The sequence below is a fragment of the Rhodospirillaceae bacterium genome (assembly GCA_018662005.1).
Lineage (GTDB): Bacteria > Pseudomonadota > Alphaproteobacteria > Rhodospirillales > JABHCV01 > JACNJU01.
Map to the genome: position 1 here is coordinate 1 of JABJHA010000021.1, position 56697 is coordinate 56697.

The following is a 56697-nucleotide window of genomic DNA, read 5'->3' on the forward strand; positions in this document are numbered from 1 at the left end:
ATGAATTTTGCACCACTATGCTTGGCTTTTTGAAGGAAGACGTTCCCAAAAACTGGGGCGGTTTATGCGACGATGTATCAGATAATTTCCGCATCATATCGCCCAAGGGGTTTCGGGTTCTGACGTGAACGGGGTATACATATTTATATTTGATCGAAATATGCTCTAGGATTACCTCCATGACTCCTACGGATCAACTATATGAACGCTTGCGCCTGAATGGCCTCGATTTTTTCGTCTCCGTGCCCTGCAAGCTGCTTGATGACATGCTGACAAAACTGGCTGCTGATGATGATATTCTCTACACCCCGGTTTCCCGCGAGGAAGACGGCGTCGGTATTCTTGCCGGGGCCTATATGGCGGGTCGTAAACCGGCGTTGGTGATGCAGAATTCCGGCTTCGGCAATTCGGTCAATGCGGTTTGCTCGCTGCTTAACTATTTTGAAATCCCGGTGATCTTTGTGATCAGTCACCGTGGCAGCCCCGGTGAGCCGGTTGAAGCCCAAAATGGCATGGGTGATGCGGTCAGCGGTGTCATGGCGGCGTCAGGGGTGCCCGCCATATCCATTGACCATCCCGATCAATTGCAACAAATCGATGGCGAGATTGCCCAGGCCCATGCCGAAGGCAGGTCTTTGGGCATTCTGCTGCCGTTCAGCTTTTGGCAGGCTTGAGACAATGACCGGATTAATACGCTATCAGGTTTTCGAGAAAATCATGGATCAGATCACCGACGAGTTGGTGGTCAGCACGATCGGCCAGCCTTGTCAGGAAATATTCAAAATCAGGGACCGGCCCGAAAACTTCTACATGCTGGGCTCAATGGGCATGGCTTCGTCAATCGGCCTGGGCCTGGCCATGTCGAGCACCAAAAAGGTGGTGGTCCTCGATGGTGACAGCGCCAATGTCATGAACATGGGGGCTTTCGCGACCATGGGCTTTAACGCACCGGGTAATCTGGTTCATATCATCGTTGACAATGAAGCCAACGGCTCGACCGGCTTCCAGCCATCTTTTACGGCCCGTAACGTCAAGTTGGATCAGGTCGCCACGGCCTGTTCGATCCCCAACGTCACCTTGATTGAACATGCCGATGATATCACCCCGGCGCTGACAAAAGCATTGAGCGCGGATGAAATGCATACCTTGGTGATCAAGGCGGAAATCGGCTTGATGCCGGACATCGACCTTCTGCCGATGGGGGCCCTGGAAATACGCAACCGTTTCATGAAAGCCGCGCAATCGTAATCTACGGTAGTTCGATGGCGTAGGTTTCCAGTGGTGGTATATCCTTGATCAATTTCTGCTCTTTCAGGAAAACGGCAAAGCGTTCGTAACGGGCCTTGTCCAGCGCTGCCGGCCTTAGGGCGAAGCGGGGCAGGGTCGCCGCCCAGGCCCGTTTGTTCAGTTCGTCGTCCAGATCCTTATGGGCGCTGATGAACAGCTTCCAGCTTTCTTCAGGATGATTGACCAAATATTGCGTGGCTTTTTCCACGGCCTCGACGAAGCGACGCATACGGCTGTCGCCAATGGACGTTTTATGGGCGACAAGGATCAACTCGTCATAAGGGGGGACGCCTTCTTCTTCAGGGTAGAAAGCGCGGCCGGGCCTGCCGACGATGTCCATCTGGTTAAGCTCAAAATTACGGAACGCCCCAATCACCGCGTCGACCTGCCCCGATATGATCGATGGCGAGAGCGAGAAGTTGACATTGATCAGGGTTACGTCTTTGAGGCTGAGCCCGGCTTTTGCCAGCATTTTCCCCAGGATGGCGTCCTCAAAACCGCCGATGGAATAACCGATCTTTTTACCCTTAAGATCGGCGATGGTTTCGATGGGACCGTCTTTCAAAACCACCAGTGAATTCAGCGGCGTCGCGACAAGGGTGGCAATGCGCACCAATGGCAATCCGGCTTCTACCTGCACATGAAGTTGTGGTTGGTAGGATACGGCGATGTCGGCTTTTCCGGCGGCGACCAGTTTCGGGGGATCGTTGGGATCGGCAGGGGCAATCAGTTCAACATCAAGCCCGGCTGCGGCAAAGTATCCTTTCTCGCGCGCCACAATCAGCGGTGCGTGATCCGGGTTAACGAACCAGTCGAGCAGAACCGTCATTTTTTCGGCGGCTTGAGCGGGTTGGCCGGTCACCGTCGCGGCGATGAGCAACAGGGAAGCGAAGAGGGGGCGAAAGTTGGTCATTGTTTTCCTCAAGATTCGTTGGGATGAGAGTCAGGCTGCCACGGGATGGCATGACGGACGATGAAATCGACACTGAAATAAAGGGCGACAGCAAGCAGCGCCAGGGTCGCAAGGGCGGCGAACATGATGTCGATTTGCATACGGGCGTTGGCGTGCAGCATCAGGTAGCCAAGACCGGAGCTTGATCCTACCCACTCACCAACAATGGCGCCAATGGGGGCGACGGCGGTCGCTACCCTGAGACCCGATCCCAACGCCGGCAAGGCCGCAGGGATGCGCACGTGGCGCAGGATCGCCCAACGGCTGCCATTCATGGCCCTGGCCAGTTCGACCCAGCCGGGTTCGGTTCGCCTTAAGCCATCGTGAAAGGCGGCGGTCACCGGGAAGTAAATAATCAAGGTTGCCATGACGACTTTTGAAGCCATTCCGTAACCGACCCATAACACCAATATGGGGGCCAGTGCGAAAACGGGTACAGCCTGACTGACCACCAGCACCGGCATCAACCACTGTCGGGCCGGGCGGAAATAAGCCATGACAAGGGCACTGGCGATGCCCAGGACCAACCCGAACGTTAATCCAAGCAGGATTTCCGCCATGGTGATGGCGCCATGACGGATAAATAAGTCCGGCCGTGTGATCCATGCCTGGGCGACGGCCAGCGGACTCGGCAGGATGTAGGGTGGTGCGCCGCTTAAACTGACCACCGTCTGCCAAAGGCCGATCAGACCGATCAGGATGACGCTCGGGCGAAAGATGTTCATTGCGTCGCCTCCGCCAGTTGCCTTAGCAATTCGCCCTGATGTTCCAGGACGTCCGTGTCATCAACAGGACGTGGCGGTGACTGTTTGGGCGTTATGGCCGCACCAAGGACAGCGGGGCGTCCATTCATGACATGAATTTCGTGACCCAGACGCAGGGCTTCCAGTGGATCATGGGTGACTAACAGGACCGTGCGGTCGTTCAAAAGCTCAGCCGCCAGCCCCTGTAGTTTGATCTTGGTGATGGCGTCCAGCGCCGAAAACGGCTCGTCCATCAAGACGACGGGGCGATCTTCCATCAGGGTACGGGCGATGGCGGCGCGTTGGCGCATACCGCCTGACAGGGTGCCCGGCATGGCCCCGGCCACGTCGGCCAGCCCGGTCCGCGAGAGTAAGTCGAGGGCCTTGTTACGGGCCGGGGCTTTTTCGTTCCTGATCCTGCATCCAAGAAGGACGTTGTCGAGGACACTGAGCCAGGGATACAAACAGTCCCGTTGCGCCATGAAGGCGACCCGCCCGTCAAGTGGCAGGCCGTCGGAACAGGAAATGGTTTGTGACTTTTCCTGTCCACCATCGAGACCCAGGATCAGCCGCAGCAACATGCTTTTGCCGATTCCGCTGGGGCCAAGCAGGCAAGTCCAGCGCCCGGCCGTAAGGTCCAGGTTGAGGCCATCAAACAAAACCTGTTCATGCCAGGCCAGATGCGCGCCGCGCACGTGCACGCCGATTGATGACGGGGGTGGTGGGTTATGGGTGGTTTGGTTCATGTCTCACTCGTTCCTACGCCGGTATAAGCCGGATCAGGTTCAAGGGGTCGTCTCGAAAATTGGAGACCTCTCAGCCGCTATCAAGCAGCTCCCCCCAGTGATGGGTTCAGACGTACACATAGGATGGCAAAGGGGAATTGGCAAGCACCTTAACTTAACCGGTGCTCCAGTTTCGGGGCCGGATCATGCCGGCGATCTTGCAGGCTTGCTGAACATAGCCGTACGGAAAGAGTTGAAAAATCCGATTCCGGTCGGCGCCACATTGCTCTTTTAAGTACTTCATGGCGTGGCGGACATCCGGGGTGATCTGGTGTTCCTTGTGATAATCGCGCATGAACCGGATAACCACCCAATGCTCGTCAGTCAGTTGGATTTTTTCCTCGGCGGCAAATGCGTGGGCGATTTCTTCGGACCAGGTATAGGGATCGACCAGATAGCCTTCATCATCGCGGGCGAGCATTCAGGAATTCCCCCGGTCTTTCCAGCCGCGCAGGACCCTTAGCGCAAAGTCAGGGTTTTTGGTGATGATGTCGATAATCTGTTTGCGCAGGGATTCGTTGATGTTGCGATCAATCCTCTCGACGTTAATAGCCGAGGGTTCCTGATGGATTGGGCGCTTCGGACGTGCCGTCTCTTCCTGCCGCTGTTCAGTGGCGGTAATGAAACTTGGCGGTGGCGGCGGTTCGTCAGTCGTGCTCATGGGCAGATTATATGCTTTTTCGTTCCATAACGGCGCAGAAAAAACCATCCGTGTCGGTGTCGGCGGGGCTGAGACGTAATCCACTTGTTGCAGACGGGCAGGGGCCGGGGATGGTCTTGACCCAGATGTCGGTGATGGGCAGGGCCGTGAAGTCATCATGTTGCCCAAGAAAGGCTTCGACCTGGGCTTCGTTTTCCTCGGTTAAAAGCGAGCAGGTGGCGTAAATCAGTCGTCCGCCGGGTTTAACCATCTTTGCCGCAGCGTTCAGGATTTTCTGTTGATCGGCGACATGGCGATCCAGCCGTGCTTGTGTCAGACGCCAACGCGCTTCGGGATGGCGACGCCAGGCACCGATACCGGAACAGGGGGCATCAATAAGCACCCTGTCGGCCTTATCTTTCAGCTTGGCTACGGCGGCCTCATCATCAAGAACCAGTTGTTGAATAGTGGTCGCACCGGCACGTTTCACACGTTCCTCCAGGCCGGATAGCCTTTTTGTTGAAACATCACAGGCGATAAGCTGACCTTCCCCGCTGGCCCCGCCCTGCATACCCATGGCGTCGGCCAAAGCCAGTGTCTTGCCGCCACCCCCGGCGCAATAGTCGATGACCGTCATGCCGGGTTTGGCTTCGCACAGAAGGGCGATCAGTTGCGATCCTTCGTCCTGAACTTCGATCAGGCCCTTCTTGAAAGCCCTGGTCTCCTCAAGGCGGGCGCGTTCAACCAGTCGTAGTCCGGCAGGGGAAAGTGCAGCAGTTGTGGTTTTGATATGATCGATACTGAGGGATTTTTGTGCCTGTCCGCGGCTGACGCGGCCAAGATTGACCCGGATATCGACAGGTGCTGCATCATTAAGGGCCGTCATTTCAGCGGCGTAGCGCTCGTCCCACAAAGACTGAAAGGGTTTATCCAGCCATTCGGGCACTTCGTGGACGACGCCCTGTGGCATGGCGTCATGCAGCAATGGTTTGGCGGCCAGGTTTTCGACCAGTTGTTGCTCGTCGGCACCAAGGGGAGACGGAGAGTGGGCGGTGCCGTCAAACAGGGAATGGACGCCCGGCGAAGTTTCTCCATCCAAAAGAAGGATTGAAGCCAGAACCCGCAGGCGCGCTGATGGCTGCATGTCACCAGCCGCCCCGGCGATCCACCAATCAAGCCGGGTCCGGTGGCGAATAACATCAAAAACCCGGTTGCCGACACTGCGGCGGTCTTTCGATCCGGCATAACGGCGCGGCCTGAAATAGGCGCGGATGATGGAATCGGCTGCGGTATCGGCAGCGTCGATGGCTTCAAGGATTTCGATAGCGGCGGAGAGGCGGGCTGCTGGGGTCATGTTTTGAGGCACCTCAAGCGCCGGGCACTCACTCCGTTCGCTTGGCTTAGGACTCTGGAAGTCAAGTTTAACAGGGCAACAAGAGATTCATTCATGAAGGCTATACTCACACACTTTCTACCAAGCCCGCGACTGCGGGCCGCCGCCGCAGCGGCGAGCCAAGGGTTCGGAGAACCCGCCCGGCGTTTGAGGGGCTACATAAAAACCCAACTACTCGCCGTGGCGATAGTTGGGTGCTTCTCTGGTAATCGTGACATCGTGGACGTGGCTTTCACGCAAGCCAGCCGAGGTAATGCGGCGGAAAGTGGCTTTTGTGTGCAAATCGGCAAGGGTGGCGCAGCCGGTATAGCCCATGGACGATCTAAGGCCACCGATAAGTTGATGGACGACGTTGCCGACCGGGCCCTTGTAAGGCACCTGGCCTTCGATCCCTTCGGGCACCAGTTTCAGGTTGTCCGATACATCTTGTTGGAAATAGCGGTCGGCGGAACCGCGCGCCATGGCGCCTAGTGAACCCATGCCCCGGTAGGATTTGTAAGAACGTCCCTGATGCAGGAAGACTTCACCGGGACTTTCGTCGGTGCCAGCAAACAGGGAACCGATCATGACGCAGTTTGCTCCGGCGGCGATGGCCTTGGCGATGTCGCCGGAAAACTTGATGCCACCATCGGCAATGATCGGGATGTTCTGTTTGGCGCAGGCTTCGGAAACTTCCATGATCGCCGAAAGTTGAGGCATGCCGACACCGGCGACCATGCGTGTGGTGCAGATGGTGCCGGGGCCAATACCGACCTTGACTGTGTCTGCGCCAGCGTCAATGAGCGCCTTGGCGGCGTCAGGAGTGGCAATATTGCCAGCGATGACCTGCGCGGAATTGGATAGTTTCTTGATCGCCGTGACCGCCTCGATAACGCCACTGGAATGACCGTGCGCAGTATCGACGACAATAACATCAACCCCGGCATCAATCAGCGCCTCGGCGCGGCCAAGCCCGTCTTTTCCAACGCCTGTTGCGGCGGCGACGCGCAGACGGCCCAGGTCGTCCTTGTTGGCGCTTGGGAAGCGTTGCGCTTTTTCGATGTCCTTCACGGTCATCAGACCGATACAGCGGAATTCATTGTCAACGACAAGCAGTTTTTCGATGCGATATTTGTGCAGCAGGTGTTTGGCTTCCTCGCGGGTGGTGTCCTCGCTGACGGTAATCAGGGGACTTTCGTCACTGTGAGGGGTCATCAGTTCGCCGACGGGCTGTTCCAGATTATCGGCGAAGCGAACGTCGCGGTTGGTCAGGATGCCGACCAGTTTGCCATCGTCCTTGTCGACCACGGGAATGCCGGAAATATTGTGGGTGTCCTTGATGCGCAAAGCGTCGGAAAGGGTCGCGCGCGGGTCAATCGTAAAGGGATCGACAACCATACCGGATTCAAATTTCTTGACTCTGCGAACTTCACCGGCCTGCTCTTCATTTGTCAGATTTTTGTGTATGACACCAATACCACCAGCCTGGGCCAGGGCGATAGCCAGGCTGCTTTCAGTGACAGTATCCATAGCTGCCGAAATCAGCGGAATGCCAAGTTCGATGTCTTTGGTCAAACGGGTGCGGGTGTCGGTATCAGCTGGAAGGACGTTCGATTCGGCGGGGACAAGAAGAACGTCATCAAAGGTCAGGGCCTCTTTAATACTCATGCCAGCTCCTATCCGCTAAATACTTGAGTTGGCGCGACATCATACAGAAGAAGTTGACGAATCCAAGCCCCGATATCCTGTCGCCACGACGTACATTTCAGCGGAATCCGAGCGGCTTGCCGGTGGCTTGACGTGGCGGACGGTTTTGAAGTCTTTTTTCATCGCCTTCAGCATGTCGTTTTCGGTGCCGCCTTGCAGCACTTTGGCGATAAAGACCCCGTCAGGCTTGAGCATTTCAAAGGCGAACTCAAGGGCCGCCTCGCATAACGCCATGATTTTCAGATGGTCGGTCGCCGCGTGTCCGGTCGCCGGGGCCGCCATATCGCTTAAGACAATATCGACCTTGCCGCCCAACGTTTCTTTCAAAAGATCGGGTGCTGCGGCATCAAGGAAATCGTGAAGCAGGACCGTGGCCCCGGAAACAGGATCCATTTCATTGATATCAAGGGCGACGACGAGACCTTTGGCGTTGCTTTCGGGCTTTGTTCGTTCGACGGCGACCTTGGTCCAGCCACCCGGTGCGGCGCCAAGGTCGACAATCCTCTTGCCCGGTTTAAGGAAGTGGTATTTGTCATCCAGTTCAAGCAATTTGAAGGCGGCGCGGGACGGATAGCCGCGTTTTTGCGCTTCGACAACATAAGGGTCATTAAGTTGGCGTTGTAACCAAAGGGTCGAGGACAATTTCCGCCCCTTGGCACTGCGTACCTTGGTGTGAAGGCTGCGACCACTAAGGCCGCCCTCAGCCATACTCTTGCTGCGCTTGCTCTTGCCTTTGCCTTTGGCGCTCATGTGATAGCCCCGGTGAAGGTGTCGCCGTTTGCCTTGATCAATCCCATCAGCAACCCTTCACGAATACCCCTGTCGGCAGCGCGAATTGTTGGTGCGGGCCAGTGACGGCAAATGGCATCAAGGATGGCGCAACCCATGACAACCAGATCGGCGCGTTCTGGTCCAATGCAGCCGTTTTGGGCACGTTCGTCATGGTTCATTCCGGCCAGACGTTCACTGATAGCGGAGATGGTTTCGACCCGCATGTTCAGTCCGTCAACCTGGGCGCGATTGTAGCGGGGTAAGTTCAGGTATAGGCCACCCAGTGTGGTCACCGTGCCGGATGTCCCCAGCAACTGGGTAGCATGAGAAGCCAGGTAATCAGAAATACCGTGCTGGCGGTCAAAAGGTTGTATCTCTGCTTCAACCCGGGCGATGATTTCTTCGTAAACATGACGTTCAATAATACCGCTGCCGTGTTGTTCGACCAGTGTGACAACGCCAATCGGCAAGGACAGCATGGCCAGGACAACGGCCTCGCCGGTATTGGACCGTTCAACCCACATCAATTCTGTGCTGCCGCCACCAATATCAAAGACAATGGCGCGCGGGGTATCCCTGTCGAGCAGTTGCGCACAACCATCCAGGGTCAATTGTGCTTCCTGTTCGGGGCTGATGGTTTCAAGTTCAATTCCGGTTTCGCCCAGGGCCCTTTTGTAAAAGGCGTCACAGTCCGCAGCCCGGCGGCAGGCTTCGGTTGCAATGGAACGGGACTTGCCAACACCCCTGAATTGCATTTTTTCGGCGCAAACGTGAAGCGCCTCAATGGTGCGCTCAACGGCCTCCTCGTTAAATTGATCGCTGCGCGACAGGCCTTCACCCAGGCGGACGATGCGCGAGAAGGAGTCGATCACCCTGAAGGTGTCATTTTTCACCAGGGCGACAAGCAGGCGACAGTTATTGGTGCCCAGATCAATGGCGGCGTAGACATTCCCGCTCATACTTCGTGTCGCTCCAAAAATAAAATCAACATCTTCACTCCCGTTCTAAACCTTCCGTGGCAAGGTTTCTATAGGGTAAGCAGCGGTAAGTCGCTGTAGTTAAAGTCTGACCGCGAGGAAGTCATTTCTGCAAGCCTTGAATAGGACAAAAGTTATACGTGCACGCCAGACGTTGCCGTACCTTGAAGTCGTGGTCAATGATAGCCAGGCTCCCTAAATACAGAATTCAACTTTTATGTCGCTAAGAGGAAAGTTACCTTCGTTTTTATTCCAGAAATGAACAAAGCTCTTTGATTTCCTTGGGAAGTTCATGTTAGCGTTAATGAATTCAAAAATGTCGTCTCGGTTTTTTTAGAGAAAAAGACCCAAAATTTTTGGGGGAAATAAGGCAAAAATGCCACCCCGGTGACGACAAAAACAAAGGCTGTCCAACAAAGGTCAGCCATCGGGGAGGGAAGATGTCAGATTCAAACGAACCGCTTGTGCGGTTCATTGAGGTCCAGAAAAGCTATGATGGTGAATCGCTGGTCGTCAAAAATCTAAACCTGGATGTCAAACGCGGCGAATTCATGACAATGCTTGGGCCCTCTGGCTCAGGAAAAACCACATGTTTAATGATGCTGGCAGGTTTCGAGCCGGCAACTCACGGCGAAATCACCTTGGCTGGCGAGCCCATTAATAACGTAGCCCCGCACAAACGCGGCATTGGCATGGTGTTTCAGAATTACGCCCTGTTCCCGCATATGACGGTGGCTGAAAACCTGGCATTTCCGCTTGAAGTGCGCGGTGTCGGAAAGTCGGAAATCACCGATAAAGTAAACAGCACCCTCGATATGGTGCGCCTGGGTGGATTTGGTGACCGTCGACCGGCGCAATTATCCGGTGGCCAACAGCAACGCGTTGCCGTTGCCCGGTCCCTTGTTTTCAGACCGAATTTGGTGCTGATGGATGAGCCCCTTGGCGCGCTTGACAAGAACCTGCGTGAAGAAATGCAGTACGAAATCAAACATATTCATGAGGAACTGCAGGTGACGATGGTTTATGTCACCCACGATCAGTCAGAGGCTTTGACCATGTCGAACCAGATCGCTGTGTTTGATGATGGCATTGTCCAGCAACTGGCCCCACCTGACGAACTTTATGAAAAACCGGTTAACGCCTTCGTTGCCGGATTTATCGGCGAAAATAACCGCCTGTACGGTACCGTAAAAGAAATTTCGGGTGATTTCTGCCAGGTCGAACTGGAAGGTGGCGGCGGTATGGTCAAGGCCCTTAGCGTCAATAATGGCGGCGTCGGTTCGCGTACCACCCTGTCACTTCGACCCGAACGGGTGACCATTGGCGCCATTGAAGGACAGACGGAAAATGCTCTGGAAGCGAAAGTGGAAGAGCTTATTTATCTGGGTGATCACATTCGTAGCCGTGTCAAATTGTCCGGTAACGATGAATTCGTCGTCAAAGTTCCCAACTCTCATGGCCACGTTCACCTGAAGGAAGGTGAAATTACCCAGATTGGTTGGGAAGCAGAGGATTGTCGCGCCCTCGACGGCTGACAATAAAATAAAAAAAATCAAGTTTAACTGTTAAATCGTAAATAAAAGGGAGATTAAGACCAATGAAGAAAATGCTGAAAAATTCAGTGTTCGCCATTACTGGTATCGCTATCGCCGGCATGGCATCATCGGCTCAAGCCGTTGATTTGAATGTTGTTTCATGGGGCGGCGCCTATACAGCCAGCCAGATGAACGCCTATCACAAGCCTTATATGAAAGCCAATCCCGGCGTGCAGATCAATTCCATCGATTACAGTGGTGGTCTTGCCGAAATGCGGGCCCAGACCGAATCCGGCAATGTTACCTGGGATCTGGTTGACGTGGTTCTTTCCGATGCCATCACCGGTTGCGATGAAGGCATGTTCCGTCCGATCAAAATGGACTCGGAAATGGCCGCTGGCGCCGACGGCACGCCTGCTTCCAAGGATTTCCTTGAAGGCACGCTTCTTTCGGAATGCTTTGTTCCGCAGATCATTTACTCAACCGTTTTCGCCTATCGTTCGGATGCATGGGGCGGTAAAAACCCGACCAAAATGTCCGACGTGTTTGATCTCAAGAACTTCCCCGGCAAGCGTGCGCTGCAGAAGAAAGCGATCAACAATCTTGAATGGGCTTTGATTGCTGACGGTGTTCCGTTGGCCCAGGTTTATGACGTTCTGGACACAGACGCCGGTAAAGACCGGGCATTCGCCAAGTTGGCGACCATCAAAAAAGATGTGATCTGGTGGACAGAAGGCGCGGTTCCTCCGCAGCTTATGGCTGACGGTGAAGCCGTGTTCGGCACCGGTTATAATGGTCGCTGGTTCTCGGCTATTGCTGAAGAAAAACAGCCTTTCGCCATGCTTTGGGACGGTCAGGTTCTGGACATTGACGGCTGGGCCGTTTCTGCCAAGGGCAAGAACATTGATGCCGTTATGAAGTTCGTCAAATACGCAACGGACACACAACGCCTTGCCGACCAGGCCAAGTTTATTTCCTATGGCCCGGCTCGTAAGTCTTCCGGCCCGATGGTTTCCAAGCACGCTACGCTTGGTATCGATATGGCCCCGCATATGCCCACGACTTATGCGGACCAGGGCTTCCTCACCAACTTCGCTTGGTGGGCTGATAACGGCGACGAAATGAACGAACGTTTCGCTGCCTGGTTGCTCCAGTAGGATCAGCTTTTCGGTAAAGCGGGGCAGGGAAACCTGCCCCGCAACCGAGTTTATTTATTTTTTCTATTCTGTTTATTGAATTGAATTTGCAAGGGGTTGGGTATGGCTAACGAAAATACCGGGGGCGAAGTTGTTCTAGCCGCCGATGGCACGCCACTGAAAGCCAGCTTGAACAAGGCCATGCGAAAAAACCGCATCCGCGCCCTGTTGTTGGTTACCCCTTTGTTTGTGTTTATTTTATTTTCATTTTTGATCCCCATCGTCGACATGACATTCCGTAGTGTTGATAACTGGCATGTGGGAACCCTGATGCCGAAAACTACTGCGGCGCTTGCCGACTGGGATGGCAAGGCTTTACCCGATGAACCGGTGTTTGCCGCCCTTATTCAGGATTTACAAGCCGGCGCTAAAGCGCGCGAAATTGGTAAAGTCGGAACCCGCCTGAACTACGAGAAATCAGGTATGCGCAGCATGATTACCGGTTCGGGCAGGAAATCGCTAAAAGTCAAGGAAGGGCCTTACAAGGAAAAGATCCTTAAGATGCATAAAAAGTGGAAAGAGCTTGAAACCTGGACTGTTATCAAGCGCAACACGGCACCCTATACAATTGGTTACTACCTGAACGCCGTTGACATGAAGTATGACAAAAACGGTGAAATTGTCATGCAGGCTGAAAACAGGCGCATTTATGGCAAGCTGTTTCTTCGGACATTTGCGATCAGCCTGGCTATTACGATGATTTGTGTCATTTTGGCCTATCCCATATCCTACTTGCTGGCGACGTTGCCACTTCGCTATTCCAACCTGCTGATGATTTTTGTGCTGCTGCCGTTCTGGACATCGCTTCTGGTGCGAACGACGGCCTGGATTGCCATGCTGCAAACCCAGGGCGTGCTCAACGATCTGTTCGTCTTCTTCGGTTTGGTCAGTGATGAAAACCGGGTTCAGCTTATCCATAATCTGACCGGCACGATTATCGCCATGACCCATATCCTGCTTCCGTTCATGGTGTTGCCGCTTTACAGCGTCATGAAAACCATCCCGCCAAGTTACATGCGCGCCGCCCTGTCTTTGGGAGCCAACCCGCTGGTAGCGTTTGTTCGCGTCTATGTACCCCAAACCCTGTCGGGGATTGGCGCTGGCAGTATCCTGGTGTTTATTTTGTCCATTGGTTACTACATTACCCCGGCCCTCGTTGGCGGAACCGATGGCACACTGATTTCCAACCAGATTGCCTATCACATGCAGTCGTCATTGAATTGGGGCCTGGCCGGTGCGCTGGGTGCGTTGTTGCTGTTCTCGGTGTTGGCGCTCTACCTGCTTTATAACAAAATCGTTGGTATCGATAATATGAGGTTAGGATAACGCCATGGCATTACCACCTTACGCCGGTCCGCTTGAAACAACCTGGTACTACGGCTTCCGCTTTTTGTGCGCCTGTATCTTCATTTTTCTGATTACGCCAATTCTGATAATCATTCCATTAAGCTTTAATGTGGAACCCTACTTCACCTTCACCGAAGGGATGCTGGCTTTCGATCCGGATGCCTATTCGATGCGTTGGTATGAGGATTTTGTCAATAATACCCAGTGGACTCACTCGGTTAAAAACAGCTTCATCATCGCTATTGCGTCGACAATTCTGGCGACATTTCTTGGAACACTGGCGGCGTTGGGTTTAAGCAAATCCCATATGCCTTATCGTTCCCTGATGATGGGGCTTTTGATTTCGCCAATGATCGTGCCGCTGATTATTTCGGCTGCCGGCATGTACTTCTTTTATTCAAACATCGGTCTTGATCAAACCTATCTGGGCATCATTCTCGCCCATACCGCCCTTGGCACCCCGTTTGTGGTGATTACGGTGACGGCGACACTTGTCGGCTTTGATCATTCACTGACCCGCGCCTCCGCCAATTTGGGGGCCAACCCGACGGTGACATTCTTTAAGGTCATCATGCCGCTTATTTTGCCGGGTGTGATATCCGGGGCACTGTTCGCCTTCATCACCTCGTTTGATGAGGTCGTTGTTGTGCTGTTCCTTGCCGGGTTTGATCAGCGGACCATTCCGCGCCAGATGTGGTCCGGTATTCGTGAGCAAATCAGCCCGACGATCCTGGCTGTAGCGACAATTCTTGTGATGATTTCCGTGGCCTTGCTTGCGACCCTCGAGTTGTTGAGACGTCGTAGCGATCGTCTGCGCGGAATCGTTTAATACTTTTATTTCGGAGCGAGCATGATCAAACATATTGTCGTTGCCGTCGATTCTTCCCCGACGTCAGATAACGCCCTCGACATGGCGATTAATCTGGCCAAAACCTATGATGCCAAGCTGAGTTTTCTGCATGTCATCCGCGATATGCAGTTACCCGAAAGCGTCCTTCGTATGGCCGAAGTGGAGCATATTCAGGGTGCGCGCACCGACGTCTTGCGTTTCGTTGGTGAGAAAATTCTAAAATCGGCCGAAAAGAAAGCCAAGGATGCCGGCTTGAATAACACGGCTAGCAAGGTTGCCGTTGGCGACCCGGCATCTGAAATTACCGACCTGGCCAAAAAAGATAAGGCGGATTTGATCGTGATCGGCACCCGTGGACACAGTGACCTTAAGGGTATGTTCCTTGGCAGTGTGTCGCGCAAGGTATCCAATCTGGCCGGTGTCAACGTCATGATTGTGCGCTAAGCGCCCATTTCCTTACGTAATCTGTTGGCGGTGTCCTCAAGTCCTTGGGGCGTGTACGGCTTCGGCGCTTGCACACCCCAGACAGGCTTCGGCCAGGCCACATCATCTTCAAAACGTGCAATGACGTGAACATGCAATTGTTCAACCATATTGCCAAGGGCGGCGACGTTTACCCTGGTGGGGTTGTATAGCTTTTTAAGTGCTTCTGAGGCGCGGACGATCTCCCCCATCATCACAGGCAGGTCTGGCTGTTCCAGTTCGTGAAGGGCACTTAAGCCTTGGCGCGCGGGAACAAGGATCAGCCAGGGATAATTGGCGTCTTTCATCAATTGCACCCGCGAGACTTTCCAGCGAGTGATCTCTATGGTGTCGGTAGCGAGTGTCGGGTGAAGTTGAAACATTTGATGCGGTGTTCTTTCGCCGATGATGATGGTTCACTATATTGTCCATCGGGTTTGTTTGCAGGATTATTTTTTAAATGTCATCATCAAAAATCAAGGCCGGATTGTGGGTGCAGGCGCAAATCCGGCAGTGCGATATCAACGTCATCCCGCTTATGGTTCGCCAAAAGGGTGACCCGGATTCAGGTGCGATCCTGCTTAAACTCGATCTGGGTGAGGCGGGGTGCTCGGTGCTGTCGCAGGTCCGCGATGTGGAGGGAAACCCGGGCTGGATGTACGGCGGCGGCGGGGAAATCATCGCCGAAGAAGAAGCCGAGTCCTACATCAAACGGCAAATCCAGCGTGATCCGGATTTGTGGGTTATTGAAATTGAGGACCGGCAAGGGCGCTATGAGCTTGACGGGAAAATTGTCTGATAACCGACAAAACGGACAACGGTGGATAGTTGATGTCCAATTCACGACATTTTATATGGACAAAGCCTCAATTCAGATATAAAGAATTTGTCAGTTGCCAAGGAGATAGACTGGCATGGATGGTTCAAACTTTGACGGCCCCCTGCACAAGATCGGGTTCTTCCTTGTTCCTGATTTTTCGTTCATCGCTTTTTCATCGGCCGTTGAGCCGCTAAGGCTCGTCAATCGGGTCGCCAACAGTCAACTCTATGGCTGGAGCTGTTATTCTTATGATGGCAACCCGGTGGAAGCCAGTAACGGGGTTAAGGTCGAGGTTGACGGTTCGTACAGCGACATTGATGTCATGCCCAGTGTCATCGTTTGTGGCGGCAACGATATCCATAATCAGGCCAATCCGAAATTAATCGCCAAGTTGCGCCGCCTTTCTTCTCACGGGGCCGCCTTGGGGGCGGTTTGTACCGGAAGTCATATTCTCGCCCAGGCCGGCCTGCTCGATGGCTACAAATGCACCATCCATTGGGAAAACATGGATGGTTTTGCCGAACAATTTCCCGAAATTGAAGTGAGTGACGATCTGTTTGAAATCGACCGCAATCGGTTTAGCTGCGCCGGGGGCACCTCGGCCCTTGATATGATGTTGCATATCATCGCCCAGCAATATGGTCACGATACGGCGTCGCTTGTTTCGGACATGATGATCCATCACCGCATCCGTGATGGTCATGAACGCCAGCGCATGGCTTTACGCACCCGTCTGGGCGTCAGCCATCCGAAGCTGCTGGCGGTTATTTCGCACATGGAAGAAACCTTGGAAGAACCTGTCAGTTGCGCCAATCTGGCCAAAACCGTCAACTTGTCGACGCGACAACTGGAAAGACTGTTCAGGAAATACCTGCATCATGCGCCGACACGTTATTATCTGGAATTGCGCTTAAGCCGGGCGCGCTTTTTGTTATTGCAGACCTCGATGCCCATCCTTGATGTAGCGTTGGCCTGCGGCTTTGTCTCGGCCTCGCATTTTTCAAAGTGCTACCGCGAGTTCTTTGAACGCACCCCCAGCGAGGAACGGCGGGTTCCGGCTTAAATGCTCTTTATAAGACCTGGGTAATAAAAGCCAAGCGTCACGGCGCGGGCGATCATAAACACCGTGAAAGCCGCCCATAACCCGTGGTTGCCAAAAGTGGGAACCAGCAGGGCGACAGCAAATCCATAAATTGCCAGCGAGAACAGCATCGCGTTACGCATGTCTGCAGTTCGTGTCGCACCAATAAAAATACCGTCCAGCTGAAAGCCCCAGATAGAAATAAGGGGAGAGATGATCATCCACGGCAAGTAAAGGCGGGTGAGGGCGCGAATATCATCCATATCGGTCATGACATCGATCATCATGCCGCCGAAGATTGCGAAAATGATGGTAAATAAAACAGCGAAGCCCAGGGCCCATTTTGTCGATATCTTGACTGCCTGACGGAAGCCTTGCCGATCCTTGGCGCCAAGAAAACCACCGGCCAAGGCCTCAACAGCATGAGCGAAGCCGTCCAGGGCATAGGCCATAATACCCTGAAAGTTGAGCAAAATAGCGTTTGCGGCAAGCACGCCGTCACCCATTTTCGCCGCTTGCGCCGTAAAGAAGGCAAATCCAGCCTGCAAGCACAGGGTCCGGATAAAAATATCGCGATTGACCGCCAACAGGCGCAGCAGTCTCTCCCCGTCAAAAATGCGTTCCCTGATCCAATGTCCGCCAATCAGTCTCAGGTTGTTGCGGGCCAGTATCAGGCCTGCGCCAATGGCGACGATCTCTGATATGAGCGAAGCCCAGGCAACACCGGGTACGCCCAATCCCAAACCGTTGACGAACCACAGATCAAGAATGACGTTAAGCCCGTTCATCACCAATTGTGTGATCATGGCCGCGCGGGTGTTGCGTACGCCAATGAACCAGCCAACCATGGCGAAATTGGCAAACGCCGCGGGTGCCCCCCAGATACGGATTTCAAAATACGCACCAGCCAGGTTTTCCACATCAGCGCTGGCTTCAATCAGGTTGAAGGCAAAAGCCGCCATCGGCCATTGCAGGGCGACAACGCCAAGACCAATAATAACAGCGGCGATCATTGCTCGCGCCAACATGGAGCGGACTTCGTCGCCATCACCCGCGCCAAGGGCCTGGGCGGTAAAACCGGTGGTTCCCATACGCAGGAAGCCAAAGCCCCAATAAATGAAATTGAAAATCAGGGCGCCAATGGCGACAGCGCCAATATGGTGGGCTCCGGGCAGGTGACCAACAACAGCCGTGTCAACAGCGCCTAATAAAGGGACCGAGACATTTGACAACATAATGGGTGCAGCCAATGCCCAGACCGTGCGGTTCATTGAACTGCTCACGGTGTCGGGGCGCGGCGTCTGCGTCGTCTTGGCCTGTCGCTCGTGCTATCTGCATTATCTGTCTTTTCAGGCAAGGTTACGACTTTGCTTAAATTGGGATAGGCGGCCGTTTTATGAGGGAAAGCCATGGCTTCAATGAAATGTTGCTGGAAGGCGGGTTCGGTTGCCGTCTCGACCTTTTCGACCTGGGCCACGACATCTTCAATCTCGGTCCGTGCGTCCCGGTTCAGAAGGGCAATGCGGGCACCGGTTCCGGCGGCATTGCCGGCAGCCGATACGTGGGCAAGGTCGCAATCAGGGATCAATCCCAACACCATCGCGTATTTAACATCAATGTGGCTGCCGAAGGCCCCGGCCAGGCTGATCCGCCCCAGCGTATCAATCCCTAATCGATCCATCAGCAAGCGTGCCCCGGCATAAAGCGCCCCCTTGGCCAGTTGAATGGCGCGGACGTCATTCTGGCTGATCACAATGCGCGGCTCACCGTCATGGAGCAGGTAGCTAAAAGTGCGCCCATCAGCAATGATTCGAGATGACTTTTCGGCTTGCTTGCCGTCGATAACTCCATCACTAGTAACGATCCCTGAAAGGAACATTTCGGCGATCACTTCGATAATGCCCGAACCGCAAATGCCGGTAATGGGGCTATCAAACCCTTCTTCATCGGACCACGACTCGCTGCCAATAATCCTGAAGCGTGGTTCAAGGCTCACAGGGTCGATGCGGACCCGCTCGATGGCGCCGGGGGCGGCGCGTTGGCCCGAGGTTATCTGCGCACCTTCAAAGGCGGGACCGGTCGGGCTGGAACAAGCCAGCAGTTTGTCTTTGTTGCCAAGAACAATTTCGGCATTGGTGCCAACATCAACGATTAGCACAATGTCATCTGATTTATGCGGGGCTTCAGACAAAATCACCCCCGCCGTATCGGCCCCGACGTGGCCTGCGATGCACGGTGGTATATAGCAGCGGGCACCGGGATTGATGGATAAACCAACCTCGTTTGCGGTGATGTCGAGGGCTTTGTCTACACTTAGGGTAAAGGGGAAAACACCAAGCGGGGTCGGATCCAGCCCCAACACCAGATGATGCATGACCGGGTTGCCGACGATGGTTACGGCAAGGATATCATCAAGGGTAATGCCTGCTTCGTTGGCAACGGTGCTGGCCAGATTGTTGAGCGCCAGACGGACAACCTCTGTCAGTTCTTTTTCGCCGCCGGGGTGCATCATGACGTAGGAAACGCGGCTCATCAGATCTTCGCCGAAGCGGATTTGCGGGTTCATCAGGCCGTCTGACGCCATAACCTGGCCGGTCGCCAGATCACACAGATGGGCAGCGATGGTGGTCGAACCGACATCATAGGCAATGCCGTAAATGGCCTCGTGGAAACCGGGCCAAAGGGCAATAATTGACTGTTTGTTACAAATGGCGACGGTCAGGGTGTTGTCGGCGGTTTCTGGGGCTTTGAATTCGGCAATGGCTATTTCCAGCCCGCTCAAGTCCCACTGATCCGCGAGGGCATCCAGGATTCCCTTTGTGTCGGTGGTGGTCACTTCGATGAAGTATAGATGGATGTCCGGTTCGATGATGATGTCGCGGGCTTCGGCGCGTTTGCGTACAACCTGCCGGTGGACCTGACTTTCAGCCGGTACGTCGATGACGACATCACCGGTAATGCGTGCCTGACAACCAAGCCGGTGTCCGGCCTTAAGGCCTTTGACGTCGTCGTAACGGGTTTCCTCTGACCTGATGGTGTTAAGGTTGCGCGGGCCAGAGGAAATACCGAGTTTGGCGAATTCACCATCACCGACGGCGATCTGGCAGCGCCCGCAAATTCCACGACCGCCACAAACGGAATCAATATCGACGCCGAGATCACGGGCAGCATCAAGAACCAGGGTGCCTGCAGGAAAGCGTCCCCGCTTGCCCGAAGGCATAAAGGCAATTAGGAAATCTTCATCTTCAGCCACGCCTGCGCCGCCTGCGCCCTTCGCGGCCGCCATCTGCGCCTTCGGGTGAAGGTTCACGGAATTTCTTGATCCAGCGCGTACAATTGGGGTCATGGCCCATCATCACATCGGCGCCCATTATGGCGCTGACCACTTCGGGGTGCAGGGGATTGGTAATCGCCGATGTCAGACCGGCTGTCATGGCCATGGAAATGAACGCACCGTTCAGACCGTTACGGTTAGGCAAGCCAAAGCTGACGTTAGACGCACCGCCGGTGGTGTTGACCTTAAGTTCATCGTGCAGTCGGCGTAACAATTTGAAGGCCACTGCCCCGGCGTCGTTGAGGGCGCCAACCGGCATGATCAGCGGATCAACGACAACATCGCAAGGAGGAATACCGTAATCGGCGGCGCGCTCGACAATTTTCTTGGCAACATCAAAGCGCACGTCCGGATCCTCAGAGATACCGGTCTCATCATTGGAGATGGCGACAACCGCCGCTCCGTATTTTTTAATCAACGGCAAGACCTGCTCAAGGCGTTCTTCTTCACCGGTCACCGAATTGACCAGCGCTTTGCCCTTATAGACAGCCAGTCCGGCTTCCAGGGCTTCGACAATGGATGAGTCGATGGATAAGGGCACATCGGTTAGTGATTGAACCAACTGCACGACCTCAGCCAGGATTTTGGGCTCATCGGCCATGGGAATGCCGGCATTGACGTCAAGCATATGGGCACCGGCAGCGACTTGCGCCAGGGCGTCGGATTCAACCCGTGAATAATCGCCTTCGGCCATTTCAGCCGCCAGCAGTTTGCGTCCTGTAGGGTTGATGCGCTCACCGATAATGCAGAAAGGTTTGTCAAAGCCGATGACGACCTCGCGGCTGGCGGAACTGATGATGGTTTCGGTCATTGTTGTTGTTCTCTAATCATTGGTTGGTCAATTGGATTTCTTTTTTTAAATCAGTATAAGCGCTCGACTTTCCCGTTTACGACATCAAAAACGCCAACCGCGGCGTTGCCCACATTAACTGTTTTCATGCATCAATGCGTCCATGGCTTCGGCGGCGGCGTAATCACCGGGGTTAATCTCCTTGCGCCAGGGTTTACGGCCCTTTAGCACGCCAGAACGCTCAACAATTTCAGCCACCCATTCCTCTTGCCGGTAGGCCATCACATGAACACCGGCGACGCCCTTCATTTCGCGTAATTGCTGCAGAATTTCGACACACAGGTTGCGGCCTTCGCGTTTTTGATCTTCCGCTCCTTCGAGTCTCTCAATGACGCTGTCGGGAATATGGATACCCGGAACGTTGGTTCTTATCCAGCGCGCCGTCTTTGCCGATGCCAGCGGCCCAGCGCCTACCAGAATAAAGCATTTCTCATCCAGTCCCTGATCGCGGACCTGGTTCATATAGTTTTCAAGCATCGGCACATCGAAACAGTATTGGGTTTGCACGAATTGTGCACCGGCTTGAATTTTCTTGGCCAGGCGTGTGACCCTGAAATCGTGGGGCGGGGCGAAGGGATTGGCGGCGGCACCCAGAAACACCTGTGGCGGATCGGTGATCTTGCGACCCGACAGGAAACGGTTTTCATCGCGCATCTGCTTGATTGTCGCAAGTAGGGACAGGCTGTCCAGATCAAACACCGGCTTGGCGCCCGGATGGTCACCGGCCTGCACCCCGTCACCGGTCAGGCACAGAATGTTGTTGACGCCCATGGCCGCCGCCCCCAGCACATGGCCCTGAATGGCAATGCGGTTCTGATCACGACAGGATATCTGCATCACCGGGGCGTAACCGACGCGGGTCAGAAGGGCGCAAATGCTGACAGACGACATGTGACAGTTGGCCCCTGAACCGTCTGTTGCGTTAATGCCATCGACCCAGCCATCGAAAATTCCGGCTCGCTCGTAGACTTCGTTGGGGTCGGCCGAATCCGGCGGGTTGAGTTCTGCGGTGACGGCAAAATCGCCGCGCCTCAAGATGCGTTCAAGCCGCCCCCGCGATGAATGACCGGGCAGTTGTTCCAACAGATCGCCGGGATCACTTTCATTCATTACTGTTTCTCCCGTGCTCGCTCGGCAGTGGCCCGTAACCACGATGATGTTCCACGCAGGCTTTGGTCACTGGGCAATTGTACATCCTCAATGCGTTTGCCGTTTTTCATCATGACGCTGCCTTTCCAGGCTTCAATCCAGACACACGGCATATCCGGCTCAACCTCGCAATTGCCATTCTCCCGAACCCCGCCGCAGGGTCCGTTTCGCAAGGTCTTGGGGCAGTTCATGGGACATGACATGCCGGTTGAACTTAAAACGCACTGGCCACACATGCGACAATCAAACAGGAAGCCTTTAACCACCCGCTCCAGCACGACGACGGGTGCTTCGGCGCGTTCGTAACCGATTATCTTCCACAAGGGGTGAAGGTCGAGCAAAATGTTGGCGAAAATATCATAAAACCATTCCAGCGCCCGGGCATGGCGTACGGACCAGCGCCGGATTGTGTAGCTCCTGGCGCGGCGACCAACAGGGCTTGTTCCGGCGGGCTCGTAGGCTGCGTTTTTGCTCATTTAGGGCTTCCCAATCCGCCGCTGGCGATCAACTCTTTCAAGCGGTCAGGCCCGCAGGCGGCCTCCAGGTCAGCGACGGCGGCATCGGCCAGGGATTCGATGTCACCTTCAACAGGTTGTGGCTCGCCCCGGCGCCAGTCGTTCAGGTAAGCATCCGTATCCGCCGCCCCGGCTTTCATGGCCGCAGCGTCAATGGCCTTTTGATAAAGATCGGACAGCTGGCGCTTGGCGCTGGTTCGCCCTTGCTTGACGATGACCTGGGCCGGGATATCACGCCAGTAGACGATGGTCAGTTGAGCCATTGTTTTCTTCTTCTAAAATGTCTTTAAGGCCACCGTAACCGGTGAACCGGCGCTCAAAGTTAAGTTTCAGTTTTTCAGCAGCGGCTTGGGCAGCGGCGTCAAGATCGGGGTCGTCGGTCTGGGCCAGATAGACAAGCTGGCTGTAATTGCCGAAGTAATCACCGAGCAATTGCGGAAAGCGGTCAAGCCCAAGGCCCTGAATGATCAATAGATCAAAATGTTTAACCAGATAATCCGTCAGGAAGAATGAACCCGGCTCGGCATCGAACAGCTCTTTAAAATCGGCCTGACCCATGAAGAATTCATAACAATGTGCGCCGGGAATGCGCTCAATTCCTTCACGTTTAAGGATTTCATCAAGCTTTCCACCGGTACCGCATTCACCGTAGAGAACAAGTATGCGATCAAAGCGCTCGCCAGCCTCTTCGATTTTTTGCTCAACCCCGCCCGGTATTTTATCCGGCGTATTGTGGAAATTGGCAGGCAGGCATTGCACGGTGATGTTTTCCAGGTTCAGGATATCGATCAGGGTGACGATTTCCTGGCCCAGCGCACCGCAAGCGATTAACAGAGTTTCGGGTTTTGCTGTCACGGGATGTGACATGATGCGCTCTAGCCGTTCCCGGCCATTTCTGCAGCAGCCGAACCTTGCCTACGGGACATGCACTCTTTTGCCGTCTCCACCGCCATCGCAGCATCTCGGCAATAATGATCAGCGCCGATGCTTTCAGCGAAGGCTTCGTTCAAGGGGGCGCCGCCAACCAGAACGTCTATGTCGCTGCGGATGCCTTTTTCGACCAGCGCATCAATAACCACTTTCATATAGGGCATGGTCGTTGTCAGCAGTGCCGACATGCCAAGGATATCGGGCTGGTGTTCTTCGATGGCTTCCAGGTAATTTTCGACCGGGTTATTGATGCCGATGTCGATAACCTCGAACCCGGCGCCTTCCATCATCATGGTGACAAGGTTCTTACCGATGTCGTGGATGTCGCCCTTAACCGTGCCGATCAGCATTTTGCCCATTTTCGGGGCGCCGGTTTCAGCCAGCAGGGGCTTTAGAATGAACATTCCGGCCTTCATGGCGTTGGCCGCCATCAGAACTTCGGGGACGAACAGGATACCATCGCGAAAATCAACGCCGACAATGCGCATACCTTCAACAAGCGCCTTGGTCAGAACCTGATAGGGTTCCCACTCACGGCCTAGAAGGATATTGACGCCTTCGACAATTTCATCAGCCAGACCGTCATAAAGGTCGTCGTGCATTTGCAGTACGAGATCATCATCGCTAAGGGTCGCCAGATCCAGATCTTGTTCTTCTTCGCCCATCATTCTCTCCTTCGACAGACAGGCCCCCAAATCTGTGACCAATAGCAAAAAGCTAATTCAAAAATGGCCATATATTGTCTTATTGCAGACTTTTAGTTTGTGAAATGCGACATGTTTAATTTCGCACCCTTCGGGTGGCGCGTTTTCTGGCAGCCAAGACCGATAAGGTAAGAGGAAGCTTATCTTCTCGCACTCAACCGTCACCCCGGATCAAGTCCGGGGTGACGGTTGAGTGCGGTTCTAGCCGTTCGCCCGTATCTTCTCGTTGCCCGGATCGTACGGACTTTCTTCGATGACAGTCGTTTTGTAGCGCATGGCCGAGATTTTAATCTCCAGCTTGAGTACGAAAGCTACGATTTAGGCCGCTCGTTCATTGGGTCGTAAAGTGGTTTGTAGCCGACGGCGGCGACTTCAATCGGGAACTTCTGATTGAAGTACTCGATTTCCAGTTGGCGGCCTTCTTCGCAGTGTTCAAACGGCAGGTAGCCAAGCGCGATGTTCTTTCCGATTGTCGGGCCGTAGGCAATCGACGTGGTGTAAGAGCGCCGCCCCATCTCATCAATCAGCACCTCATTAGTGGCCGGATGGACGATTGGGCAGTTGCCCACGGGGAACCGTGGGACGCCGTCCTTATCGATGTTGTCGACCATAGTCATGGTGCACAGATAGGCCGGTTGGTTGGCCCGCGCGCGTTGTTCGATATTGGCAGCTTTGCCGTGGAAGTCGGCGGCCTTTACCTTCGGTCGGGCAAGCCCTGCTTCGAGCAGATTGTATTCGGTCAGCAGGTCCGCGTTCTGTAGGCGTAAACTCTTTTCCAGCCGACGGCTGTTGGCGTAGGTCTCGATCCCAATCGGGGTGATGCCGGCCTCAAAGAACATGTCCCAAAGGGCCAGGCCATAGCTGAGCGGGAAGTGCAGTTCCCACCCTTGCTCGCCGACATAGGAGATACGGAAACCCTTAACCGGCACACCGCGCAACGTGAAATCCCGGCACGCGGCGAAGGGGAAGTTTTCCGGATCAAGGCTGGCTGGATTGTCGGCCAGCTTTTTGAGGCTGGCACGCGCATTGGGCCCCCAGACACCGATGCAGCCGAACTGATTGGTCCGATCCTCGACATACACCGACCACTCCTTGTCCTGGGCCATGCGGCGCAGATAGGTGCTGTCGCGGTTGCCGGCGTCGGCACCATCGATGACGCGGAAACGATCCTCGGCCAGACGCAAAATGGTCAGATCCGCTTGCACGCCGCCTTTCGCATCAAGGAAGTTGGTGTAGACACCTTTGCCCACCGGCGTATCACCGGCGACCTTGCTTGAGGACACATACTCCACAAGCTGTTCTGCATCACGGCCCGAAACATCGTAGATCGCGAAGTGGCACAGGTTGACCATGCCGACGTTTTCCGAGAGCTCCAAATGCTCAGCATTGGAGACCCGCCAGAAGTGGCGATTGTCCCATTCGTTTAGACGTTCCGGCACACGCTCGGCATATTTAGCCAGCAAAGCCTCTTCGTTGGCGGCGTAGCCATGGGCGCGCTCCCAACCGGCGATTTCCATGAAATAGCCGCCCATTTCCTTTTCTCGGAGGTAGTAAGGCGACGTGCGAATATTCCGCCCCTTGGAGTAGGGCTCGCGGTTGTGGACCGGCGGATTGTAGATTTTGAAGGCCGTCTCGTAGCAGCGATCATGGATGTAGGTCTCAGTCGTTTGGATCGGATGGTAGCGCGCATAATCGATACTGGCGTGATCGATCTCTGTGCGGCCGTCCGTCATCCAGTCAGCGATTATTTTTCCGGTTCCGGGGCCATCTTTAATCCAGACCGAAACGCCGTACCACAGACCGCGTACGTTGGGCGATTCACCGATGGAAGGACCACCATCGGCCGTGACCTGCAACAGGCCGTTGAAGGAATGCTTCTCGTTATAGCCCAGTTCACCCAGGATTGGGGTTAGCTCCATGGCGCGTTCCAACGGCTCAATGATTTGTTCCATGTCAAGATCACGTTGGGATGGCGACAGGCGGGCTTCTTCTTTTTCCTGAAGGTCGCGTGGATGTACCATACGCGGCTCTTTTTCTTCGTAGTAGCCCCATTCGATTTGGCCACCCTCGGCAGTTTTCGGATCGCCGGTGTCACGCAAGTAGGCGGAATTACCCTGATCGCGCAGAAGCGGATGGCCGATCTCTTTGCCGGTGCCTTCAAATTCTTTGTACGGTCCGAAGAAGGTCAGCGGATGGTCGACAGGCATAACCGGCAAATCTTCACCAGCCATTTCGGAGATCAGGCGACCCCAAAGGCCGGCACAAACGACGACCTGTGGCGTTTCAATATACCCACGCGACGTCTCGACGCCCTTTATGCGACCGTTTTCAATGTCGAGGCCCGTTGCCGGTGTATTTGGCATGATTTCCAGCTTGCCGGTTGCTTCGGCTTCTTCGATCATTTCCCCGGCGACGATCTGAGAACGCGGAATGACCAAGCCGGCATCCGGATCCCACAGGGCACCCTGGATCATGTCTTCTTCGACCAGCGGCATCCGCTTCTTCACCTCTTCCGGCGTGATCAGCGAGACGCGGCTGCCGAAGGCGCGCCCGGAACTGACACGGCGCTCCAGCTCGCGCATGCGTTCATCGTCGCCTTTCCGGGCGACCTCGATGCCGCCGATCCGCGAATACCGATCACGCTTTTCGAAGAAGTCGATGGAGTATTTTGTCGTGTAGAACGTCATTTGATCATGTGCGGTCGTGAAGCAAAAGTCTGACGCATGTCCGGTTGAGCCGATATCGGTCGGGATGCCTGACTTGTCGATGCCGATGATGTTGTCCCAGCCCCGCTCAATAAGGTGATGCACGACCGACGCCCCGGTGATGCCACCGAGCCCGATGATCACGACATCCGCTTTTTTGTGGAATTTCGACATGCCTAAATCTCCTTCATGCGCTTCTTCCAACTTGATTAAGACAAGGGAAGACCCTGCAAATTATACTGTTTTTTCGTAGCAAGGGGGAGGTGCTATCGGCTAATCAACCTGCGACAAAAGATGTCTCCTTTTCGCCTTAATGGCATTGAATGACGGGGGTGAAACAGTTGGCGGCGCAAGCGGGTTAGTGTGGCGCTTTTTCAGCCCCTATATGCTTAAAGGTAAGAATTAATTTAAGGGAGCCAAAACATGACTGAAACCGCTTCTGAAGCGCCGCGCAGGCGCGGACGTGATGCCCGGCGTACAGCCCGCGAGGCCAAGAAAGCCGTCAGCCAGCCCTATATCACCCGCAACATTCCCTATACGGAAATCCTTAGCGAAGAAGGCTTGCAGGTCATCGAGGCCAATGCCGAAACCATTTTGCAGGAAATCGGTATTGAATTCCGTGATGACCCCGAAGCACTGGACATGTGGAAAGCCGCAGGTGCGGATGTTCAGGGCGAACGGGTTCGTATTCCCAAATGCATGGCGCGAAAACTGATTGAAACCGCGCCCAATGAATTTATCCAGCATGCCCGGAACCCGGAACGCAACGTCAGAATAGGCGGAAATTCACTGGTCTTTGCCCCCGTTTATGGCCCGCCTTTTGTTCATGATCTGGATCAGGGTCGCCGCTATGGCACCATCGAGGATTTCCGCAATTTTGTTAAACTCGCCTACATGGCCCCGGCCATTCATCATTCCGGTGGCACGGTCACCGAACCGGTCGATCTGCCCGTCAACAAGCGCCATCTGGACATGGTTTATTCCCATATCAAATATTCCGACAAGCCGTTCATGGGTTCGGTCACACACCCGGAACGGGCCGCCGATACGGTGGCCATGGCGGAAATCGTTTTTGGTAAGGAATTTGTCGCTGGTAACGCCGTTACCTTGAGTTTGATTAACGCCAACTCACCAATGACGTTCGATGACACCATGCTGGGGGCGCTCAAGGTCTATGCCCGCGCCGGTCAGGCGACCATCGTCACCCCGTTTTTGATTGCAGGAGCAATGGCCCCGGCCGCCGTCGGTGGCGTGCTGGCCCAGGCCCTGGCCGAAGGCATGGCCGGGATCGCCTTTACCCAACTGGTCAATCCCGGAGCACCATCGGTTTTTGGCCTGTTTTCCTCGACCATGTCCATGCAATCGGGAGCTCCCGCCTTCGGCACGCCTGAGCCGACCAAGGTTCTTTTGGCTGCCGCGCAACTGGTCCGTCGTCTTGGCGTTCCGTTCCGTTCGGGTGGCTCATTGTGTTCATCGAAACTGCCCGATGCCCAGGCCGCTTATGAAAGCGCCCAGTCGTTGTGGCCGGGCGTTATGGGCGGCGTCAACTTCATGTTGCACGGGGCCGGTTGGATGGAAGGCGGGCTTGCCAGTTCTTACGAGAAATTCATCATGGACGCCGATCAACTGGCGATGATGGAAGTGGTCTGCAGCGGTATTGATCTCAGTGAATCCGGCCAGGCCATGGACGCGGTGCGCGAAGTTGGTCCCGGTGGTCATTATCTGGGCTGTGCTCACACCCAGGCCAATTTTGAAACCGCGTTTTACCGTTCCTCCGTTGCCGATTATGAATCCTTCGAGCAATGGGAGCAGGAAGGCTCGCTTGATGCCGCCCAGCGCGCAAATGCGCAATGGAAGCATCAACTGGCTTCTTATCAGGAGCCGGATATTGACCCGGCCATCGACGAAGCCCTTAAAGCCTTTATCGCCGAAAAAAAGGCGGCGGTGCCTGACTCAAACATATAAAGTACAGACATGAAAAAGCGCGAAGGTGATCCATGGATGGCGGCTGACGATTTTGGTTGCACCCTGAAAGGTCTGGGCGTCAATGTGCTGGTCACTGATGTGGAAGTGGCGCTTGCTTTCCAGACGCAGGTTCTGGATGCCACCATTATCTATAGCGATCCGGATTTTGCCGTGCTCCGGCGCGGTGATGCCTTATGGATGCTGCACGCCGATCACACTTACAATGATCACCCGCTAACGGGTAGTTTGTCAGAGGATATTCCGCGTGGCATCGGCGCTGAATTGCGCCTCTATGATCGTGATCCCGATGATGCAGAGGCAAAAGCCCGCGATCTGGGTTACACAGTTTTGGCCGGTGCCATGGACAAACCGCACGGACTGCGCGAAGCTTTCATCATCGATGGCGACGGATATTTGTGGGTTCCTTCTGTGGCGATCCAAAAGGGAGAAAGCGCATGAGTGGTCGTGACGTAGCCGGGCGGGTTCGTGATTTCTGGTTTGGTGAGGAAGGGTCTGAAGTTTATGGCGCCAGCCGCCCCGAATGGTTTACCAAAGACCCCGTTTTTGATAATCAGATTCGTGAAAATTTTGCCGCCGATGTTGATGTCGCTCTGGATGGTGGTTACAGCGGCTTGATGAATAACCAGATGGATGCGCTGGCTCTGATCATCCTGCTTGACCAGTTTCCAAGGAACCTGTTTCGCGATACCGCCGCTATGTTTAGTGGTGATAAAAGGGCGCTGTCCTATGCCAATGAAGCGGTGCGCATGGGCTTTGATCAAAACCTCGCGCCGTCCCAGCAGATGTTTATCTATTTGCCATTCGAGCATTCTGAATCCCTGGATGACCAACTGCGCTGTATTGATATGTTCAAGGCGGCGGGAAACGAAGACCATCAGAAGTGGGCTGTTGCCCATCATGATATCATCGCCCGCTTCGGTCGCTTCCCCCATCGCAACATCGCCCTTGGCCGCGAAAGCACGGCAGAGGAGAAGGCTTTTCTCGAACAGCCAAATTCATCGTTCTAAGCATTAAAAAAGTGTCGCCAGTCTTTCCTTAAAAAGGTAAGGGTGGTCGATGGGATCAATTCGCGATAACTGGCTGAAAGAACGCATGGTCCGGCATGTGTCCGAAGTGCTGCGCCTGTCGTGGCCGGTTATTGTTGCGCGTTCGGGTGTCATGACCATGGCCCTGGTCGATACCATCATGGTCGGGCGTTTCAGCACCACAGAGCTTGGCTATCTTTCCATCGGGCTGATGCCCTTCATGCCGGTGTTTTTGGTTCTGCTGGGCATGGTCATGGGAACGGTAGTCATGACGTCGACCGCCTTTGGCATGGAAAAGTTTGAAGAATGTGGCGCGGTTTGGAGACGCTCCATGCCTTACGCCTTTGCCATGGGAATGGCCGGTTGTGTTGTCGCCATGTTTGGCCAACAGTTCCTATCGGCGGCGGGGCAGACGTCTGATCTGGCCGCAGGGGGAGGGCGGATCATGTTTATTCTTGGTTTAAGTCTGCCCGCCTATCTGGTGACCATTACCTCGTCGCTATTTCTGGAAGGCATCAAGCGGCCAAAACCGGCGATGCTGGCGATGATCGTCGCCAACGTTGTTAACGTCGCCTTAAACTGGGTATTCGTGTACGGCCATTTGGGTTTCCCGGCGATGGGGGCGGAAGGCTCCGCCATAACCACCGCCGTTGTCCGCTGGCTGCTTGCCTTCGCCATCGTCGCCTATATCCTGACCATGCACGATCACCATATTTTCGGTGTCAGGCTGGCCCCGGTCGGGGGTTGGAAAGCCTGGGCAGAGCAGCGCCGTGTCGGTTATTCCTCAGCCGCCAGTATCGGTGGCGAATCCATTGCGTTTGCCTGCGTCGGGTTGTTTGCCGGATGGTTGGGGAGCGTTCCACTTGCTGCCTATTCCATTGCCCATAATCTGATATCCATGGCCTTTATGGTTTCCCTGGGGGTTGCTTCGGCGACGGTGGTGCGCGTCGGCATTGCCCGTGGCCGTGGTGACAGGGCCGACCTACAACTTGCCGGTTGGACCGGGCTCGGCGTCAACGTGGTTTTCATGGGATTGATCGGATTGATGTTCGGCCTGTTTTCCAGTCTTCTGTCGAGCGCTTATTCCAATGACCCGGCGGTTATTACCGCCGCCGCCCCGCTGGTCGCCTTTTGCGGCATCATTATCATTGCCGATGGCGGTCAGGCAGTGATGGTCAATGCCTTGAGGGGCGCGGGTGGTATCTGGGCTCCCGCCTTGATCCAGAACTTCGCCTTCATGATTGTGCTGGCACCACTTGGCTGGTGGCTTGGAATTGCAAATGAGCGCGGCGCCATCGGCCTGTATGAAGCGATCTTTATCGCCACCATCCTGTCCTTGTTGTTACTCTCAATACGTTTTTTGAAGGTCAGCCGGAAGCCGGGTTCGTCAGGATGATTTCAAACCGGCATTCAGGTTGATAGGCTGGCCATGGGGCGTGTTGAGATAGGCCCGCCGCCAGGTTTCCGCCCGCGCGCTGACAGCTGCGCCATCGATGCCGCCCTTGCTGTCGATCAGTTTTTCCAGGGCTCGCGCCCAGTGCTGGTAATAGGTGTCGCCTAGATCGGGATCGCCAGCGGCCTGCGCCGCCTTGATTTCACTGGAAAAGGCCTCCGTCCATTCGGGCCATGTGAACAACCCACGGCGCGACAGCTCAACGGCTAGGGCAAAGGCCTGTGCCTCCCACGGCTCTTTGAAAACAGGGCCCTCGCCGTCATGGGGCTGTAGCGGCAGGGGGGGTATCATTGGCCCTCCAGATAAGGCTGCCACAGGTCGACAAGGACACTGTCGTGGGCGCTGGCATCCTGGCCCCATAATTCACGGGCTGCAAAGCGCACCGTATAAAGCGGTTCACCGCGCCGACCACCACCGTCTTCGGGGCGTAGGGCGTTGGCGTCAGCAAAAACATGGACGCCGCGATAAGCCTCAACACAACCCACATGACCGCGCACGTAACGGGGTGCCCGTGTGTGGCCCTGCGGTTGATTGTCTTTGGCCAGGACTTGCTGTCCGACTTTAAAGCGCGGCTCTATGGGTTCATCCATAAGGGTCGGGCCACCCGTCGCCAGGATTTCCCACGCCCGCCCGGCATCGACGGCGACGGGGGCCGGAATATCCAGGGACTTCCCGCTTTTCAGTTCCCCAGCCGTTATCAGGCCACTTTCCAGCAGTAAAGTTTCAAGCCCGGCCATCCAGGTTTCAAAATAGCTGTTGGCAAGATAGCGTTCTGGCTCCTGCCGTTCACGGGCATGGCGCGACATGTCCAGTGTCCAACGCCCAAGCATGCCGCAGGCCAGTGTTATAACCCAGGCGCGTTTCTCCCAGTCGGCGTGGAACAGGGGTTCTTCGCGTTCCGGCTCGGCATTGATGGGGCCGAAACCGGCGACGCCGCCCATATCGTGAGGGCCGTTCATGTGCTTTCCTCGGGGCTGGCGGCTTTCTCGACACCAATCATGGAGTTGCGGCTGGCAAGGCGTTCCAGTTCATCAACCGACCAACCTTCCGTCCCGTCGGGGCGTTCTGGCAGCACCAAGTAGCGCATCTCCGATGTTGAATCCCACACCTGAATCCGAACTTCGGGGTCGAGAGTGGTGCCGAATTCGGCGAGAACGGAACGCGGTTCGCTGACGGCTCTTGAACGATAGGGTGCCGACTTGTACCAGACCGGCGGCAGGCCCAGCACCGGCCAGGGGTAGCAGGAGCAGAGCGTACAGACGACAAGATTGTGGACGTGGGCGGTGTTTTCCACCACCACCATGTGTTCGCCCTGACGACCCTCATAGCCCATCTCGGCAATGGCCGCCGTCGCGTCATCAAGTAGCCTTGATTTGTATTCTGCATCGCTCCAGGCCCGGGCCACCACCTTGGCGCCGCAATGGGGGCCTACCTTGGTTTCGTAGGTTTCGATGATGACGTCCAGCACCGCAGGGTCAATGAGTCCCTTTTCGGTCAACAGGCTTTCGAGGGCTTTCACCCGCAGGGCGATTTCGCTGGGTGGGTCTGTGTGGTCATGGTCGCCGTCGTGAGGCATTAGCGGTTCTCCCTGCTGGCCAAGTCTAGCATGGTTGAGGAAACGGATTCCATGTTGAGGTTACCGGTTCGGCTTTTTTGACACCAGAACCGATACATGCCGCAGAACGTCTCGGGGTGGTTCTGCTCAAATTCGTGCCACAGGGCCGATCTGCAACTTGCCGGGTGGCAATTGTAAATACGCGCGGCGCCATCGGCCTGTATGAAGCGATCTTTATCGCCACCATCCTGTCGTTAATTTTACTTTCAGCTCGTTTTTTGAAGGTCAGCCGACCAGCAGATCAGTCTTGATGGCGTTCTGCTTGTCGGGTCCGTCGTGAATGGCGTAGCTGACGCCTTCTTTACTGATCTGAAAAATCCCGGTGGCCAGGGTTACATTGGTATCGGCGCTGGCATCGTCAGGGGTGCGAAGAATTTCTTGGGCCGGTTTGGATTCAAACAGAATACGGGTCGGCCCACCTTCCGCCAGCGCGCCCTGGGAAAGCAATTCATCGGCGCGGTCTTGACGCACTGATGTGGACTGGCCGATGGTTTGCGCCTTGTCCTTCAGTTCAGGTGAAACCAGATGATTGGCGTGGGCTGACGGGGTGTTGGTAACTTCCTTGATGGCGAAGTCACTGGCCGGGGCTTCGATTGAAAGCAATCGTCCTTCCGTGGCCGATCCCAGATTGTGATGAAAACCGCCAGCCCGGTCGGTCCGCTTGAGCACGTCAATGGCCGCGTCCAGGGACATGCAGTCAAGCACAGCCCGACAGATGAAATGGCGCGGTATGCCGGGTTTCAAATCATGGACAGTAATATCGTTTATGGTTTGCACAATGCCCGCATGATTGACCGCCATGGTGTGGCCGGGAATCATGCCCGGGTAGATAAAACTGTCAAAGCCCGGACAACCGTCAGGTTTGACCGAAATCCAGAAGCAATAGTCCTCAAATTGCCCGTAACCATCTTCGTTATGGGCAATGGTTGCCGGTTGATCGCCGGTGGCCGGAATGATCAGTGTTGTGCAGCTTTCGCCAAGGCCTAAGGCAATTTCTGGCGAGATATCATCGGGCCAGCGTAAGTCGCCGCGACAACTCCACAGAAAAGCACGATCGAACGGGATACCCATGCCATCGGCCATGCCCTCAAGTTCGCGAATATATGTCGGATAGGACTGACGCGTCGCCGCCAACATCTGGTCAACGTAATCTGAACCGCCCCAGCATTGCTCCAGCGCCACCAGCTCTTCAACGTGGACGGTCACCTTTTGTACGGTCTCGGCAATTGCCTCGCCGATTGTCCGCCCAACACTATAGGCATCACCCGATGCTGTTATTGTTCTTATTGTCATTGGAGTAATTTTCCCTTAGCCGCTGGACACTTTAACGCCGTATTCATGGCATGCATCCTCAAGCCATGTCCACAGATACTGGGCGAAGCTGCGGTGGACATACAGGTGATAGGTGGCGGCTTTGTTTTTTTTGTTTTCTGCGCTCTGGTGGATCAGTACGTGGGCCATGGACAGGGTCGACTGGGCGCACTGGCCGGGGCCGAAAGTACGTGGGTGCAGATCCAGTCCGCAGCCTTTCTTTAGCACGTCCCTTGCGTTGCCCCCTGACAGACAAAGGGTAAGGCGGCTGTCCGATACATCAAAGACGGCGGCGTGATGACTTTCCAGCGTCTTGCTTAAGGATGTAAGCAGTTTACTTGTTTGCTCTGCGGGCATTGTCAGCAGCCATTCGTCGGGGCCAAACCACAGGGCCTGCTTTTTACCCTTGGTTGTCACCGTGTTGGGATCGACGGGCAGGGCGAAGCCTAAGGCTTTTTGCGCTGCGTCACGGATTTTCTTGTTGGTCGGGTCGAGCCTGAGACCGATCTGCCCGTTTGCCGGCAGTTCGCTCAGTTCAACGCCGACAGGTTCTTCCTGCATAGCTCTGGCATTAAGGCCAAGGTGAGCCAGGGCGCTTTGCTTCATGTAGCTCTCAACCATCGATGCGGCTCCCTTCTTTATCGAAGAAGACAGGGTCTACAATTTCGCAGTCCATAGTCTTGTCTTCCATGGGGGCGTGGATGGTTTCTCCCATGCGGTTGCGGCCATCCTTGACGACGGCAAGGGCGATGGAGCGGCCCAAGGTGGCGCTGTAGTAGCTCGATGTCACATGGCCGATCATGTCCATGGGCGGGGCCGGTTTAAGAACAGATACCAGTTGCGCCCCTTCGGGCAGGACGTCCGCCGGGTTGGTCGTCAGCAAGCCAACCAGTTGCTTGCGGCCCTCGCGGACGCAATCGGCACGGTTAAGCGAGCGCCGCCCGATAAAGTCTTTCTTTTTGGAAACGATCCAGTCCATGCCCAAATCCAGTGGCGTCATGGTGCCGTCGGTTTCCTGGCCGACGATGATGTAACCTTTTTCGGCGCGCAGAATATGCATGGTCTCTGTGCCGTACGGGGTGATGCCGTATTTTTCCCCGGCATTCATCAGCGCCGTCCACAGGGCAAGGCCCATGTTGGCGGGAACGTTAATTTCATAAGACAACTCGCCGGTGAAACTGATGCGGAAGACCCGCGCCGGTATGCCACCGACCGTACCTTCCTTAAAGCTCATAAACGGGAAGGCTTCGGTGTCCAGATCAATGTCAGTTGTGAATTCGGCCATCAGGTCACCGGCCCTGGGGCCACAGATGGTCATGGTTGACCAGTATTCGGTAACCGAATTGCAGTAGACCTGAAGTTCCGGCCACTCTGTTTGCAGCCATTCTTCAAGCCAGCCTAAGACCTGGGCGGCGTTGCCGGTGGTTGTCGTCATGTGGAAGTGATTGTCGCCAAGCCGGGCGGTGACGCCGTCGTCCATGACCATGCCGTCTTCACCGAGCATCAGCCCGTAACGACACTTGCCGATCCCCAGTTTCATCCAGGCGTTTGTATAGATGCGGTTGATGAATTCCGCAGCGTCAGGGCCCTGAATATCAATCTTGCCGAGGGTGGAAGCATCAAGAATGCCAATGGCGTTGCGGGCGGCCAGACACTCCCGGTTCAGGGCATCCTGCATGGTCTCGCCGGGTTTCGGATAGTACCAGGGACGTTTCCATTGACCGACATCCTCGAACAAGGCACCGGCTTGCTCGTGCCAGTGATGCATGGCGGTTTGCCTGGCCGGGTCGGAAAACTCGCCAATATCGCGCCCGGCAAGAGCCCCGTAGGTGACGGGCGTAAAGGGTGGGCGGAAGGTGGTGGTGCCAACGTCTGCGATGGGTTGGTCAAGGGCCTGACCGAGTACCGCCATGCCGGGGATGTTGCCGGTTTTACCCTGATCGGGGCCCATGCCAAGGGCGGTGTAACGCTTGACGTGTTCGACCGATTGGTAGCCTTCACGGGCCGCAAGTTCGATATCGGCAACGGTGACGTCGCTATGAATGTCGACAAAGTGTTTGGCCCCAAAGCCCTTGGCGCGATCATCCTGATTGCTGGTGGGGACGACCCACAACGCCTGCAAGGGAGCTTCAAAAAGCGCGTCGGCAACGGGTTGCTTGTGGCGAGAGGGGCTGAACCCGGCGAGTTTCGCCGCCGCCTTTCCAGCGGCGTAACCACCTTTCAGGCAATCTTTCAGCGGGAATGTTCCGGCGCAGGTGCCAGCGGACTGCTCCTTTTGCACCGAAACTCCGGGTACGAAAGACTGAATGGTTTCATCGAAGCGGGCCTTGCCGCCTGATTGGGAATGCAGATGAACAACCGGATTCCAGCCGCCTGATGAGCCGAGCACGTCACAGTCTATTCTTTTTGACGGGCCGACGACGTTATCTCCGTCGGCAGACAGTTCGCTGATTTCGACGGCTTTGACGGCCATCTTCCCAAGCACGGCGGTGATCGCCCAACCATCGAGGACGCTGATATCGCGAGCCCGCACGGCATCAACCAGGGAACCATCCGGGTCGTTGCGCAGGTCGACGACGGCCGCGACGGTAATCCCGGCGTCGTCAAGGGCAAGGGCAGAACGATAGGCGTCGTCGTTGTTGGTGAAGATAACGGCCTTCTTTCCGGGACTGACGCCGTAGCGGATGACGTAAGAGCGCAAGGCTCCGGCCAGCATCACGCCGGGACGGTCGTTATTGGCGAAGACCAGCGGTCGCTCAATGGAACCAGTCGCCAGCACAACCTGCTTGGCGCGCACCCGCCACAGGCGTTCACTGCTATGGGATACGGGCCTTGATACATCAATATGTCGGCGCTCAACCAGGCCCAGGTAATTCTGGTCGTAATAGCCAAAGGCGGTGGTTCTGGTCAGAACCCGAACGTCCTCCATGGCGGTCAGTTCCCGGGTTGCGTCTTCGATCCACTCTACGGCCGGTTTGCCGTCGATGGTTTCATTTTCTGAAAGCAATCTGCCACCAAGCTCGCCTTCCTGATCGGCAAGAATAACACGCGCACCGCTGCGCCCGGCGGCCAGTGCTGCGGCCAGTCCACTGGGGCCACCGCCGACGACAAGAACGTCGGCATGTTCGTGCATTTTATCATAGGTGTCCGGGTCTGGCAGTTTTGGCGCGGTGCCAAGCCCGGCCGCATTGCGGATGATCCTCTCGTAAGCCATCCAGAAACTTTTCGGCCACATGAAGGTTTTGTAGTAGAAACCAGCAGGCAGCAGGCGGGCGGCCAGGGAATTGACAGCACCGATATCGAATTCCACGGAAGGCCAGCAGTTGACGCTTTTGGCGCTCAATCCATCGTACAATTCAATTTCCGTGGCTTGCAGGTTGGGGCGGGTGCGAGCCCCGTTTTCAAGCTGGACGACGGCGTTTGGTTCTTCCACACCAGCTGAATAAAGGCCACGCGGGCGGTGATACTTGAAGCTTCGGGCAAGGGCCTTAACCCCGTTTGCCAGCAGGGCAGAAGCAAGGGTGTCGCCCTTAAAGCCAGTATAACGCCGGCCATTAAAGGTGAAGGCGAGGGTCTTTGTTCGCTCGATGCGCCCGCCTTCGGCCAGTCTGTTGCGCGAGGTGCTCATTTCGGGGGGTTCTCCCCGATTTTGTAAGACGCGCCGAATTCATGGGTCGCCGTGTTGCGCTGCATATTGAACCAGCGGCGACAGCCATGGGCGTGATTCCAGCGCTCCAGGTAGTCACCCTTGGTGTTTTTACGCATGAACAGATAATCGGCCCACTCCTCGTCGCTTAGCGCGTCGGGATCTTTGGGGCGGACGATGTGGGCTTCCCCTCCGTAGGAAAATTCCTCTTCATCGCGTTCACCACACCAGGGACAGTTAATCAAGAACATCGAAAATTTCCTTCCCTAATGGGCAACGGCAGCAGCGCCGTGCTCGTCAATCAGTGCGCCGGTGGTGAAGCGCTCAAGGGCGAAAGGCGCGTTCAACGCGTGAGGACGATCCTGGGCAATGGTGTGGGCGAAAACCCAGCCGGAACCGGGCGTTCCCTTAAAACCGCCGGTGCCCCAGCCACCATTTACATAAAGTCCCTCAACCGGGGTTTTTGAAACAATCGGGCTGGCGTCAGGGCAGGTGTCGACAATACCGGCCCACTGGCGCATTAACCGGAGCCTTGAGAGGATCGGGATCAGTTTAGTGACGGCGGCCATTTGGTGCTCGACCACGGCCAGGGTGCTTTTCTGGGTATAGGAAATAAAGTGATCGATCCCGGCGCCCATGACCATCTCGCCACGGTCTGACTGGCTGATATAGGCATGGACGGCACCTGACATGACAACACAATCGAGCACCGGTTTAATCGGTTCGGAGACCATCGCTTGTAGCGGGAAGCTTTCAATGGGCAGGCGAAGACCAGCCATGGCGGCGACGTGGGATGTATGACCGGCGGTGACGATGGCGACTTTTTTCGCCTTGATGGTGCCGCGGGATGTTTCAACTCCGGTGACCGTGTCGCCATCGCGCAGGATGCCGGTTACTTCACATTTTTGGATGATATCGACGCCCCGGGCATCGGCGGCGCGGGCATAGCCCCAGGCAACGCCGTCATGGCGGGCGACGCCGCCGCGTTTTTGCAATGAAGCACCAAGAATGGGGTAGCGGGCGTTCTTCGAGCAATCGAGGATCGGCACCATGGCCTGGACATCAGCGGTGCTGAGCATCTCAGAATCGATACCGTTTAAGCGTATGGCGTTGACCCTGCGGCTGATTTCACGCAGGTCATGCAGGTTGTGGGCAAGGTTCAGCACACCACGCTGGCTCAACATGATGTTGAAGTTCAGTTCCTGGGACAGGCCCTCGTAAAGCTTCAGGGATTTATCATAGAGGCGGGCACTTTCATCCCACAGGTAGTTGGAGCGGATAATGGTTGTGTTGCGTCCCGTATTGCCGCCGCCGATCCAGCCTTTTTCGATAACGGCAACATTGGTGATGCCGTGCTCCTTGGCCAGATAGTAGGCCGTCGCCAAACCATGACCGCCGCCGCCAATAATAATGACGTCGTATTCGGGCTTCGGCTCAGGACTGCGCCAGGCCTGTTCCCATCCTTGATGATGGTCCATGGCGTTACGCACAAGACTGAAAATGGAATACTTCGACTTCACCCCGATATCTCCCTTTTAAGCTAGCGTATCACTCGCAGAGGGTGCTAATCCAGTCTATCCACGCTGCGACCTGGGGTGCCGGAAATACGACGATCCCGTTGCTGTTTAGCCCGGGTAGGCTCCATGCTTGGGAAGATCGTCGGAAAGTTCGTAATAATCGCCTTTGTCGTCGGTGAAAATATGAGATTTCGTGACCAGACCGGTAGCCCCGTCCAGGCTGCCCGCGGCAATGGCCATGTGAGCGGCATCCCTGTGGTCATAAAACAGGCTGGCGCCACATTCATGACAAAATCCACGGCGGGCTTCTTGCGATGACTGAAACCACTTCAATCCTCTTTCCTCTGTAAAGGTGAGGCAATCTTTAGGGGCACCGCTAAAAGCGCCGAAATGGCCGCTGGTCCTGCGACACTGGGTACAATGGCAATTGCTGACGGGGCGCAAGTTACCGATGATTTTGAAGCACACCGCACCACACAGGCAGCTACCAGTCGTGATTTTATCGTCCTGATCGTTCATTTTCCCCTCCTTTGACCCAGATGGGATCATTTTCTCCCAATAGCGCCCCACTGCTAGTCATGGCTCGACGCTGGATGCCGATTATGCGACTGAGTTAATGTGTTGACACGATATATATCGTTTTGATATATGCAAGCACGATATATATAAGGAATGGACACCATGGATGCAAAAAATCTGTGCCTGGGCGCACTGACTTGCGGCGATGCCAGCGGTTATGAAATCAAGAAAATGTTTGAAGAAGGACCGTTTGCCTACTTCCATCAAGTCAGTTTTGGTTCGATCTATCCGGCCCTGGCAAAGTTGTGTGATCAACAGCTGATCAGTATGCGTGAGGAAAGCCAGGAAGGCCGCCCCGATAAAAAGGTCTATTCCCTGACCGATAAAGGTCGCGAGGCTTTGAGAAAAGCCCTGAAGAAAACTCCTGCCGATGACAAGCTGCGTTCGGAAGTGATGGTCATGTTCTTTCTGGAGGAATTCCTTGAAGCCGATCATCTGCGCGAGGTGTTTGACCAGCAGCTTGAGTTTTACCGCACGCTGCTGGTCAAGGTTGAAAACCTGGATGATAGCTGTGTTCCTGCCAAGCGCCTTTTTGTGCGCGGGTTCGGGCGGATGCTCTACCGCAGTATCGTCGAATATATGGAAGAAAATGGTCATTTGCTTATAGGTGATCATCATGAAGCCTTGGCTAAAACAGGAACTGGCCAATGAAAAAATCCTTCATGATTGCCTTTGGCGTCGCTTTGGTTGCTTTTGTCTGGATCGTTTCGGGTCAGTTCACGGGCTATTCAGACGAACTTGACACCGCCTCGGGTTCAAAAACGCCAGAAAGCGAAAGCCTGACCCAGGTCAGAACCCGTCGTTCCATTGCCCGTATGCATGAAAGCTCGGTCGTGTTGTTTGGCCGTACCGAAGGGGTGCGCTCGGTTCAGATCAAGGTTGAAACATCCGGGCGTATTGTCGCGGTCCCCGGTGTTAAGGGGCAGGTCGTCAAAAAAGGTGATGTCATTGCCCGTATTGCCATGGATGACCGTCAGGCGCGCCTGAATGAAGCCAAAGCCATTGTCGATCGTTATGCCATCGCATTTGAAGCGGCCCAGAAGTTATCGAAAAAGCAGTTCCGCTCAAAAGTCCAGTTGTCGGCAGCCAAAGCCGACCTGGAAACCGCAAAAGCCAATTTACGCACGATGACCATCGATATTCGCCGCACCACCATTCGCGCCCCGTTTGAAGGGGTGCTCGATGATGTTGTTGTTGATATTGGTGATTTCGTTGCTGTTGGTACGGCCAGCGCCACCGTCGTAGACCTTGACCCAATTCTGATTGTTGGCGAGGTTACCGAAAAGGCCGCCAGCCGTCTTAGTCTGGGTGATGTTGCCACAGTTACGACGGTAGGAAGTGTGTCCAGAAAAGGGGTTATCACCTACATATCAAAAGTTGGATCGCCTTCAACGCGGACATTCCGGGTTGAAGTTGGTCTCGCCAATCCGGGCGGCGCCATTTCCGAAGGCGTGACGACAGAACTGAAACTGGAACAGGGGCGTATCAAGGCGCACTTTATCACCCCGGCTGTGTTGACTTTAAATGACCGCGGGGCGCTGGGCGTCAAGGTTCTGGGAACGGACAATGTGGTGCAATTTCACAAGGTGAAGATTGTCGATGACACGCCCGAAGGTATTTGGCTGACAGGCCTTCCCGAAGCTGCTGACCTGATCGTCGTCGGGCAGGAATTCGTTCGTTCCGGCCAGAAGGTTCAGGGCATCAAAATCTCCGGAGACCAGGCATCATGAACGCGATTATTGATGCGGCGGTCACCCATTCCAGGACGGTTCTTGCAGCCCTGGTGCTGATTTTGATCACCGGCACCAAAGCCTATATCGATGTGCCAAAGGAAGCGGACCCCGATATTAACATCCCGATTGTCTACGTGCAGATGGATCATGAAGGCATTTCGCCGGAAGACGCCGAACGCTTGCTCATTCGCCCCATGGAGCAGGAGCTTCGCGGTATCGAAGGTGTCAAGGAAATGAGCGCTACCGGTTACGAAGGCGGGGCCAGCGTGACCCTTGAATTTGATGCCGGCTTCGATTCCGACAAGGCGATGAGCGATGTTCGTGAAAAGGTCGATCTGGCGAAATCCGACCTGCCTGATGAAACCGAAGACCCGACCGTTCATGAAGTTAACTTCAGCCTGTTTCCGGTTATTCTTGTCACCCTCGCTGGTGAAGTTCCAGAACGCACATTGTTGCGGCTGGCTCGTGACCTGAAGGACGAGGTTGAAGCAATCGCCACAGTGCTGGAAGTGAAAATTGCTGGCGAACGCGAAGAAATGGTCGAGGTATTGATTGATCCGGTGCGGGTTGAAAGTTACGGCTTGTCGCCAGAACAGGCGGTTCAATTGGTCGCCGCGTCCAATTTGCTGGTTGCCGCAGGGGCACAGGATACTGGTCATGGCCGCTTCTCGCTTAAAGTGCCTGGGTTGCTTGAAACGACCAAGGATATCATGGGTCTGCCGATCAGGACTGATGGCGACGCCGTGATCTCTTTTTCCGACATTGCTGAAATTCGCCGCACTTTCAAGGATGCTGAAAGTTTCGCCCGCTACGATGGTCGTCAGGCGCTGGTTCTGGAAGTCACCAAACGGACGGGTGAGAATATTATCGACACCATCGAAAATGTCCGCCGTGTTGTTCGCTTGGCAAGGGCTGACTGGCCCGAACCTTTGAGGAACGCCGTGAAAGTTGGTTTCGCCCAGGATAAATCAAAAGATATCCGGATCATGCTCAATGATTTGCAGAACAATGTCATTTCCGCCGTTCTGCTGGTCATGGTCGTCGTTATCGCGGCCCTTGGCCTGCGCACCGCAGGGCTTGTCGGTATCGCTATTCCCGGCTCGTTCCTGACCGGCATTCTGGTTTTGACGAGCTTCGGCATGACCATCAACATCGTCGTCCTGTTTGGCTTGATCCTGGCTGTCGGTATGCTGGTTGACGGTGCCATTGTGGTGACCGAATTCGCCGATCGAAAAATGATCGAGGGTGAGCCTCGCCGTATTGCCTATGCGCTGGCAGCCAAACGTATGTCATGGCCGATTATTGCCTCAACGGCGACCACCCTGGCGGCCTTCTTGCCGCTTGTGTTCTGGCCCGGTGTGGTTGGCGAGTTTATGAAATTCCTGCCGCTTACCCTGCTTGCGACATTGTCGGCCTCGCTTTTGATGGCATTGATCTTTGTGCCGACACTGGGCGCCTTCATTGGCAAGCCCGGTAATGCCGATCACGATAAAATGACCCTGCTGGCCGGTAGCGAGCACCATGACCCTGAAGAAACCGGCGGCTTTACCGGTGGCTATATCCACATTCTTAAAATGGCTCTGAACCATCCGGCAAAAATTCTGATGGCAGCGCTTGTCCTGCTGGTCGGGGTGCAGGTGATCTATGGGACATTTGGCAAGGGAATTGAATTTTTCCCTGAAGTAGAGCCCGATTTTGCAAAAATTCAAGTCCGTGCCCGTGGCAACCTGTCGGTCTATGAAATGGATCGCCTGATGGGGGAAGTCGAATCCCGGGTATTGGAAATTGGCAAAGAGAAAGGCGAATTCGAAGGGGTTTATCTGCGCACCGGCAAAGAACAAAACAGCCAGGAAGCAGAAGACATCATCGGCATCATTTCGCTTCAGTTTAACGACTGGCAACACCGTCGCAAAGCCGATCAGATTCTGGATGAAATTGAAGACCGTACCGCCGATCTGGTCGGTATTATTATCGACAGGCGCAAGCAAGAATCCGGTCCACCGGTGGGTAAGCCTGTGGCCATTGAACTGTCATCACGATTCCCCGAATTGTTATCACCTGCCGTAGAAACCGTTTTGCAAGGTTTTCATTCCATCGAAGGATTGATCAATATTGAAGATTCGCGGCCGCTTCCCGGTATTGACTGGGAATTGCGGGTCGACCGTGCTCAGGCGATGAAATTCAATGCCAGTGTCGATGTTGTCGGGCGGGCCATAAAGATGGCCAGTACCGGTATCAGGCTGGGTGGCTATCGGCCCAATGATGCTGACGAGGAAATCGATATTCAGGCCCGTTATCCGGTTCAATACAGGACCATCAATCAGCTTGACCATATTCGCATCAATACGGAATCGGGGCGCGTTCCGATCAGCAACTTTGTTAAGCGGATCGCCAGACCCAAGACAGGCACCGTCCAGCGCACCGATGCCCGGCGCGTGATGACGGTCAAGTCAGATGTCGTCGATGGCATGCTTCCCGCAGACAAGGTTCAGGAACTGCAATCCTGGCTTGAAAATGCCCAACTGGACCCAAGGGTCGAAATTGCCTTCAAGGGTGAGGACGAGGAGCAGAGACAAGCCCAGGCGTTCCTCGGCAAAGCCTTCATGGTGGCGCTGTTTATCATGGCGATTATTTTGGTCACCCAGTTCAACAGCTTCTATTCGGCGTTGTTGATCCTGACCGCCGTGATCATGTCGACCATTGGCGTGTTCATTGGCCTGCTGGTGACTGGGCAACCGTTCGGCATTATCATGAGCGGGGTCGGCGTCATTGCCCTAGCCGGGATTGTCGTTAACAACAACATCGTCCTGATTGATACTTACGATCGTTTGAAGGAAACGGCGGAGAACGCCCGCGAGGCGATCTTGCGCACCGGCGCCCAGCGTTTGCGTCCGGTTTTGCTGACGACGATCACCACCATGCTTGGCCTGATGCCCATGGTCACCGGCGTCAATATCGATTTTATCGCCCGTGATGTCAGTATTGGCGCACCATCCATGCAGTGGTGGTCACAGTTATCGACGGCAATTGTCTTCGGTCTTGGCTTTGCCACGGTGCTGACGCTGGTGGTGACGCCGTGCGCCCTGATGATCAAGGACAACGTTCACGGCTGGCTGGAACGCAGGCGTCAGGACAAGGCGGTGCCAAGTAAGGTTTGAAGGTAAGGGGTCTTCTCGTTGTTAAAATAACGCGATAAGGTGTTGTGTACTTTCAGTAGAAAAAAGAAACACTAATGCCTCCACACCAGTCTGCTTCCGACATCCAGTCAATTGATTTCCTTGACCTGTTTCAAGCCTGCTTTGAGACAAGTGGCAGCATCATGGGGATATCGACCCTGGAGGATGGTCGCCAAATCGATGTCAACGAAGCCTGGCTTATCTCGTTTGGCTACAGTCGTGATGAAGTCATTGGTAAAACCGTTGATGAAGTAAACATCTGGGCCAGCCTCGATGATCGCCAGGAAATGGTCGAACGGCTTGAAAAAGACGGTTTCGTCAAGAATTTTGAGACGACCCTGCTAAATAAATCGGGGGATCCTGTTTATTGCGTGATGACCATCTCGCAATTTGAAACCCCAACAGAGACCTACCTGCTGTTTTCCGCTCACGACCTGACGAAAGGGAAAATGCTGGAAGCGGAACTCAGAACCCTGACAACCAAGTACCAAGCCGCCACAAGTCAGGCCAAACTGGCGTATTGGCGCTGGTCGTTCAGCGAACAGAAAATAACCGATTGGTCCGATAACTATAGGGACATCAACAGCTTCAATGGAAATTTACCGATAACATATAAAGATATGCTCGGTGTGATCCATCCTGATGACCGGGCCCTCGTTCTTGAAACATACGAAAAAGCGGATATCGTCCCGGAAGGCTTTGACGTTGAGTATCGAACCATCAATGACAAAGGAGATGTCCAATGGATAAGGGAACTTGCCGAGGTTGAATACGGCGAAACCGGTGATGCCGTCGCCCATATAGGATTCATTCAGGACATCACCGAAGCCATTAACGCCCGTGAAGAACTGAACCTGTTAAATACGGAATTGGAAAAACGCGTTCTGGAACGCACCAAAGAGCTGAAAAATTCAAAGGAAGAAGCTGAAATGGCTAACCATGCCAAATCGGAATTCCTGGCAAACATGAGCCATGAGTTGAGAACGCCACTGAATGCGATCATTGGCTTTGGTGAATTCCTGAAATACATGCCCGAAGATGATACGAAGGAAAACCGAGATCAGTACATTGATCACATCATCGATAGTGGGCGGCATCTTCTTGGCTTGATTTCGGAAATTCTCGATCTGGCAAAGGTGGAAGCGGGTTCGGTGAAACTGGTATCCACAGATTTTCCGTTGCTTGAACGGATGGTCGAATGCTCATCGTTTATTGAAAACCAGGCCGAAGGAAAAGCCATCACACTTGATATAAATTGCACATGTGATGCTGAATTGCTTGTTCATGCAGACCCGGGCCGGATACGTCAGGTGGTGATCAATATTTTGTCAAACGCCGTCAAATATACCCCGGGCGGCGGCACCATCACCATGACCTGCGAAAAACGCCCTGAACAGGGTATGGGACGCTTGTCCATCAAGGATACGGGCAGCGGCATTCCTGAATCCTTCAAGCCCTTTATTTTCCACCCCTTCGCACGCAACAGCGTGGTGGCGGAAAAAATTGAAGGCACGGGTATTGGCTTATCAATCGCCCGCGAACTGATGTTACTGATGAAGGGGGACATTGGCTTTGAGAGCACCCCCGCCGAGGGTTCGACATTCTGGATCGATATCCCCTTGGCGTCAGATTAAAGCCCGGCCAGCTTGTCACCATCGCCGGGGCGGGTCATGGAAAAAACGTTCTCCACACAGGCATAGTCTTTATAGCCAAGCCTTGAGAGCAATTTCAGTTTGGCATTGTCGATCATGCCATCTGTTAGTACGGCTTCGTCAATGTGGATTCCGACAACCTGGCCAATGACCATGGTGTTGGGTTGATCCGGATTGTTGGTGGCAAGGTCGATGATGTCGACCAGTGTGCATTCCATATTGATCGGTGATTGACCGATTCTGGGTGGTTTAATCAATTGTGATGGTTCGGGTGTCAGGCCTGCCAGGGCAAATTCATCTTCTTCGGGCCCGGCTGGCTGGCTGGTGATGTTCATGGCTTCGCGTAAATCCCAGGTAGCGACATTGACGACAAATTCGCGGCCCTGACGAATGTTCGTCAGCGTGTCCTTGGGTCCATGGGGCTGGGTGCCGTTGGTGCTGTACATGACTTGCGGCGGGCTGGATGCGACGCCATTAAAAAAGCTGTAGGGGGCGATATTTGTGATGCCGGCGGCACTGATTGTTGAAATCCAGCCAATGGGCCTGGGGGCGACACAGGCCTTGAACGGATCATGGGGCAGATTATGTTCATTAGTGCTAGTATCATAAAACACGGGCGGTTCCTTGCCATATACTTAAGTCGTCACGGAGGATCATACAGATGATCAAAGGCTTACACCACAATGCGTACCGTTGCCGGGATTCAGAAGAAACCCGCGCATTTTACGAGGACTTTCTTGAATTGCCTCTGGCCGACGTCTTTCCCATCAAGGAAACCAAGACGGGCCGTACGACTCACGCGTTACACAGTTTTTTCAGATTGGGCGATGGGTCTTTTCTGGCTTTCTTTGAAGTCCCAGATACCCCGTTCGACTTTAAGGAACAGCACGATTACGACTTGCACATTGCCCTTGAAGTTGATGAAGAAACCCTGGACAGGATGTTGGCAAAAGGCAAGGACGCCGGAATTGAAACCCGCGGTGTGGCCGATCACAAGTTTATCCGTTCAATCTATTTTCGCGACCCCAACGGTTATGTCATCGAACTTACGACACCGGTTGAAGGGTTCACGCCAAAGACTGAAAAAGAAGCTCACGAGGCATTGACCCGGTGGCAGGACAGCAAGACCTGGTAGCTCAGGGTGTTTCGCTATCCCCGGGGTCTTCTTCTGATAAAGGGCTTTCGGCCATTTTCTGGCGATACATTCTTACACTAAAGGGAATGGTCGCCAAATAGACCAGCAGAACGCACGACAGTGTCGTCCACGGTGCGCTGACCAGGGCGGTGACAAACGCGCCGGAAATAATCATTGCCGGAAGAACCTGATTTGATGGCACCTTGATTTTCTTGAACGAGAACGTCGGTATGGAACTGACGACCAGGGCGGCGACACCAATCAGGAAAAACGAGACGACCATCGGTTGGCGGAAAAAATCATCACCAAACTGAAACGACAAAATCATCGGCGTCAGCACCAGTCCGGCAGCAGCAGGGGCAGGGGTTCCAGAGAAGAAATTCTTCGTCCATGATGGCAGATCTTCATCTTCGAGCATGGTGTTGAAGCGGGCCAGCCTGAGCGCCATGGAAATCGTGAACAGCAAGGCCAGCATCCAGCCGAAACGGCCCGCATCCTGCATCGCCCACAAGTACAGCATCATGGCCGGGGCAACTCCGAAGCTCAGGAAATCGGCCAGTGAGTCGAGCTCGGCGCCAAATTTGCTGGCCCCTTTGAGAATGCGGGCGATACGACCGTCCAGGGCGTCAAGGATGGCGGCGGCGAGAATGGCCAGGGCGGCAGGTTCCCACCTGTCATCAAGGCCGAAACGGATCGCCGACATACCGGCAGAGATGGCCAAAATGGTCAGGAAGTTGGGGATCATCTTGTTGATGTGAAGCCACTCGGGCCGTTTGCGGCGACCAGCCATGATGTTACCCTTTAACGAACAGCACCCGTGCGCGCCGCTTCGGAGGCGTTCACATCGGCAATAATGGTTTCGGCGGCGACGGTGGTTTGTCCGACGCAGACCAATGGTTCGACACCCTTTGGCAGATAAACATCGACCCGGCTGCCGAAACGGATCAGACCGAAGCGTTCACCGGCGGTGACGTTTTGGCCTTCTATGATATCGCATTTTATGCGCCTGGCGACCAACCCGGCGATCTGCACGAAAGCGATATCGTGATTGTCGGTTGTCGTCATACGAATGCTCATGCGTTCGTTGAATTCACTGGCTTTGTCCAGGGATGCATTAAAAAAACGGCCCGGACGATAGGATACCCGGCTGATGGTTCCATCCATGGGAACCCGGTTCACATGCACATTGAAGACATTCATGAAGACACAGACACGCGGTCTCTCTTCGTCTCCCATATCCAGTTCGGGGGGTGGTACGGCACTGTCTATTAATTGTACGACACCGTCGGCAGGGCTGATCACCAACCCGGTCCTGGTCGGGCTGACCCGATCCGGATCGCGAAAGAAGTAGGCGCACCACGCGGTTAAAACCACACCCATCCAACCCAGGGGCTCGGCCAGCATAAACAGGCCGACAGCAGCGGCGGCGAACAGGCCGATAAAAGGCCATCCTGCAGGGTTGATCGGAACCATGACGATCTTCAGCAAATCAGTATCTTCCTTTAAAAATTAAATCGCGCCATCCAGATTACTGGTTTTCCGGTAATTTGAAAATCTGGCCGGGATAAATAAGATCCGGATTGCCAATCTGATCCTTGTTGGCTTCAAAAATAATTGTGTAGTTGATGCCCTCGCCGTAGCTGGAGCGGGCAATACGCCACAGGCTGTTACCCGGCTGAACGACGATGGTACCTTCCTTCATTTCTTCCTTCATTGGTTCAGCGCGCGAGAACGGGAATTCGACCCGTTGAATGACCTTGCTGGCGTTATCAACCTGATCGGCGCGCAGGGTGTACAGGCCGGGTTTGACCGGTTCATCAGGATTCATGGACCAGTTGCCACTTCCCTGTCCATTGTCGGGGCCGGTTTTGGCGTGGCCGATAAAACGGTTATTCAGATAGATCTGAATGGTCGCTCCCGGTTCGGCGCTGCCGCTGATCGAAAGGCTACCCTGGTCGTCATAGTCGACGGCATCAACGCTTAGTTTGATGTTGCTTTCGCCACCGGGTTTTTGCAGTACGGTGGTGGTTCCGTCCGGATTCATTTTCATAGCCAGAACCTGGCTGTCACCCGTGCGCCCTGCGATATCCTGGCCAGCTTCGGGAACGATGACGACAACGTCTTCCAGCGACATCACCGGGTCACGTGAATCGACCAGCATTTTCAGGCGCAGGGTGTGGGTTCCGGGTTTCAGTGGTTGTTCGGGAACAAACACCCATTCGCCCCGGTCGTCGGCCTGAACGCGACCAAATTCAACATCGTTATCAAGATTGACGACTGTGCTTGCCGGCATGGCGCGCCCGGCAATAACCGTGTCACCATTCGGGTTGACCCGCACAACATCAAAAGTCGGCGGTTCAAGTTTGGTCTGTTCCGCCTGTTTGGGCTCCGCTTCAGGTTTTGTCTCCTGGACAGCCGGGGGCGGCGCTTCCTCGGGCTGCTGAGGCATGAAGTTCAGGCCAATAGCAACCGCGACAGCAACGACGCCGAGCAAAGCAATAATTATAAATGGCCTGTTCAAAGCTTTCCCCTGAGTAAATTTCCGGTAGCGAATCAGAAGAATTAGATTAGTACGGGGGTGGTTCAGGCGCAATATGAGGGTCGAAACTCAATACAAATCGTCATCACCCGTTTTCTTCTTCTTTTTGACCTGGTTTCGGATCGCCCGCAGGCTGCGCAGATAAACGATGACCGCCGCCAGATCATCCTTTGTCCATTTTGAAGTCGTGTTGGTGACGTTTTCTGCCATTCCGCCACCGACAAAATCCCCATCGGGCAACATGCCGATTGTGAACAGGGCCTTAAGGTCCGCATCCGGCCATTTGCCAATGCCGGTTTCCTTATCCGGGGTGATATTGGGCATGATTTCGCCGCCGGGACCATCTTTGGTTCCCGCCATATGTTCGTGGCGCTGAAAGCCGCCAAGCCGGTCTCGCGGGGTGTGACATTCACCACAATGGCCCAGGGCCTCGACCAGATAGGCGCCGCGGTTCCAGTCATCCCCGCGCCCCGGTACCAGCGGCATTGTTCCGGCGCTGAAATTTACGGCTTTCCATGGCCCGACCATAAAACGCGAGCCAAAAACCAGACCTGCCTGATGCTCCTTGTTGGCAACGGCGACGGGGGACAAGGAAAAGATATAGGCTTTGATATCGAGAATATCTGCGTCGGTCATCCTGCTGTAGGAGGTATAGGGAAAAACCGGGAAGTAATTTTCATCCTTGGGGTTTTTGCCGAAACGCAAGGCGCGCAGGAAATCCGCGTCGCTCCATTTTCCGATGCCGAATTCCTTGTCCGGGGTGATATTGGGACTGAAGTAAACCCCAAACGGGGTTTTCAGTTCGCGGCCACCGGCAAGCGGCGCGCCTTTGTTTTTTTTGTCCGTGTGACAGCCCAGGCAACCGGCGACATCGAACAGGTAACGCCCGCGCTCGATATGTTCAGTCGATTGGGTCGCCAACAGGTTTGACGGAAGCGCCAAAGCCAGCGCTCCCGCCAGAAGCCATGTGCGAATGTTACTTCTCTTTTTTCTTACGGAAATTTTCGTGACAGCCTTTGCACGATTTACCTAGCGCCCCGAAGGCCGGGCCAAAGGTGCTCATGTCGAAATCGTGGGCAACTTTCGACAAATTCAAAGCAGCAGCCTGGAAAGCAGCGACGGCCATGGTGAAGTCAGCAGGTTTCTCCCAAATCGTCAAAAGGGCTCCGGTTTCGCCGAAATCCGAACCTTTCGGGAAGATATGTGGAACGACTTTAGATATCTCATACATGGTGTGGGCAAGCGGGTCTGCGTGACTGGAAGAGGCTTGCCCTTTCAGGACAGCGGCCAGTCCGCCCATGGTGCCGCCAACCGCTTTCATCACCGACTGGCGGAATTTGATTTCATGGCTGTCGGCGTGGGCGCTCTGTCCCAGGCCGATGCTCAGAAGTACGGCTGCAATAGCGGCATAAAAAACACTGCGAATGGATATGGTCATTTGAATTTACCCTTAATTTAGGTTTTGAGTACACTTTCCCGTTGGTGAGTAGAATTTCACCTTTTTCGCCGCTTCAAAACAAGCTTTATTGTCGCCAATAACAAACAAGTGACCGGCTATCAAGACAGTCATGGACATTCTACTGGGCAGGAGTATTTTATAAGGATGACTGAAATATCAACCCTTTGCGTTTTTTGCGGATCGCGGGCCGGTCTTGATCCGGCCCATGAAACCGCTGCCCGGCGCCTTGGTCACGCCATTGCCGATCGTGGCATTGGCCTGGTTTATGGCGGTGGCGATATCGGCCTGATGAGTATTGTCGCCCGCGCAACCCTGGAAAACGGCGGCCATGTCACCGGCATTATGCCGAAATTCATTCAGGATTTTGAAGTCGGCAATCCGGGCCTTAGTGAACTGATCGTTGTTGAGAGTATGCACGAGCGAAAAGCCCTGATGTTTGAAAAGTCAGACGGCTTTGTTTCTCTTCCGGGTGGTCTGGGAACCCTTGACGAAACCATTGAGATGATTACATGGAAGCAGTTGCAACAACACAGGAAGCCGATTGTGCTGGTCGACATCAATCAATACTGGCGGACGCTTTTGGAACTCGTTCAGTCCGTTGTCGATAGTGGTTACGGCCATCACGGCATCGCCGACCTGTTTAGCGTCGTCGATGATGTGGACAAGGTTTTCGACGCGCTTGCAGCGGCCCCCGAGCCGGATATCGAAGTCCTGACCAGTCACCTTTAGATTTATTGTTGGAGAAGGCCGTCATGGCAAAAATCAAGGTCGCGAACCCGCTCGTCGAACTTGACGGTGATGAAATGACCCGCATCATCTGGGCTTTCATCAAGGACAAGCTGATTTTGCCTTATCTTGATGTCGATCTTAAATATTACGACCTGTCGGTTGAAAAACGTGACGAAACCAACGACCAGATCACCATTGATGCCGCCAACGCCATCAAGCAATATGGCGTCGGTGTCAAATGCGCCACCATCACGCCTGATGAAGGACGCGTCGAAGAATTTGGTTTGAAGGAAATGTGGCGCTCGCCCAACGGCACCATCCGCAACATTCTCGGCGGAACGGTTTTTCGCCAGCCGATCCTCTGCGGCAATGTGCCCCGGCTGGTGCCGGGCTGGACCAAACCCATCGTCATTGGCCGTCATGCATTTGGTGATCAGTACCGGGCCACCGATATGGTTGTCGACAGGCCCGGCGCCCTGACCATGACCTTTACCCCGGCCGATGGAAGTGAACCAACCGAACACACCGTTTTTGATTTCCCGGCAGGTGGGGTCGCCATGTCCATGTATAACCTGGATGAATCCATTCGCGGTTTCGCCCGCGCCTGCATGAACTACGGCCTAAATCTGGGCTGGCCGGTGTATCTGTCGACCAAGAACACGATCCTGAAAAAGTATGACGGGCGCTTCAAAGACCTGTTTCAGGAAATCTTCGATGCCGAATTCAAGGACAAGTTCGCAGCAGCCGGCATTATCTACGAGCACCGCCTGATCGACGACATGGTCGCCTCCGCCATGAAGTGGGAAGGCGGTTATGTATGGGCCTGCAAAAACTACGATGGCGATGTGCAATCTGACACCGTCGCCCAAGGGTTCGGCTCGCTGGGGCTGATGACATCGGTTTTGATGACCCCCGATGGCGATTGTGTCGAGGCCGAAGCCGCCCACGGCACCGTCACCCGTCATTTTCGCCTGCACCAGCAGGGAAGGGAAACCTCGACCAACCCAATCGCCTCAATCTTTGCCTGGACCCGCGCCCTGCATTACCGCGGTGAATTCGACGGCACGCCTGATGTTACGGATTTTGCCGCAGCGCTTGAGAGAGTCTGCATTGAAACTGTCGAGGCCGGTTACATGACCAAAGACCTCGCCCTCCTGATCGGCCCCGAACAAGGCTGGATGACAACCCAGAACTTCCTCGCCAAACTGGACGAGAATTTACAAAAGGCGATGGGGTGAGGCCTGACAGTCTTTTATTGAACATGAAATCCAATCATGGAGAGGGGTTCTAGGTGCACTGGGTAAACGTGGCCATTATTCTATGCATCGGGAACTTCATTTCGTGGATGGTCGCCATGTACGTAAAGGACGCCGTTTCGGGCCTTATTGGCCACGTTATTTTCAGCACCCTTGGCGCTTTTATTGGCGGGTATTTGTCCCTGCTGATCTTTCCCCAATACGGAACCGCCGCCATGATCCCGGCAGCCTTCGTTGGCTCGGGCCTTCTGTTATATTTGGTGCGCTTCAGAAAATGGAAAACCCACGAAAATTCCCGGTAAACCGTCACCCCGGATCAAGTCCGGGGTGACGGTTTATATCGGGCTAGCCAATAATCCCGTTCAACGTAGTGCTGGGGCGCATGGTGGCGGTGACTTTTGTTGGGTCGGCGTGGTAGTAGCCGCCCAGGTCGACGGGTGCGCCTTGGGCTTGCAGGAGTTCTTCGGTTATGGCCGCCTCGTTCGCCGCCAATTGTTCGGCGATGGGTGCGAAGTGGGCTTTTAACTCCGCGTCCGCGTCCTGTTCGGACAGGGCCTGTGCCCAGTACAGGGCGATGTAGAAGTGGCTGCCACGGTTATCGATCTCGTTTACTTTTCGTGATGGAGACTGGTTGTTGTCGAGCAGTTTTTCCGTCGCTGCATCAAGCGCCTTGCCGAGCGTGGCGGCTTTCTTGTTGCCCGTGACCGTGCTCAGGTGTTCAAGCGAAGCGCCGAGGGCGGCAAATTCGCCAAGCGAATCCCAGCGCAAATGGCCTTCTTCAACCAATTGCTGAACATGTTTCGGAGCCGAGCCACCGGCCCCCGTTTCAAACAGGCCGCCACCGTTCATCAACGGCACGATGGACAGCATCTTGGCGCTGGTGCCGACTTCCATAATCGGGAACAGGTCGGTTAGGTAATCACGCAACACATTGCCGGTGACGGAAATTGTATCCTCGCCTTTGATGATCCGTTCAAGCGAGAAGCGGGTGGCTTCGATCGGTGACATAATATGGATTTCAAGGCCACTGGTGTCGTGATCGGGCAAATAGGCTTCCACCTTCTTGATCATTTGGGCGTCATGGGCGCGGTTTTTATCGAGCCAGAACACGGCCGGACTGCCAGTCGCCCGGGCACGGTTCACCGCCAGCTTGACCCAATCGCGGATCGGCGCGTCCTTGGCCTGACACATGCGCCACACATCACCGTTTTCGACGTCGTGGCTGAGCAGGGTTTCACCGCCTGCGTCAATAACGCGAATCACGCCGCTACCGGGGGCTTTGAATGTTTTCGGGTGGGAGCCGTATTCTTCGGCCTTTTGCGCCATCAACCCGACATTGGGAACGCTGCCCATGGTGACCGGATCAAAGGCGCCGTTTTCAATGCAAAATCTGATGGTCGCATCATAAACACCGGCGTAGCTGCTGTCGGGGATCACGCATTTGGTATCGGCCTCGCTGCCATCGGGGCCCCAACCCTTGCCACCGGCACGAATGATGGCCGGCATGGAGGCGTCGACGATGACATCGCTGGAGACATGAAGATTGGTCAGTCCTTTGTCGGAATTGACCATGTAGAGTTCCGGCTGGTTTGCCATGCAGGACGCAAGGTCGGCCTTAATCGCCTCTTTTTGATCATTTGGCAAGGTTTCAACTTTCGCATAAAGGTCGCCAAGGCCGTTATCGGCATCAACGCCAATCGTGGCGAAGGTATCGGCGTATTTATCAAAGACCTCTTTAAAGAACACACTGACCAGATGGCCGAAAATAACCGGGTCGGAGACCTTCATCATGGTGGTTTTCAAATGCAGTGAGAACAAGACACCCTTTGCCTTGGCATCGGCGATTTGTTCGGCGTAAAAGGCGCGCAAAGCCTTGACGCTCATCACGGTGGCGTCAGCCACCTCACCTTCGATCAAGGGCAATGATTCCAGCAAGACGGTGATCTCACCGTTGCCATCGACATATTCAATGCGGGAATCGCCAACCGATGGCCCCGATATGGTCACCGATTTCTCGTTGGACCGAAAATCGCCTTCGCTCATGCACGATACGTGGGTTTTAGAATCCGTGGCCCATTTCCCCATGCGGTGAGGGTTTTTGCGGGCAAACGCCTTGACGGCCAGCGGCGCGCGACGGTCGGAATTACCTTCTCGCAGGACAGGGTTGACGGCGCTGCCCTTGACTTTGTCGTAGGTCGCCTGAATTTGTTGCTCAGCGTCGTTGCGGGCTGATTGCGGATAGTCGGGAATGTCATATCCCTGGGCCTGCAATTCCTTGATCGCGGCCTCAAGCTGGGGAATGGAGGCGCTGATATTGGGCAGTTTGATGACGTTGGCCCCCGGTGTCTTAACCAACGCGCCCAGTTCGGCCAGATCATCGTTCTGGTGCTGCTCGGGGGTCAGTTTTTCAGGGAAATGGGCGATAATCCTTCCGGCAAGTGAAATATCGCGGGTGTCGACATCGATGTCGGCGGCGCTGGCAAAAGCCTGAATGATCGGCAGCAACGAGCCGCTGGCCAGTTGCGGTGCTTCATCGACCTTGGTGTAAATAATGTCAGGCATGTATTTAGACTCCTTGGGGGGGCTTGCAGTCATTAATGTAGGGGACGTTTTATGCCATTTTAAGGGACAATACAAATGACCTGCGTCAGTCCGTCCCGTTGTCGTCATAAAAGGACGTTTCCCCTTGACGGGCACCACGCAATCCCTTAAAAACCGCGCTCCTGTTTAATATTTGAATTTAGGATCGATCCGATGGCAAGACGCTGTGATTTAACGGGCAAAGGCGTTCAGGCTGGCAACAATGTCAGTCACGCTCACAACAAAACACGCCGGCGCTTCCTGCCAAACCTGCAGGACGTTTCGATCTTGAGCGACGTTCTTGGCAAACAGGTGCGTATGCGCCTGGCAGCCAAGACCCTCCGTACAATCGAACACAATGGTGGTCTGGACAAGTTTTTGCTTGGAACCTCCAACACAAAATTGACGGCGGAAGCTGTCGTTCTTAAGCGCCAGGTTAAAAAGGCGATGGAAAAGGCTGCGGCATAAATTAACGACCGCCCCAAGTTTCCCAGATAAAAAACAAGGCCTGCCAATTGGTGGGCCTTGTTTTTTTTAGGCCACAGAACAGGTATGGTGCTCTATGTCCCGAACTATCAAACGAATATGGATTGT

General features: G+C 54.7%; 58 protein-coding genes and 1 riboswitch (1 of these 59 only partly in view). Of the genes, 23 read left to right on the forward strand and 35 right to left on the reverse strand.

Annotated elements, in window-relative coordinates; all coding sequences use genetic code 11:
- The first annotated feature begins 179 nt into the window (after positions 1–179).
- Positions 180–674, forward strand: a complete 495-nt coding sequence (comD, locus tag HOL66_09805) for a sulfopyruvate decarboxylase subunit alpha (protein MBT5244530.1) — start codon at positions 180–182, stop codon at positions 672–674.
- Between the two features lie 4 nt (positions 675–678).
- Positions 679–1248 (forward strand): sulfopyruvate decarboxylase subunit beta, encoded by a 570-nt coding sequence (locus tag HOL66_09810; protein MBT5244531.1) that lies wholly within the window; start codon positions 679–681, stop codon positions 1246–1248.
- Position 1249: 1 nt separating this feature from the next.
- Here HOL66_09810 and HOL66_09815 read toward each other — a convergent pair whose 3' ends face one another.
- The 9 genes from HOL66_09815 to HOL66_09855 form a co-directional block, all read right to left on the reverse strand.
- Positions 1250–2200: an ABC transporter substrate-binding protein gene (locus HOL66_09815; protein ID MBT5244532.1), complete on the reverse strand. Its 951-nt coding sequence runs from the start codon at positions 2198–2200 to the stop codon at positions 1250–1252.
- An 8-nt stretch (positions 2201–2208) separates the two neighbouring features.
- Entirely contained in the window at positions 2209–2964 is a 756-nt protein-coding gene (locus HOL66_09820; GenBank protein ID MBT5244533.1) for an ABC transporter permease, read from the reverse strand.
- Complete coding sequence (locus HOL66_09825) at positions 2961–3728, reverse strand: ABC transporter ATP-binding protein (GenBank protein MBT5244534.1); 768 nt, start codon at positions 3726–3728, stop codon at positions 2961–2963. Before HOL66_09825 ends, HOL66_09820 begins: the two co-directional genes overlap by 4 nt.
- Positions 3721–3833, reverse strand: a riboswitch (TPP riboswitch). Its footprint overlaps the gene before it by 8 nt.
- A 49-nt stretch (positions 3834–3882) precedes the next feature.
- Positions 3883–4188, reverse strand: a complete 306-nt coding sequence (locus HOL66_09830) for a TusE/DsrC/DsvC family sulfur relay protein (protein MBT5244535.1) — start codon at positions 4186–4188, stop codon at positions 3883–3885.
- On the reverse strand, positions 4189–4428 hold the full coding sequence (locus HOL66_09835; GenBank protein MBT5244536.1) for a hypothetical protein: 240 nt from the start codon (positions 4426–4428) through the stop codon (positions 4189–4191).
- Positions 4429–4435: 7 nt separating this feature from the next.
- A complete protein-coding gene (locus HOL66_09840; protein ID MBT5244537.1) occupies positions 4436–5761 on the reverse strand; it encodes an RsmB/NOP family class I SAM-dependent RNA methyltransferase in 1326 nt (441 codons plus the stop codon).
- A gap of 210 nt (positions 5762–5971) precedes the next feature.
- Positions 5972–7447 (reverse strand): IMP dehydrogenase, encoded by a 1476-nt coding sequence (guaB, locus tag HOL66_09845; GenBank protein MBT5244538.1) that lies wholly within the window; start codon positions 7445–7447, stop codon positions 5972–5974.
- A gap of 39 nt (positions 7448–7486) precedes the next feature.
- On the reverse strand, positions 7487–8236 hold the full coding sequence (locus tag HOL66_09850) for an RlmE family RNA methyltransferase (GenBank protein MBT5244539.1): 750 nt from the start codon (positions 8234–8236) through the stop codon (positions 7487–7489).
- Positions 8233–9216: a Ppx/GppA family phosphatase gene (locus tag HOL66_09855; protein ID MBT5244540.1), complete on the reverse strand. Its 984-nt coding sequence runs from the start codon at positions 9214–9216 to the stop codon at positions 8233–8235. Before HOL66_09855 ends, HOL66_09850 begins: the two co-directional genes overlap by 4 nt.
- 458 nt (positions 9217–9674) lie before the next feature.
- On the opposite strand from HOL66_09855, the gene HOL66_09860 reads away from it, so the two are divergent.
- The 5 genes from HOL66_09860 to HOL66_09880 all read left to right on the forward strand — a co-directional run bounded on the left by HOL66_09860 (position 9675) and on the right by HOL66_09880 (position 14606).
- On the forward strand, positions 9675–10769 hold the full coding sequence (locus HOL66_09860; GenBank protein ID MBT5244541.1) for an ABC transporter ATP-binding protein: 1095 nt from the start codon (positions 9675–9677) through the stop codon (positions 10767–10769).
- A gap of 62 nt (positions 10770–10831) precedes the next feature.
- Positions 10832–11926, forward strand: coding sequence for an extracellular solute-binding protein (locus tag HOL66_09865; protein ID MBT5244542.1), 1095 nt, complete (start codon positions 10832–10834; stop codon positions 11924–11926).
- A gap of 102 nt (positions 11927–12028) precedes the next feature.
- Positions 12029–13291, forward strand: coding sequence for an ABC transporter permease (locus tag HOL66_09870; protein ID MBT5244543.1), 1263 nt, complete (start codon positions 12029–12031; stop codon positions 13289–13291).
- A gap of 4 nt (positions 13292–13295) precedes the next feature.
- Positions 13296–14141: an ABC transporter permease gene (locus HOL66_09875; protein ID MBT5244544.1), complete on the forward strand. Its 846-nt coding sequence runs from the start codon at positions 13296–13298 to the stop codon at positions 14139–14141.
- A gap of 21 nt (positions 14142–14162) precedes the next feature.
- Positions 14163–14606: a universal stress protein gene (locus HOL66_09880; GenBank protein ID MBT5244545.1), complete on the forward strand. Its 444-nt coding sequence runs from the start codon at positions 14163–14165 to the stop codon at positions 14604–14606.
- Here the strand turns inward: HOL66_09880 and HOL66_09885 are convergent.
- Complete coding sequence (locus HOL66_09885; protein ID MBT5244546.1) at positions 14603–15007, reverse strand: HIT family protein; 405 nt, start codon at positions 15005–15007, stop codon at positions 14603–14605. The genes HOL66_09880 and HOL66_09885 overlap by 4 nt on opposite strands.
- 77 nt (positions 15008–15084) lie before the next feature.
- On the opposite strand from HOL66_09885, the gene HOL66_09890 reads away from it, so the two are divergent.
- Together HOL66_09890 and HOL66_09895 are read left to right on the forward strand one after the other, a co-directional pair.
- Positions 15085–15423 (forward strand): DUF1491 family protein, encoded by a 339-nt coding sequence (locus tag HOL66_09890; GenBank protein ID MBT5244547.1) that lies wholly within the window; start codon positions 15085–15087, stop codon positions 15421–15423.
- Between the two features lie 115 nt (positions 15424–15538).
- The gene (locus HOL66_09895) at positions 15539–16507 is read left to right on the forward strand and encodes a GlxA family transcriptional regulator (GenBank protein ID MBT5244548.1); all 969 of its coding nucleotides are present in this window, start codon (positions 15539–15541) and stop codon (positions 16505–16507) included.
- On the opposite strand, the gene HOL66_09900 is transcribed toward HOL66_09895, so the two are convergent.
- The 9 genes from HOL66_09900 to HOL66_09940 all read right to left on the reverse strand — a co-directional run bounded on the left by HOL66_09900 (position 16504) and on the right by HOL66_09940 (position 26886).
- Positions 16504–17796, reverse strand: coding sequence for an MATE family efflux transporter (locus HOL66_09900; protein ID MBT5244549.1), 1293 nt, complete (start codon positions 17794–17796; stop codon positions 16504–16506). The genes HOL66_09895 and HOL66_09900 overlap by 4 nt on opposite strands.
- A gap of 8 nt (positions 17797–17804) precedes the next feature.
- Positions 17805–19811 (reverse strand): DUF4445 domain-containing protein, encoded by a 2007-nt coding sequence (locus HOL66_09905; GenBank protein MBT5244550.1) that lies wholly within the window; start codon positions 19809–19811, stop codon positions 17805–17807.
- A complete protein-coding gene (locus HOL66_09910; protein MBT5244551.1) occupies positions 19771–20670 on the reverse strand; it encodes a methyltetrahydrofolate cobalamin methyltransferase in 900 nt (299 codons plus the stop codon). Before HOL66_09910 ends, HOL66_09905 begins: the two co-directional genes overlap by 41 nt.
- 114 nt (positions 20671–20784) lie before the next feature.
- Complete coding sequence (locus HOL66_09915; protein ID MBT5244552.1) at positions 20785–21819, reverse strand: methylenetetrahydrofolate reductase; 1035 nt, start codon at positions 21817–21819, stop codon at positions 20785–20787.
- Positions 21819–22334, reverse strand: coding sequence for a methylenetetrahydrofolate reductase (locus HOL66_09920; protein MBT5244553.1), 516 nt, complete (start codon positions 22332–22334; stop codon positions 21819–21821). Before HOL66_09920 ends, HOL66_09915 begins: the two co-directional genes overlap by 1 nt.
- The gene (locus tag HOL66_09925; GenBank protein MBT5244554.1) at positions 22331–22636 is read right to left on the reverse strand and encodes a hypothetical protein; all 306 of its coding nucleotides are present in this window, start codon (positions 22634–22636) and stop codon (positions 22331–22333) included. The genes HOL66_09920 and HOL66_09925 overlap by 4 nt, the downstream gene beginning before the upstream one ends.
- Positions 22605–23240, reverse strand: a complete 636-nt coding sequence (locus HOL66_09930) for a DUF1638 domain-containing protein (protein MBT5244555.1) — start codon at positions 23238–23240, stop codon at positions 22605–22607. Before HOL66_09930 ends, HOL66_09925 begins: the two co-directional genes overlap by 32 nt.
- A gap of 8 nt (positions 23241–23248) precedes the next feature.
- Entirely contained in the window at positions 23249–23971 is a 723-nt protein-coding gene (locus tag HOL66_09935; GenBank protein ID MBT5244556.1) for a cobalamin-binding protein, read from the reverse strand.
- Positions 23972–24318: 347 nt separating this feature from the next.
- Positions 24319–26886, reverse strand: a complete 2568-nt coding sequence (locus tag HOL66_09940) for an FAD-dependent oxidoreductase (protein MBT5244557.1) — start codon at positions 26884–26886, stop codon at positions 24319–24321.
- A gap of 249 nt (positions 26887–27135) precedes the next feature.
- On the opposite strand from HOL66_09940, the gene HOL66_09945 reads away from it, so the two are divergent.
- Genes HOL66_09945 through HOL66_09960 form a run of 4 tightly spaced genes read left to right on the forward strand, consistent with a single transcriptional unit; the run spans position 27136 to position 31119 of the window.
- Positions 27136–28677 carry a trimethylamine methyltransferase family protein gene (locus HOL66_09945; protein MBT5244558.1) on the forward strand — a complete coding sequence of 514 codons (1542 nt, stop codon included), beginning with the start codon at positions 27136–27138 and terminating at the stop codon, positions 28675–28677.
- A gap of 36 nt (positions 28678–28713) precedes the next feature.
- Entirely contained in the window at positions 28714–29136 is a 423-nt protein-coding gene (locus HOL66_09950) for a hypothetical protein (protein MBT5244559.1), read from the forward strand.
- Positions 29133–29705 carry a DUF924 domain-containing protein gene (locus tag HOL66_09955; protein ID MBT5244560.1) on the forward strand — a complete coding sequence of 191 codons (573 nt, stop codon included), beginning with the start codon at positions 29133–29135 and terminating at the stop codon, positions 29703–29705. Before HOL66_09950 ends, HOL66_09955 begins: the two co-directional genes overlap by 4 nt.
- Before the next feature lie 49 nt (positions 29706–29754).
- Complete coding sequence (locus HOL66_09960; protein ID MBT5244561.1) at positions 29755–31119, forward strand: MATE family efflux transporter; 1365 nt, start codon at positions 29755–29757, stop codon at positions 31117–31119.
- Here the strand turns inward: HOL66_09960 and HOL66_09965 are convergent.
- From HOL66_09965 to HOL66_10005, 9 genes are all read right to left on the reverse strand, one after another.
- On the reverse strand, positions 31111–31467 hold the full coding sequence (locus HOL66_09965) for a nitrile hydratase accessory protein (protein ID MBT5244562.1): 357 nt from the start codon (positions 31465–31467) through the stop codon (positions 31111–31113). The two genes, HOL66_09960 and HOL66_09965, sit on opposite strands and share 9 nt — an antisense overlap.
- Positions 31464–32135, reverse strand: coding sequence for a nitrile hydratase subunit beta (gene nthB, locus HOL66_09970; GenBank protein MBT5244563.1), 672 nt, complete (start codon positions 32133–32135; stop codon positions 31464–31466). Before nthB ends, HOL66_09965 begins: the two co-directional genes overlap by 4 nt.
- Positions 32132–32752 (reverse strand): nitrile hydratase subunit alpha, encoded by a 621-nt coding sequence (gene nthA / locus HOL66_09975; GenBank protein ID MBT5244564.1) that lies wholly within the window; start codon positions 32750–32752, stop codon positions 32132–32134. The genes nthB and nthA overlap by 4 nt, the downstream gene beginning before the upstream one ends.
- A 264-nt stretch (positions 32753–33016) precedes the next feature.
- Entirely contained in the window at positions 33017–34084 is a 1068-nt protein-coding gene (locus HOL66_09980) for a peptidase C45 (GenBank protein ID MBT5244565.1), read from the reverse strand.
- Positions 34085–34099: 15 nt separating this feature from the next.
- Entirely contained in the window at positions 34100–34723 is a 624-nt protein-coding gene (locus tag HOL66_09985) for a sarcosine oxidase subunit gamma (protein MBT5244566.1), read from the reverse strand.
- Positions 34716–37730, reverse strand: coding sequence for a sarcosine oxidase subunit alpha family protein (locus tag HOL66_09990; protein MBT5244567.1), 3015 nt, complete (start codon positions 37728–37730; stop codon positions 34716–34718). Before HOL66_09990 ends, HOL66_09985 begins: the two co-directional genes overlap by 8 nt.
- Complete coding sequence (locus tag HOL66_09995) at positions 37727–37999, reverse strand: sarcosine oxidase subunit delta (protein ID MBT5244568.1); 273 nt, start codon at positions 37997–37999, stop codon at positions 37727–37729. The genes HOL66_09990 and HOL66_09995 overlap by 4 nt, the downstream gene beginning before the upstream one ends.
- 15 nt (positions 38000–38014) lie before the next feature.
- On the reverse strand, positions 38015–39268 hold the full coding sequence (locus tag HOL66_10000; GenBank protein ID MBT5244569.1) for a sarcosine oxidase subunit beta family protein: 1254 nt from the start codon (positions 39266–39268) through the stop codon (positions 38015–38017).
- Between the two features lie 105 nt (positions 39269–39373).
- On the reverse strand, positions 39374–39784 hold the full coding sequence (locus tag HOL66_10005) for a GFA family protein (GenBank protein ID MBT5244570.1): 411 nt from the start codon (positions 39782–39784) through the stop codon (positions 39374–39376).
- Positions 39785–39946: 162 nt separating this feature from the next.
- Between HOL66_10005 and HOL66_10010 the strand changes: the two genes are divergently transcribed.
- From HOL66_10010 to HOL66_10025, 4 genes are all read left to right on the forward strand, one after another.
- Positions 39947–40495, forward strand: coding sequence for a PadR family transcriptional regulator (locus tag HOL66_10010; GenBank protein ID MBT5244571.1), 549 nt, complete (start codon positions 39947–39949; stop codon positions 40493–40495).
- Positions 40492–41574: an efflux RND transporter periplasmic adaptor subunit gene (locus HOL66_10015; protein MBT5244572.1), complete on the forward strand. Its 1083-nt coding sequence runs from the start codon at positions 40492–40494 to the stop codon at positions 41572–41574. The genes HOL66_10010 and HOL66_10015 overlap by 4 nt, the downstream gene beginning before the upstream one ends.
- The gene (locus tag HOL66_10020) at positions 41571–44735 is read left to right on the forward strand and encodes an efflux RND transporter permease subunit (protein MBT5244573.1); all 3165 of its coding nucleotides are present in this window, start codon (positions 41571–41573) and stop codon (positions 44733–44735) included. The genes HOL66_10015 and HOL66_10020 overlap by 4 nt, the downstream gene beginning before the upstream one ends.
- A gap of 74 nt (positions 44736–44809) precedes the next feature.
- The gene (locus HOL66_10025; GenBank protein MBT5244574.1) at positions 44810–46387 is read left to right on the forward strand and encodes a PAS domain S-box protein; all 1578 of its coding nucleotides are present in this window, start codon (positions 44810–44812) and stop codon (positions 46385–46387) included.
- Here HOL66_10025 and HOL66_10030 read toward each other — a convergent pair.
- A complete protein-coding gene (locus tag HOL66_10030; protein ID MBT5244575.1) occupies positions 46384–47019 on the reverse strand; it encodes a flavin reductase family protein in 636 nt (211 codons plus the stop codon). The two genes, HOL66_10025 and HOL66_10030, sit on opposite strands and share 4 nt — an antisense overlap.
- A 47-nt stretch (positions 47020–47066) precedes the next feature.
- On the opposite strand from HOL66_10030, the gene HOL66_10035 reads away from it, so the two are divergent.
- On the forward strand, positions 47067–47540 hold the full coding sequence (locus HOL66_10035) for a VOC family protein (protein MBT5244576.1): 474 nt from the start codon (positions 47067–47069) through the stop codon (positions 47538–47540).
- 1 nt (position 47541) lies between these two features.
- On the opposite strand, the gene HOL66_10040 is transcribed toward HOL66_10035, so the two are convergent.
- The 5 genes from HOL66_10040 to HOL66_10060 all read right to left on the reverse strand — a co-directional run bounded on the left by HOL66_10040 (position 47542) and on the right by HOL66_10060 (position 51517).
- Positions 47542–48330, reverse strand: a complete 789-nt coding sequence (locus HOL66_10040; protein ID MBT5244577.1) for a phosphatidylcholine/phosphatidylserine synthase — start codon at positions 48328–48330, stop codon at positions 47542–47544.
- An 11-nt stretch (positions 48331–48341) separates the two neighbouring features.
- A complete protein-coding gene (locus tag HOL66_10045) occupies positions 48342–49025 on the reverse strand; it encodes a phosphatidylserine decarboxylase (GenBank protein ID MBT5244578.1) in 684 nt (227 codons plus the stop codon).
- Positions 49026–49068: 43 nt separating this feature from the next.
- On the reverse strand, positions 49069–50061 hold the full coding sequence (locus HOL66_10050; protein MBT5244579.1) for a LysM peptidoglycan-binding domain-containing protein: 993 nt from the start codon (positions 50059–50061) through the stop codon (positions 49069–49071).
- An 87-nt stretch (positions 50062–50148) separates the two neighbouring features.
- Positions 50149–51054 carry a cytochrome c gene (locus tag HOL66_10055; GenBank protein ID MBT5244580.1) on the reverse strand — a complete coding sequence of 302 codons (906 nt, stop codon included), beginning with the start codon at positions 51052–51054 and terminating at the stop codon, positions 50149–50151.
- Between the two features lies 1 nt (position 51055).
- Positions 51056–51517: a cytochrome c gene (locus HOL66_10060; GenBank protein MBT5244581.1), complete on the reverse strand. Its 462-nt coding sequence runs from the start codon at positions 51515–51517 to the stop codon at positions 51056–51058.
- Between the two features lie 165 nt (positions 51518–51682).
- On the opposite strand from HOL66_10060, the gene HOL66_10065 reads away from it, so the two are divergent.
- The 3 genes from HOL66_10065 to HOL66_10075 all read left to right on the forward strand — a co-directional run bounded on the left by HOL66_10065 (position 51683) and on the right by HOL66_10075 (position 53825).
- Positions 51683–52267, forward strand: coding sequence for a TIGR00730 family Rossman fold protein (locus tag HOL66_10065; protein ID MBT5244582.1), 585 nt, complete (start codon positions 51683–51685; stop codon positions 52265–52267).
- 23 nt (positions 52268–52290) lie between these two features.
- Positions 52291–53505, forward strand: a complete 1215-nt coding sequence (locus HOL66_10070) for an NADP-dependent isocitrate dehydrogenase (GenBank protein MBT5244583.1) — start codon at positions 52291–52293, stop codon at positions 53503–53505.
- A gap of 68 nt (positions 53506–53573) precedes the next feature.
- On the forward strand, positions 53574–53825 hold the full coding sequence (locus HOL66_10075) for a hypothetical protein (GenBank protein MBT5244584.1): 252 nt from the start codon (positions 53574–53576) through the stop codon (positions 53823–53825).
- A 43-nt stretch (positions 53826–53868) separates the two neighbouring features.
- On the opposite strand, the gene HOL66_10080 is transcribed toward HOL66_10075, so the two are convergent.
- Positions 53869–56085 (reverse strand): NADP-dependent isocitrate dehydrogenase, encoded by a 2217-nt coding sequence (locus tag HOL66_10080; protein MBT5244585.1) that lies wholly within the window; start codon positions 56083–56085, stop codon positions 53869–53871.
- Positions 56086–56277: 192 nt separating this feature from the next.
- On the opposite strand from HOL66_10080, the gene rpmB reads away from it, so the two are divergent.
- Together rpmB and HOL66_10090 are read left to right on the forward strand one after the other, a co-directional pair.
- On the forward strand, positions 56278–56571 hold the full coding sequence (gene rpmB / locus HOL66_10085; GenBank protein ID MBT5244586.1) for a 50S ribosomal protein L28: 294 nt from the start codon (positions 56278–56280) through the stop codon (positions 56569–56571).
- Positions 56572–56665: 94 nt separating this feature from the next.
- On the forward strand, positions 56666–56697 hold the start of the coding sequence (locus HOL66_10090; protein ID MBT5244587.1) for a hypothetical protein. The gene runs 136 nt beyond the window's last position; 32 of the gene's 168 nt are visible here — the first part of the coding sequence; its start codon is at positions 56666–56668; the stop codon falls past the right edge of the window.

Excerpts from the sequence above, each read along its gene's own strand:
- comD (MBT5244530.1), top strand. The coding sequence starts at position 180 with ATGACTCCTACGGATCAACTATATGAACGCTTGCGCCTGAATGGCCTC.
- HOL66_09810 (MBT5244531.1), top strand. The coding sequence starts at position 679 with ATGACCGGATTAATACGCTATCAGGTTTTCGAGAAAATCATGGATCAG.
- HOL66_09815 (MBT5244532.1), bottom strand. The coding sequence starts at position 2,200 with ATGACCAACTTTCGCCCCCTCTTCGCTTCCCTGTTGCTCATCGCCGCG.
- HOL66_09820 (MBT5244533.1), bottom strand. The coding sequence starts at position 2,964 with ATGAACATCTTTCGCCCGAGCGTCATCCTGATCGGTCTGATCGGCCTT.
- HOL66_09825 (MBT5244534.1), bottom strand. The coding sequence starts at position 3,728 with ATGAACCAAACCACCCATAACCCACCACCCCCGTCATCAATCGGCGTG.
- HOL66_09830 (MBT5244535.1), bottom strand. The coding sequence starts at position 4,188 with ATGCTCGCCCGCGATGATGAAGGCTATCTGGTCGATCCCTATACCTGG.
- HOL66_09835 (MBT5244536.1), bottom strand. The coding sequence starts at position 4,428 with ATGAGCACGACTGACGAACCGCCGCCACCGCCAAGTTTCATTACCGCC.
- HOL66_09840 (MBT5244537.1), bottom strand. The coding sequence starts at position 5,761 with ATGACCCCAGCAGCCCGCCTCTCCGCCGCTATCGAAATCCTTGAAGCC.
- guaB (MBT5244538.1), bottom strand. The coding sequence starts at position 7,447 with ATGAGTATTAAAGAGGCCCTGACCTTTGATGACGTTCTTCTTGTCCCC.
- HOL66_09850 (MBT5244539.1), bottom strand. The coding sequence starts at position 8,236 with ATGAGCGCCAAAGGCAAAGGCAAGAGCAAGCGCAGCAAGAGTATGGCT.
- HOL66_09855 (MBT5244540.1), bottom strand. The coding sequence starts at position 9,216 with ATGAGCGGGAATGTCTACGCCGCCATTGATCTGGGCACCAATAACTGT.
- HOL66_09860 (MBT5244541.1), top strand. The coding sequence starts at position 9,675 with ATGTCAGATTCAAACGAACCGCTTGTGCGGTTCATTGAGGTCCAGAAA.
- HOL66_09865 (MBT5244542.1), top strand. The coding sequence starts at position 10,832 with ATGAAGAAAATGCTGAAAAATTCAGTGTTCGCCATTACTGGTATCGCT.
- HOL66_09870 (MBT5244543.1), top strand. The coding sequence starts at position 12,029 with ATGGCTAACGAAAATACCGGGGGCGAAGTTGTTCTAGCCGCCGATGGC.
- HOL66_09875 (MBT5244544.1), top strand. The coding sequence starts at position 13,296 with ATGGCATTACCACCTTACGCCGGTCCGCTTGAAACAACCTGGTACTAC.
- HOL66_09880 (MBT5244545.1), top strand. The coding sequence starts at position 14,163 with ATGATCAAACATATTGTCGTTGCCGTCGATTCTTCCCCGACGTCAGAT.
- HOL66_09885 (MBT5244546.1), bottom strand. The coding sequence starts at position 15,007 with ATGTTTCAACTTCACCCGACACTCGCTACCGACACCATAGAGATCACT.
- HOL66_09890 (MBT5244547.1), top strand. The coding sequence starts at position 15,085 with ATGTCATCATCAAAAATCAAGGCCGGATTGTGGGTGCAGGCGCAAATC.
- HOL66_09895 (MBT5244548.1), top strand. The coding sequence starts at position 15,539 with ATGGATGGTTCAAACTTTGACGGCCCCCTGCACAAGATCGGGTTCTTC.
- HOL66_09900 (MBT5244549.1), bottom strand. The coding sequence starts at position 17,796 with ATGAACCGCACGGTCTGGGCATTGGCTGCACCCATTATGTTGTCAAAT.
- HOL66_09905 (MBT5244550.1), bottom strand. The coding sequence starts at position 19,811 with ATGGCGGCCGCGAAGGGCGCAGGCGGCGCAGGCGTGGCTGAAGATGAA.
- HOL66_09910 (MBT5244551.1), bottom strand. The coding sequence starts at position 20,670 with ATGACCGAAACCATCATCAGTTCCGCCAGCCGCGAGGTCGTCATCGGC.
- HOL66_09915 (MBT5244552.1), bottom strand. The coding sequence starts at position 21,819 with ATGAATGAAAGTGATCCCGGCGATCTGTTGGAACAACTGCCCGGTCAT.
- HOL66_09920 (MBT5244553.1), bottom strand. The coding sequence starts at position 22,334 with ATGAGCAAAAACGCAGCCTACGAGCCCGCCGGAACAAGCCCTGTTGGT.
- HOL66_09925 (MBT5244554.1), bottom strand. The coding sequence starts at position 22,636 with ATGGCTCAACTGACCATCGTCTACTGGCGTGATATCCCGGCCCAGGTC.
- HOL66_09930 (MBT5244555.1), bottom strand. The coding sequence starts at position 23,240 with ATGTCACATCCCGTGACAGCAAAACCCGAAACTCTGTTAATCGCTTGC.
- HOL66_09935 (MBT5244556.1), bottom strand. The coding sequence starts at position 23,971 with ATGATGGGCGAAGAAGAACAAGATCTGGATCTGGCGACCCTTAGCGAT.
- HOL66_09940 (MBT5244557.1), bottom strand. The coding sequence starts at position 26,886 with ATGTCGAAATTCCACAAAAAAGCGGATGTCGTGATCATCGGGCTCGGT.
- HOL66_09945 (MBT5244558.1), top strand. The coding sequence starts at position 27,136 with ATGACTGAAACCGCTTCTGAAGCGCCGCGCAGGCGCGGACGTGATGCC.
- HOL66_09950 (MBT5244559.1), top strand. The coding sequence starts at position 28,714 with ATGGCGGCTGACGATTTTGGTTGCACCCTGAAAGGTCTGGGCGTCAAT.
- HOL66_09955 (MBT5244560.1), top strand. The coding sequence starts at position 29,133 with ATGAGTGGTCGTGACGTAGCCGGGCGGGTTCGTGATTTCTGGTTTGGT.
- HOL66_09960 (MBT5244561.1), top strand. The coding sequence starts at position 29,755 with ATGGGATCAATTCGCGATAACTGGCTGAAAGAACGCATGGTCCGGCAT.
- HOL66_09965 (MBT5244562.1), bottom strand. The coding sequence starts at position 31,467 with ATGATACCCCCCCTGCCGCTACAGCCCCATGACGGCGAGGGCCCTGTT.
- nthB (MBT5244563.1), bottom strand. The coding sequence starts at position 32,135 with ATGAACGGCCCTCACGATATGGGCGGCGTCGCCGGTTTCGGCCCCATC.
- nthA (MBT5244564.1), bottom strand. The coding sequence starts at position 32,752 with ATGCCTCACGACGGCGACCATGACCACACAGACCCACCCAGCGAAATC.
- HOL66_09980 (MBT5244565.1), bottom strand. The coding sequence starts at position 34,084 with ATGACAATAAGAACAATAACAGCATCGGGTGATGCCTATAGTGTTGGG.
- HOL66_09985 (MBT5244566.1), bottom strand. The coding sequence starts at position 34,723 with ATGGTTGAGAGCTACATGAAGCAAAGCGCCCTGGCTCACCTTGGCCTT.
- HOL66_09990 (MBT5244567.1), bottom strand. The coding sequence starts at position 37,730 with ATGAGCACCTCGCGCAACAGACTGGCCGAAGGCGGGCGCATCGAGCGA.
- HOL66_09995 (MBT5244568.1), bottom strand. The coding sequence starts at position 37,999 with ATGTTCTTGATTAACTGTCCCTGGTGTGGTGAACGCGATGAAGAGGAA.
- HOL66_10005 (MBT5244570.1), bottom strand. The coding sequence starts at position 39,784 with ATGAACGATCAGGACGATAAAATCACGACTGGTAGCTGCCTGTGTGGT.
- HOL66_10010 (MBT5244571.1), top strand. The coding sequence starts at position 39,947 with ATGGATGCAAAAAATCTGTGCCTGGGCGCACTGACTTGCGGCGATGCC.
- HOL66_10015 (MBT5244572.1), top strand. The coding sequence starts at position 40,492 with ATGAAAAAATCCTTCATGATTGCCTTTGGCGTCGCTTTGGTTGCTTTT.
- HOL66_10020 (MBT5244573.1), top strand. The coding sequence starts at position 41,571 with ATGAACGCGATTATTGATGCGGCGGTCACCCATTCCAGGACGGTTCTT.
- HOL66_10025 (MBT5244574.1), top strand. The coding sequence starts at position 44,810 with ATGCCTCCACACCAGTCTGCTTCCGACATCCAGTCAATTGATTTCCTT.
- HOL66_10035 (MBT5244576.1), top strand. The coding sequence starts at position 47,067 with ATGATCAAAGGCTTACACCACAATGCGTACCGTTGCCGGGATTCAGAA.
- HOL66_10040 (MBT5244577.1), bottom strand. The coding sequence starts at position 48,330 with ATGGCTGGTCGCCGCAAACGGCCCGAGTGGCTTCACATCAACAAGATG.
- HOL66_10060 (MBT5244581.1), bottom strand. The coding sequence starts at position 51,517 with ATGACCATATCCATTCGCAGTGTTTTTTATGCCGCTATTGCAGCCGTA.
- HOL66_10065 (MBT5244582.1), top strand. The coding sequence starts at position 51,683 with ATGACTGAAATATCAACCCTTTGCGTTTTTTGCGGATCGCGGGCCGGT.
- HOL66_10070 (MBT5244583.1), top strand. The coding sequence starts at position 52,291 with ATGGCAAAAATCAAGGTCGCGAACCCGCTCGTCGAACTTGACGGTGAT.
- HOL66_10080 (MBT5244585.1), bottom strand. The coding sequence starts at position 56,085 with ATGCCTGACATTATTTACACCAAGGTCGATGAAGCACCGCAACTGGCC.
- rpmB (MBT5244586.1), top strand. The coding sequence starts at position 56,278 with ATGGCAAGACGCTGTGATTTAACGGGCAAAGGCGTTCAGGCTGGCAAC.